The sequence below is a fragment of the Isoptericola sp. NPDC019482 genome (assembly GCF_040632295.1).
GTDB lineage: Bacteria > Actinomycetota > Actinomycetes > Actinomycetales > Cellulomonadaceae > Isoptericola.
Window position 1 is genome coordinate 1 of record NZ_JBEYBQ010000012.1, and the last position, 56,552, is coordinate 56,552.

Genomic DNA, 56,552 nt, shown 5'->3' on the forward strand with positions numbered 1-56,552 from the left:
GCCCCCCGGTGTTGTTTCTTACCACTCTCTGCCAATTCGGCCCCGGCGGGGGGGGGGGGGGGGGGGGGGGGGGGGGTGGGGGGGGGGGGGGGGGGCCCCCCCCCGGCGGGGGGGCGCCCCACGGCTCCGGGTCCTACTCGACGTCGAAGGGGAACTCGTCGGTGACGCCGATCTGGTCGTACTGCATCTGGGAGGCGTCGAAGCCGTCCTCCCAGTTGCCGTTGGTGACCTCGTTGCACTGGTAGGACTGGTAGGACTGGTCGGTGGTCTTGCCGACCTCGATGTTGGAGAAGGCGAAGCCGCAGCCCCCGGCGTCCATGTGGATGCCGCGGGTGCCGGAGTCCGGCATCGCGCCGGCCGGGTCGGGGATGACGTCGCCGATGACCATCTGGTCGACGGTGTTCTGGATCGGGTGCGGCTCCTGGTTCGCGACGCCGTAGGTGTAGAAGGCGCCCATGTCGCCGGAGTCGAGGCCGACCTCGTCGATGCGGATGTACTTGAAGGTGTTGTTGTCGGTGTACTGGTCGCCGTCGACCACCTCGGGACGCGACTCGAGGCTGATGCCGTAGCGCGCCGAGTGCTTGACGTTGATGTGCTCGACGGTGTTGTCGCCGGTGTCCATCAGCTCGATGCCGGCGGCGTCGCCGGGCACGAGCTCGCCCACGTGGTCGATGTACAGGTTGCGGAAGGTGTGGCCGTGGGAGAGGTCGCCCTCGCCGGGCCAGCCGCCCTCGATCTTGACGCCGTCGGCGCCCAGGTTCTCCAGGAGCGAGTCCTGGACGGTGAGGCCGTCGTTGGCGAACAGGGCGTAGACGCCGGTGAAGCCCGTGTCCTGGACGTGCATGCCCGTGAGGGTGATGTCGCTCGTGTTCTCCAGGGTGATCGCGCCGAAGCGGTTGCGGGGCATCTCGATCTGCCGGTCGTACTGGGGGTACTTGTGGGGTTCGCCGGAGTCGCCCGCGCTGACCCAGCCGGCGCGGTACCACTCGACGAAGTCGGAGTACTGCACGCCGATGCCGTCGAAGGTGATGTCGTGCGCCCGTGTCTCGGCGTCGGCCCCCTTGACGTCGATGACCCGGTCCACGGTGGGCTTCATGATCGTGACGTCGGCGATGTCGCCGCGCGGCTTGTAGTAGAGGTCGCCGGAGTCGCGGTCGATGTAGTACTCGCCGGCCTTGTCGAGCAGCGGCAGCGCGTTCTGGAGGAAGTACCGCGAGCCGCTGCGCGAGTTCATGAGCGCGTACCGCGGCCAGTACTTGAACGTCGTGAAGTTCTTGCGGTAGTCGGCGCCGCCGATCGGGATGGTGTCCGTGAACCAGCTCCAGGAGCCGCCCGACCACACGGTGAGCTGGGCGTCCTTGAGCGGGTTGCTCTCGGGGGTGTCGTCCCAGGCGGGGTCCCAGTCGCCGTCCTTCCAGTACAGCCACTCACGGACGCCCTCCTTCTCCGGCTCGCCCAGCACGGAGAAGAGGTACGGCGCCTGGGTGTCCTCCGACGTCCGGTTGGGGTGCCGGGCGAGCTCGGAGCGCTCGCCGTCCTCGAACAGCGTGTAGAACTGGTCGTCCGGGTCCACCTGGGTCTTGTAGATGCCGTCCTGGTAGAGCTCCCAGCCGGTGACGGGCTCGGCACCGACGAGGTTGGCCTTGCCGGGGCCGTCGGCGGACCGGTAGATCACCTGGTGGCCGTTGTTGCCCGAGTCCTTGTCGGTGAACTCGATGGTCTCGTCGACGGGGTAGTCGCCCTCGGCCAGGTTCACGGTGATGTCGCACCGCATCTTGCGCTCGTGGTTGAGCCCGAGGTCCTGGATGTGCTCGCGGGCCTTGTCGAGGGTGGCCCACGGCCTGCGCTCGGTGCCGTTGCCGCGGTCGTCGTCCCCGTCGGGGGAGACGTAGAGCTGCGGGCACCTGCCGCCGCTCTGGGAGCTTGCGGCGTACGGGTCGAAGGCCGTGGCCCCGACCCCGACGGCCGCGACCGCGCTGACCGCGACGACCGCCGCCGTGCCGGTCCTGATCCATCGTCTGGACATCGGTGTCCTCTTCTCGTGAGTGGTGCGGGTGGGTGGCTGGTGGATGGCTGCCGGGTGGTTCAGGCCGCCGGCTGGACGACGTAGGTGGCTCCGCGCCGCGTCTCGAACACGGCGAGCCCGTCCTGGGGTCGTTCGACGGCGACCGGGCCGCCCGGCCCGACGACGCGCACGGGCGCGTCGGTGCGCAGGCGGACCGTGCGGCCGAGCAGCGAGCGCACACGCGCGTGCTGCAGCCGGTGGGCGCACCACGTCATCGTGATCTCGAAGCCCCCGCGGGTGCGCAGGCCGCGCACGCGCCCCTCGGGCCACGCCTCGGGGAGGCACGGCAACAGCCAGACCTCGCCGGAGTGGGACTGCAGGAGCATCTCGTTGATCGCCGACGTGCCGCCGAAGTTCCCGTCGATCTGGAACGGCGGGTGCAGGTCGAACAGGTTGGGCGCCGTCCGGCCGGGGGAGAGCAGCTGCGTGAGGTGCGTGTACGCGCCGTCGCGCTGGAGGAGCCGGGCGCGGATGTTCATCTTCCAGGCCAGGGACCAGCCGGCGGTCACGGCCGGGCCGCGCAGCTCGAGCGACCGGTCGGCCGCGGCGGCGAGCTCCGGCGTCCGGCGCGGCGTGATCTGGTCGCTCGGGAACACGCCCCACAGGTGCGAGACGTGGCGGCTGGTCTCGGTGGCCGCGTCCTCCCAGTCGATCAGCCATTCCTGGAGCTGGCCGAGGTAGCCGACCTGGTTCGGCGGCAGCTTGTCGCGCGCGGCGAGGGCCGCCACGGCGGTCTCGCGGTCGAGGCCGAGCTCCCGCGACGCGTTGTCGAACGCGGTGAACAGGTCGCGCAGGATCTGGCAGTCCATCGTGGGCCCGGCGCAGAGGCTCACGCCCTCGTCGTCGTCCTCGTGGTGCTTGAGCTCGGGGGAGTGCGACGGGCTCGTGACCAGGTAGCCGGTCGCGTCGTCGACGACGAGCGTGTCGAGGAAGAACTCCACGGCGCCGCGCAGCACGGGGAAGTACTCGCGCAGGGTGTCGAGGTCGCCGGTGTACTCGTAGTGCTCCCAGAAGAGCAGCGAGAGCCACGCGCCGCCGGTGGGCCACACCCCGTAGAAGGCGTGGTCGACAGGGGCGGTCCCGCGCCACAGGTCGGTGTTGTGGTGCGCCACCCAGCCCCGGGCGCCCCACATCGTCCGCGCCGTCCGCGCCCCCGACTCCGCGAGCTCCTCGATCATCGCGAACAGGGGCCGCCAGCACTCCGCGAGGTTCGACGGGCCCGCGGGCCAGTAGTTCATCTCGCAGTTGATGTTGAGCGTGTACTTCGACTGCCAGGCGGGCAGCATCTCCGCGTTCCAGAGTCCCTGCAGGTTGGCCGGCTGGCCCGGCGTGCGCGAGCTCGAGATCAGGAGGTACCGGCCGAACTGGTAGTACAGGGCGGCCAGCTGCGGGTCGCCGCCCGCGCGGAACGCCGCCACCCGTTCGTCGGTCGGCAGGTCGACGGACGACGACGTGCCGAGGTCGAGGTCCACGCGCCCGAACAGCTCCTGGTGGTCGCGCACGTGCGAGCGGCGCAGGACGCCGAAGCCGCTGACGCTCGCCCGCTCGAGGGGCGGTGCCGCCTGCTGGAGCGGGTCGCCCCCGACGTCGAGGTAGCTGCGGTGGCTGGTGCCGATCGTGACGAGCAGCGTGACCGCGTCGGCGCCCCGCACCCGCAGCGACGTCTCGTCGCACACCACCGAGCCGCCCTCGGTGACGGCCCGCGCCAGGGCGACGAAGCGCACCTCGCCCTCGAGGCCCTCGGCCTCGCCGGAGCGCCCCTCGAGGGCGAGGGTCCGGCCGTCGTGCGCCAGGGTGGTCGTCTCCTGGAGCGAGGTGAACGAGGCGTCGACCGAGACCGCGCCCGGCACGTCCGTGCGCAGCCGCACGACGATCGCCTGGTCGGCGTGGCTGACGAACACCTCGCGGGTGTGCCGCACGCCGTCGGCGACGAACGTCGTGGTGGTCACCGCCGTGGTGAGGTCGAGCGAGCGGCGGTACTCCGCGACGTCGTCGGTCAGCCCGGGGAAGGCGAGGTGCAGGTCGCCGACGGGCTGGTACTGCATCTGCTCCGTCGGCCGGCCCATGAAGCGCGCGTCGGCGAGCCGCTGGGCGTCCGCCCAGCGCTCCTCGGTGAGCAGCCGCCGGATCTCCGGCAGGGCCTCGGCGCCAGCGGGGTCGGCATAGTCGTGCGGGCCGCCCGCCCAGACCGTGTCCTCGTTGAGCATGAGCGTCTCGGCCGCGACGCCGCCGAAGACCATGGCGCCGAGCCGGCCGTTCCCGACCGCGAGGGCCTCCAGCCACGCCGCCGCGGGCCGGGCGTACCAGAGCTCCAGCGGGCGGGTCGCGGCATCCTCCGGCGCCGCGTCGCCGGCGGCCACGGCCGTGCCGGCGCGCGCGCCGCCCGCCAGCACGACCGCTCCGGCCGCCGCGGCGCCGGACGATCTCAGCAGGTCTCGTCGGGTGAACGAGGTCATCGCATCCACATCCCTCTCGTCGTCCGTCTCGTCGTCCGTCTCGTCGTCGAGGCCACGAAAGGTCGAACGGCCGCCCGCGCTGTCGGGCGTCGTCGCCTCCGGAACCGGAACTGCAGGTTGTCGCTGGGGTGCTGCCGCGGCCGGTGGAGGCCGGGCAGCTCTGCCCCGCCGTCCGCGCGTCCCGAGGCGCTCAGGGATGCGGTGCCGCGATGGATCGAATGTAGTACATCACATGTAGTACAAGTCAACAGGTCGAGAAGAGACCCGGCGCCCCGGACGGCGGTGACGCCGCCGGGAGGGCCGGGCCCCGGGTCGGCTATTCCTGGGGGCGGCGGCGAGCCCAGGACGACGTGATGTGGTCGCGCATCGCGGCGTCGGCGGCGTCGGCGTCGCCGGCGGCGAGCGCCTCCAGAATCCGGGTGTGCCCCTCGTGCGTGGAACGGACGTCGTCGACGCTCGGGGTGCCGCTGTACTGCGGCGAGTGCAGCGCCTTGCCCTGGACGCTGGAGACGATCGCGCGGCCGAACGCGTCGCGGGAGGCGCGGTGGATCAGCTCGTGGAACTCGAGGTCGACACGCGCGTACGCGGTCGGGTCGTCGACGAGGTCCGCGAGCTCGTCGAGCTTGGCGGCGAGCGTGGCCCGCTGCTCGGCGTCGAGCAGGCCGGCCGCGCGCCGGGCCATCGCGCACTCCAGGGTGGTGCGGATCTCGATGAGGTTGTCGAGGTAGACGAGGCGGTCCTCGCGCTGGAAGAGCGCGTCGAGGACGAGCGGGTCGAGCAGGCTCCACTGGTCCTGGTCGAGCACGATCGTGCCCCAGCCCTGGCGGGACGCGACGAGGCCCTTCTCCACCAGGGCGGTGGTGGCCTCGCGGATCACCGTGCGGCTGACCTCGTACTGTTCGCAGAGGGCGCCCGCCGGGGGGAGGGCGCTGCCCGGGGGGTGCTCGCCGACGACGATCGCCGTGACCAGGCTCTTCACCACGGCGGCGGCGAGCGGCGGGCGGTGTCGTTGGGGGCGGGGCACCGCTCCGGCGGTCGAGGGCGTCGTTGTCATGTCGTCCGGGCTCCGTTCTGCGTCGCGGCCTGCGCTGACGGCCACCCCGAGCGTAGCGGGTGCTTGCATACTCATCACTCGTATCATAAGTTATGACTCAGCCGACAGGCTCGACGAGGCGCTGGCACCCAGCCGCTGCACCTCCCACGACCCGGCCTCGAGACGCGCGCCGACGGCGGCGCGCGCGGATCAGGAGCAGCGGATGCGCATCACGGGATACCGGACCCTCACCACCGTCCACCGATGGGGGCGTCCGGTGGGCGACGTCAACGGCGTCGTCGCGGACGGGGTGACCGAGGTGCCGGTCGTGCTCCTCGAGACGGACGCCGGCGTCACCGGCGTCGGTCTCGGGGCGAGCGGCAACCTGGACCTGGTCTTCGGCGCCCTGGAGGGGCAGGACCCGCGGGCGGTGACCGCGCTCTACGACCGGATGCTCGCGTTCGTCTTCAAGTCCGGGCACGCGGGCAGCACGTTCGGCACGATCGGCGCGTTCGACATGGCGCTGTGGGACCTCAAGGCGAAGCTCGCCGACGAGCCCCTGTGGCGCACCCTCGGGGCGGCCGACCGGTTCGTGCCCGGCTACGCGTCCGGGCTGGAGTACGCGCTGCCGGACGACGCGCTCGTCGAGCTCTACGAGCCGTGGGCCGAGCGCGGCTTCACCGGCGCCAAGGTCAAGGGCGGCCTCGACGTCGATCGCGACGTCAAGCGGCTCGCCATCGTCCGCGACGTCCTGCGCGAGAACACCGATCACCCCGACCTCATGTACGACGTCAACGAGGCGTGGGGGCGCCACCAGGCGGTCCGGTTCGCCCGCCGTGTCGAGGACCAGGTCGACATCATGTGGATCGAGGAGCCCGTGCGCCGGTGGGACGTCGCCGGGCACCGGGCCGTCGCCTCCGAGCTGCGCGCGGCGGTCGCCACGGGGGAGAACCTCACGGGCCTGGAGCAGTACGGACCGCTGCTCGACCGCGACGCCGTGGGCGTCGTGCAGGCGGGCAGCGTCTGGGGCGTCACCCACTTCCTGCGGGTCTCCGTGCTGGCACTCGGGCGGGACCTGCCGGTCAGCCCCGTCGGCTACAACGCCAACCCCGTCGCCCACGCGTCCGCCGCGGTGCCCAACCACCTGGTCACCGAGGTGCAGGACCTGTCGTGGCCCGTGGGGCTGCGCGTGGACCAGGAGATCCAGGACGGCGGGATCGTGCTGGGCGACGCGCCCGGCCTCGGCATCGAGGTCGACGAGGAACTCATCGCCACCAACCGCGAGTCCGGCACCTGGGCGGTGCCGTCGGGTCCGCACGTGCGGCCTGCCGACGCCGGCCTGCGCCTCGCGCGCCGCCGTGCGGGCGAGCAGCCGTGAGCGCGACCTCCGGGCGCGCCGCGGACCGGCCGCGCGCCGTGCTGGCGTTCGACCCGCCCGCGCTCGTCGAGCGGATCTTCGGGGCGGACGGCCTCGAGCGCCTGCGCGCGGTCGTCGACCTCGACCCGGAGGTCGTCGTCGAGCACGGGTCGGGGGCCGCGCGCCGCCGGCTCGCCGACGCCGAGCTGCTGGTCGCCGGCTGGGGCGCCCCGGCCCTGCCGACCGAGCTCCTGCCGCGGCTGCGGGCCGTCGCCTACGCGGGCGGCGTCGCGCGCACGTGCCTCGCCGACCCGGCGATGCTCGCGGCGCGCGGCGTGACGGCGTCGAACGCCCGGGCCGCCAACGCCGTGCCGGTCGCCGAGTACGCGCTGGCGATGATCCTGCTCGCGAACAAGAAGGTGCACGCGGCCGAGCGGGCCTACCGCGAGCGCCGGGCGGCCCCGGGCGCCGACCGCCTCCTGGCCGGTGCGGGCAACTACCGCCGGACCGTGGGGGTCGTCGGGGCGTCGCTGGTCGGGCGCCGTGTCGTCGAGCTGCTGCGGCCCTTCGACCTCGACGTGCTGCTGTACTCCCCGGAGCTGGCGCCCGGCCCGGTGCCCGGCCTGCCCGGCGCGCTGGCGGCGGGCCTCGACGAGGTCGCTGCGCGCAGCGACGTCCTGTCCCTGCACCAGCCGCTCACCCCCGAGACCGCGGGGCAGATCGACGCGCGGGTCCTCGCCCTGATGCCCGACGGCGCCACCCTCGTCAACACCGCCCGCGGCGGCGTCGTCGACGGCGAGGCGCTGCTCGCCGAGCTGCGCACGGGGCGGATCGACGCCGTGCTCGACGTCACCGACCCCGAGCCGCCCCCGCCGGACAGCGAGCTGTGGAGCCTGCCGAACGTGGTGCTCACCCCGCACCTCGCGGGCTCCACGGGCACGGAGCTGCGCCGGATCGGCGACTCCGTCGTGGCGGAGGTCGAGCGGTTCGCCCACGGCCTGCCGTTCGCGCACCCGGAGGAGCTGGTGGCGTCGTGACGGCCGACGTGCGCGAGGATGCCACCCGCAAGGACGCCATCCGCAGCAACGAGGCAGGAGGACGCATGGCCGCAGGACAGGCAGGACCCGACGTCGCGGCGCTCGCGCGCTGGATGCGCACGTGGGTGGGCGACGAGGGGCAGATCCGGGGCTTCCACAACCACAGCGTGTGGGGCACGAACCCGGCGACGTTCGTCGACTTCACCAGCGGCCACCAGGCGTTCTCCGCCCCGGCGACCGCGGCGTTCGGCGAGGTGCTCGCGCGGTACCCCGACGACCGCGGGCTCGACCTGTGGCGCCGGATGATGCTCTTCCAGGCGCGGACCGTGCAGGACGACGGGCAGTTCCGCCACATCGGGTTCCAGGTGGGGGAGTCGGCCACCGCGGGCCTGATCCACAACATGGTGGGCTGCCTCGGGCTGCTGGAGGGCCTGCGGCACGCGGGCCACCTGCTGCCCGACGACGAGTGCGTGGAGGTCCTGGCGGCCGTGCGGCGCGACCTCGACGCGTGCCGCGTCTACGGCGGCGGGCGGCCCACCCCCGACGGCACGGTGAACCAGGAGTACGCGCGGGTCTGGGCCAAGCTGCGGTACGAGGAGCTGAGCGGCGACGACGTCTACGCCGCCGAGCTCGAGGACGACCTCGACGCCCTGGTGCGCCTCAGCCACGTGCGCGGGGTGCCCGACGGCGAGTCCGTGGGCGTCTTCCGCCAGCCGACCGACCGCGAGGGCGGCGGCATCCTCGAGCCCGCCGAGTACTACGGGCTCATGGTGGTGCCGCTCGTCCTGGGCGCGCGCCGGTTCGGCCGGCCCGACCTCCTCGAGGAGGCGGTGGCGATCTGCCGGCACGTCGCGCGCTCCGCCTGGGTGGACGACGCGGGCTGCACGCGGTTCCACCGCTACTGGTACGTGCGGGGCGACACGCACCTGCTCTCGACCACGCCGATGCTGGTCGCGGGGATGGGGCTGAGCCTGTACGGCATCGAGGAGGTGCTCGCCGGCGTCGACGTGCCCGAGCTGGGCGAGTTCCGCGACGCGTGCCTGCGGACCTACGCGCACTACCAGTCGCCCGCCGGCCCGTTCGTCTCGGCCACGGGCTGGCACCACGAGGCCGACGTCGCGCCGAGCACCGCCTGGCACGCGCACGACCTGCTCTTCCTCGCCCGCCACGCGCTGGCCCGGGGCGACGTCGACGCGACGTTCTGGGACGCCGTGCTCGCGGACCCCGACCGGCAGGCGGTGATCCTGTCGGACCGGGCGTTCTGGGCCGAGGACGGCGTGCACTGGTGCATCCTCAGCCCGTACACGGCCGGGGACCTCAGCATCTTCGGCCGCAAGGACCGGGACACGTTCGCGCGGTCGTTCTTCGCCTGGACGGACAAGGAGCCGCTGCCGGCGGAGCTCGAGTACCCCGGGGCGCCGGCGTTCTTCGTCGCGGACGAGGGCATCTTCCGGGTCGACGACTCGGACCGGCCCACGGACGTGACCGTGGTCGGCCCCGTCCCGTTCCGAGGTCGCCTCGACTAGGGACTGGTGGCGCGCCACCTCTCACATGTAGCATGTATGACAAGTGGTCCTCGTCTTCGAGGACGACGCACCCACCCAGGGAGACAACGATGTCAGCAAGGTTTCGGCGCGGGGCGATCGGCGCCTCCGCGCTCGGGCTCGTACCCGTCCTCGCCCTCACGGCCTGCAGCTCCGGCGACGGCGGCGGCAGTTCGGGCGGCGGCGACCAGGTGCGGATGCTCGTGAACATCACCGACAACCTCACGCAGGCGAAGTGGGACGAGCTCGTCGCCCCCTTCGAGGAGGAGACGGGGATCGACGTCAAGATCGAGGGGCCCAGCGGCCAGTCGGTCGCCGAGACGTTCCCGACGCAGCTCGCGGCCGGCACGGCGCCCGACGTCATCCAGTCGATCTTCCCGACCGAGGACACGGCGCCCGAGATCCTCGACCTGTCGGACCACGACTGGGCGCAGGACACCCCGATGGCCGACCTGTACGCCACGGACGGCGCCATCAACGTGGTGGGCGTGGGCATGCAGGCCCAGTCGCTCCTGTACTACAACAAGGACCTCTTCGAGAAGGCCGGCATCACGGAGCCCCCTGCCACCTGGGAGGACATGGACGCCGCCCTGAAGGCCCTGCAGGACGAGGGCGTGAAGAAGCCGGTCGGGTTCGCCTCCGAGTGGGCCACCGGCGTCCAGGTGCAGGAGATCTGGCACCCGCAGCAGAACCTCACCACCCCCGGGTGGCAGCAGGCCGTGGCCGGCGGGTCCTCGACCCTCGGCGACCAGTTCCAGCCGATGTTCGAGCACGTGGCCGACTGGATCGACGCCGGCTACACGACCGCCGACGACGTGGCCACGGACAGCGGCACGCAGGAGGCGAACTTCATCGCCGGCGACGTCGGGATCTACCCGATGGGCTCGTGGTTCACCACGACGCTCGCGGCATCACCGCCCGAGTTCGAGGTCGGGATCTTCGCACCGCCCGTCGACGACGCCGCCGACCTGCCCGCGCCGATGGGCGCCACGATGGCGTTCCCGTACATGGTGTGGAACGGGACGCAGGCCAAGGACGCCGCCACGCAGCTGGTGGAATACCTCGTGACGGACGAGGACGCCATCGCCGCCCAGGCGGAGATGGACAACTTCAACCGCGAGGGCCTGGACACGAGCGCGAACGAGTACGCGGGGCAGGTCCAGGAGCTGCTCGACGCCGCGCCCTCGTTCGTGGTGCCCGGCAACCAGACGGTGGGCGACTTCGCGCTGCCGGTCGCCGGGTTCAACGAGAAGTTCACCGAGGTCGCGCAGGGGCTGTGGCAGGGCACGTCGCCCGCGGACGCCGCCGGCCAGCTCACGGCCTGGTACGACGCGGAGGCAGCGGGCTGACATGGCTCGAGCGAGGACGGCACGCGTGCTGGGGAGAAGGAGCGCGCTGGGCCGGGGCCTGATGACGGTCCCGGCGGCGCTGGTCTACATCGGTCTCATGGTGGTGCCGGTCGGGTACGCCGTCTACTACTCGTTCACCGAGTACAACGGCATCCCGAGCCAGGCGCCGGAGTGGGTCGGGCTGGAGAACTACACGCGGATCTTCACCGACCCGACGGGCGACATGCACTCGTCGCTGTGGGTCACCGGGATCATCGCGGTGGTGGGGGCGTTCGGCGTCAACGCGATCGCGCTGGGCCTGGCGCTCATGCTGCGGCGGACCACGCCGTTCACCGCGTTCGCGCGGGCCGTGATGTTCTACCCGCACGTGCTGTCGGCCCTCATCGTGGGCTTCCTGTGGCAGGCGATCCTCGGTCCGCAGGGCGCGGTGAACAACCTGCTCACCGGGTCGGGCCGGTCGGCCCTGCCGTTCCTGTCCGACCCGGACTGGGCGCTCGCGACGATGATCGCCGTGATCGTGTGGGCCCAGCTCGGCGTCCAGCTCGTGCTGTACCTGGCCGGCCTGCAGGCCGTGCCGGCGGACCTCCAGGAGGCGGCGACGCTCGACGGCGCCGGCCGCGTCCAGGTGTTCCAGCACGTCACGTGGCCGGCGCTCGCGCCCACCGTGACGGTGACGATCGTGACGTCGGTGCTGTCGCTGCTCAAGGTCTACGAGGTCGTCCTCGGCCTGACCAACGGCGGCCCGGGCGACGCGACGCAGACCTGGGCCTACGAGATCCTCGCCGTGTCCTTCGCCAACAACAAGGTGGGGCTGGCGTGCGCGCAGGCCATGCTGCTCATCGTCGTCGCCGGGATCCTGTCGTTCACGATCATCGCGCTGCGCAGGCGCGCCGAAGAAGGAGCGGAGGCGCTGTCATGAGCCTGTCCGGGAGCCGTTCGGCGCGCACGCGCACGACCCTGCGGAACGGGGCGATCGCCCTCCTGTCGGTCGCGATGCTCGTCCCGCTGTACATCGTCGTCGTCAACGCGTTCAAGCCGCAGCAGGAGATCCTGCTGTCGCCGCTCGGGTTCGACCCGGCCACGGCCACGACCCAGTTCCTGCAGGACGCGTGGACCAACCCCAACTTCCCGGTGGTCTCCGGCTACGCGGTGACGCTGTTCCTCGTCGTCGCGTGCAACGTCGTCGCGATCGGGGTCTCCGTCCCCACGGCGTACGTCATCGCCCGGACCCCGACGGTCCTGTTCCGGGTGCTGCTGATGTTCTTCGTCGCCGGCATGTTCATCCCGGCGCAGATCATCCTGGTGCCCGCGATCTTCGTCCTGAAGGCGCTGCACCTCATGGGGACCCTGCCGGGGCTGGTGCTCTTCATGTCGTCGACGATGATCCCGTTCACCCTGTTCATCTTCACCGGGTACATCCGCATGCTGCCGCGCTCGCTCGACGAGGCGGCGGCGATCGACGGCGCGAGCCAGCAGCGCGTGGTGTGGCGGATCGTGTTCCCGCTCATGAAGCCGATCGTCGCGACGGCGTTCATCCTCAACGCGCTCAGCGCGTGGAACGACTTCGTCAGCCCCCAGCTCATCCTCGGGCCCGGGTCGTCGTTCCGGACCATCACCACCGGCGTGTACGCGGCCGTGTCCTCGTACACCACCAACTACGAGATCGTCTTCCCCACCCTGCTGCTGGCGGTGGTGCCGATCCTGCTCATCTTCGTCCTCATGCAGCGGCACGTCATGAGCGGCCTGTCCGCCGGCGCGGTCAAGGGCTGACCCGCGCACCCCACCTGGCTAGGAGAACCGCATGACCCTCGACTTCACCGACCCGACGCAGGTCGCCCGCGCGATCCAGTACACCAACGTCAACCCCGACCTCACGCGGGACGGCGTGACGAAGCACCTCGAGACGTGCGCCGCCTACGGCTTCGACGCGGCGATGATCGCCCCGTACTGGGTGCCGCTGGCGAAGGACGTGCTCGCGGGCACCGGCGTCAAGGTCGCCTCGACGCTCAACTTCCCCATGGCGAACGACACCCCCGAGATGCGCCTCGCCGCGCTGCGCGCCCTCGTCGCGACGGGGGTGGACGAGTTCGACTTCCCGCCGCACCCGGGCCTGCTGCTCGGCGGCGACGAGGACCTGTACGCCCGCGACATCGAGGACGTCGTGCGGCTCGCGCACGCCGAGGGTGTGGCCGTGAAGGTGATGCTCGAGTTCGGCTTCCTACCCACCGACGACCTCAAGGTCCGCGCGACGCGGATCGCGTACGAGGCCGGCGTCGACTGGGTGAAGCAGTCCTCCGGCTGGGGCAAGGGCGGCCTGGAGGCCACCGAGCACGACGTCCGCCTGCTCGCCGAGAACGTCGAGCCGCCCTGCCGGGTCAAGGTGTCCGGCAAGGTCAACTCGCTGGAGAAGATGCAGCGCCTGTTCGAGGCGGGCGCCGAGCTGGTCGGCACCAGCTCCGGGCCGGCCATCGTCGACGGGCTCGTCGGCGACCCGGACGCCTACTGACCGGACGCCTACTGACCGGACGCCTGCTGACCGGACCGGACGTGCGGCAGGCCGCACGACGCGCGACACGAAGGGGAGCGATGAGGCTCACGGTGGTGGGGAGCTATGCCAAGGCTCTCGTGATGACGGTCGACCGGCTGCCCGAGGCGGGGGAGACCCTGCTCGGGCGCGAGTACCGCGAGACGTACGGGGGCAAGGGCTCCGACATGGCCGTCCAGGCGGCCCGGCTCGGCGCCGACGTCGCCTACGTCGGGGCCGTGGGCGACGACGCGCACGGCGCGGAGTTCCGCGCCCTCATGGCGGCCGAGGGGGTCGACGACACCCGGGTGACCGTCGACCCGACGGCGCCGACGGGGGTCGGGTTCATCGTCAAGGACACCGCGGGGCGCAACCTCATCGTCGTCGACAAGGGCGCCAACGACCAGCTGCTGCCCGACGTGCTGGACGCGTCGGCCGACGCGCTGCGCGGAGCCGACGTCGTCCTGACCCAGCTCGAGATCCCGCTCGGCTCGGCGCTGCACGCGCTGGGCGTCGCGCGGCATGCCGGCGTCACGACGATGCTCAACCCGGCACCGGCCGTGGACCTGCGCGGGGCGGACCTCTCAGCCGTGGACGTGCTCACGCCGAACGAGCACGAGGCCCGGGTCGCGCTCGGCCTGCCGCCCGGCGACCCGACCGCGGTCGAGGAGCTCGCCCGGCGGCTGCTCGCGCTCGGGCCGCGCGCCGTCGTCGTCACGCGCGGGGAGGACGGGGCGCTCGTGGCGGACGCCACGGGCACGACGGCCGTGCCGACCGCCGCGGTCGACGTCGTCGACTCCAACGGCGCGGGCGACAGCTTCAACGCGGCGCTCGCCGTCGCGCTCGGGGAGGGGCGCGACCTACGGTGCGCCGCCGCCTTCGCCGGCGTCGTGGCGGCGCTGTGCTGCGAGCACTGGGAGACGGTGCCGTCCTACCGGACGCGCGCCGAGGTCGAGGAGTTCCTCGCCACCACGAAGGCCACCACGAAGGCCACCACGAAGGCCACGATGAAGGAGAGGGCATGAGAAGCGGACGGATCCTGCACCCCGGGCTGGCCGGGGCGCTCGCCACGCTGGGGCACACCGACGTCGTGCTGGTGACCGACGCCGGGTTCCCGATCCCGCAGGACGCGCACCGGGTCGACCTCGCGCTGACGCGCGGGCACCTCGACGTGCGGACGATCCTGCGGGTTCTGCTGGAGGAGGTCTTCGTCGAGGAGGTGCACATGGCCGGCGAGGTGCGGACGCACCACCCCCGCCTCTACGGCGACGTGCAGGACCTCTTCACCGGCTCGGGCGCCACGTTCCGTGGCACGACCCACGAGCACCTCATCGAGCACTGGGCGCCCCGCGCCAAGGTCGTGGTGCGCTCCGGCTCGTTCGAGCCCTGGGCGAACTTCGCGCTCGTGGCGTCGACCGCGCCGTTCGAGTGGTTCGCCGACGACGACGTGACGATCCTGCCGGAGTACGTCGAGCGGCGGCGGCTGATCACCGAGGGCGTGCGACCCGAGCTCGGGTAGCACGCCCCCGGGCTCCGGCGTGGCACGGAGCAAGGCCGGTCCGAGACCGGCCGGGGCGATCGTCAGGCGTCCTCGAGGGCCGTCAGCCAGTCGGCCCAGAACGCTTTCCACAGCTCGGCCTCGGCCGCGGAGCCCAGCCGCTCGTGGGTCACGGTGAGCCGCAGCCGGGAGCCGGCCGGGTCCAGCGAGAACATCGCGACGCCGTGCGCGCCGTCGTCGTCGGACACGCCGAACCGCGGGCTCCTCACGCCCGGCCGGGAGCGGGGCGTGAGCGTCAGACCGGGCACCAGGTCGGCGCGGCCCGCGTCGTCGTCGAGGAGGGCGCGCAGCTCGCCCGGGTCGAGGTCGAGCAGCCGCGACCGGCTGACGGAGAACGTGCCGTCCGGGCGCTGGCCCGGCACGCGCAGGCCGGTGATGCGCTCGTAGCCGACGGTGACGGACTGCGCCCACCAGCCGGAGACGCCGTGCTCGCCCGCGACCCAGGCGGCGATGGCCGTGTGCCCGGCGTCGCGGCCCGGCCCGGCGTCGACGAGCGCGACCCACTCGTCCCAGCCGCGGCCGGTGCTCTCGCGGATCGCCTCCTCGGAGACGTCGGGCTCCGACACCCAGGCGCGCGCGCCGGTCGGAGGTGGCGCGGCCTGGGCGAGGAGGGTGCGGCGCGCGGCGCCGTACTTCTCGCCGGTGGTGGCCATGCGCGCGCGGACGCGCTTCTTGAACGACTCCTGCGTGGTCATGAGGACTCCAGCGTGCTCGCTCGGTGCGCCACCCGCGGCTCGCGCCCGCCGGCAGGCACCGGTGAACACGGTGTCCTGACCGCGTCGAGCACGCGAGGTCCCCTCTGCCCCCACCGCTCGCGCGGTCCCGGCGGCGCGAGCGCCGGTCCGGGGGTCGGGCGGGACGCGCCGCCCTGCGGACCAGCGTAGAGGCCCGCCCCGGCCGCCGCACGATGCCGCGCGCGCGTCGGTGGCGCGTGCCACGCTCGTCGCATGTCCACCTCTCCCGGGCGCGCCCCGGTGACCCCGCTCGTCGACCTGCACGGCAGGTCCGCGTGGAGCGTGCTGCCGCCGCTCATCCTCGGCTTCTTCATGATCATGGTCGACACGACCATCGTGAACATCGCCATCCCCACCCTGACCGAGCAGTTCTCCGCGTCCCTCATCGAGGTCGGCTGGGTCAACAGCGCGTACCTGCTGTCGTACGCGGTGCTCATGCTCCTCGCCGGTCGGCTCGGCGACCGGTACGGGCAGAAGGCGGTCTTCATCGCCGGCCTGATCGTGTTCACGACGTTCTCGTTCCTGTGCGGCTTCTCCGGCAACATCGGCTCGGAGCCCGAGATCGGCTGGCTCATCGGTTTCCGCGTCGTGCAGGGCGTGGGCGCGGCGATGATGACGCCGCAGACGATGTCGATGATCACGCGCGTCTTCCCTCCCACGCAGCGCGGCGCGGCGATGGGGCTGTGGGGCGCGACGGCGGGCGTCGCGACGCTCGTCGGCCCGCTGCTCGGCGGCATCTTCGTCGAGACGATCGGCTGGGAGTGGATCTTCTACGTCAACATCCCGGTGGGCGTGGCGGCGCTGTGGTTCTCGGTCGCGCGGCTGCCGCACCTGCCGTCGCACGGCACCACGATGGACCCGCTCGGCGTGGTGCTGTCCGTGCTGGGCGTCGGGGCCGTCGTCTTCGGCCTCCAGGAGGGCGAGAACTTCGACTGGGGCCACATCTGGGGGCCGTTCTCCGTGTGGTCCGTGGTCGGCGTCGGCGTGCTCGTCCTCGCGGTCTTCGTGTGGTGGCAGCACCGGCAGGGCCCGCGCGCGCTGCTGCCGCTGCGACTGTTCCGCTCGCGCAACTTCTCGCTCGCGAACGTGGACGGCATGGTCGTCACGTTCGCGATGATCGGGATCTTCTTCCCGCTGACGATCTTCCTGCAGTCGATCCTCGGCCTGACGCCCATCAACGCCGCGCTCGTGATGATGCCGGGCTCGCTGGTGTCCGGCGTCGTCGCGCCGTTCGCGGGCCGGCTGTCCGACCGGGTGCCGGCCAAGTGGGTGGTCGCGGCCGGGTTCACGGCCATCGCGGGGGCGGTGCTGTGGCTCGCCGCGGTGCTCGACCCCGACCTGTCCCCGTTCGCGCTGCTGTGGCCCATGGCGCTGTTCGGCGTCGGCACCGGCCTCACGTTCTCGCCGCTCTCGAACCTGGCGACGTCGGGGCTCGACGCGCGCACGGCCGGCGCGGGCGCGGGCGCGTTCAACACCACCCGCCAGGTGGGCGGCGTCATCGGGTCCGCGGTCGTGGTCGCGACCCTCTCGGCGCGCCTCGGCGTCACCGTCCCCGCGGCCGCGCAGGACGCCGCCGCGCAGCTGCCCGAGCAGTACCGCCAGGCGTTCGTCGACGGCATCTCGCAGGCGAGCGGCAGCCTCGGCACGACGGCGGTGGGGTCGGTGCAGCTGCCCGACTCGGTGCCCGCCTCGGTCGCCGAGCAGGTGGGGGCGGCGGCCCAGCAGGCGTTCTTCGCGGGCTTCGCCGACGCCGCGGCACAGACGCTGCTGCTGGTGGGCGTGGTGCTCGTCGTCGGCGTGCTCTGCGCGGCAGCCATGTCGCCCGTGCAGCACCGCGAGCACGAGGCGGTTCCCGCAGCGGACTGAGCGCACACGGGTCAGACACGACGGCGCCGCTCCTCCGGGTGGGGGAGCGGCGCCGTCGTTCGTGCGGGTGGTGGTCGCCGTCAGGCGCGGATGTCCCCGCTGAAGTCGACGTCCCGGGTCTCCTTCTGCAGCCAGAGCGCGACGAACGTGATCGCGGCCATCACCGTGAGGTAGACGCCCACCAGCACGGGGGACTCTGCGGCCTCCCACAGCCACACCGCGACGAACGGCGCGACGGCGGCGCCGAGGATCGACGCGAGGTTGTACGCGACCGAGGCGCCCGTGTAGCGCACGTTCGCGGGGAACAGCTCGGGCAGCAGCGCCGCCATCGGGCCGAAGGTCAGGCCCATGAGGGTGAAGCCGAGGATGAGCAGCGACTGCACGCCGATGGTGCCCCCGGCGAAGAGGGGCACGAACAGCAGCCCGAAGACGGCGATGCCCCCGGTCACGACGAGCAGCATCGACCGCCGGCCGTACTTCTCGGCCAGGGGCCCGGACGCCAGTGTGAAGAGGCCGAAGAAGATGCAGCCCACGATGAGCATCCAGAGGAAGTCGATCTTCTCGTAGCCCAGGCCGGCGGGGGAGCCGTCGGTAGGGGAGGTGGCCGCGACGCCGTAGTTCAGCGTGAACGTCGTCATCAGGTAGAACAGCCCGTACGTGGCGAGCATGATGAACGTGCCCGAGACGATCTTGCGCCACGAGGTGCGGAAGACCTCGGCCACCGGCACCTTCGCCACGGCCTCGGCCTCGACGACCTTGGTGAACGCGGGCGTCTCGATCAGCTTGAGGCGCACCCACAGGCCGACGATGACGAGCACCGAGCTGGCGAGGAAGGGCACGCGCCAGCCCCACGAGGTGAACTGCGCGTCGGTCAGGGTCTGCGACAGCCCGATGAAGACGAGGTTGGCCAGGATGAAGCCGATCGGCGCGCCGAGCTGCGGGAACGTGCCCCAGATCGCGCGCTTGCCGGCCGGGGCGTTCTCGGTGGCCAGCAGGGCTGCGCCGCCCCACTCGCCGCCGAGGCCGAGGCCCTGGCAGAACCGGCACAGCACCAGGACGAGCGGCGCGAGCACGGCCCAGCCCGGGGTCGTGGCGGCGGGGATGACGCCGATGACCACGGTGGCGATGCCCATCGTGAGGAGCGACGCGACGAGCGTCGTCTTGCGGCCGACCCGGTCGCCGAAGTGCCCGAAGAGCACGGACCCGAGGGGGCGGGCGACGAACGCGACGCCGAACGCGGCGAACGACGCGAGGAGCGCCGTCGTGCCGTCCTGGTTCGGGAAGAACAGCGCGGGGAACACGAGGGACGCCGCGGTCGCGTATGCGTAGAAGTCGTAGAACTCGATGGAGGTGCCGATGAGCGACGCGACGATGACGCGGCCGCGCGAGTTGACGGCCGGCGTCGGCGTGCTGGGGGCGCCCGACGTGACGGAGGTGGTCATGGTCGACGACGGTACGACCGGTGTCCCGCATCATGAACAGTTGTCTCAAGATATGAATTGTGCCGCGCTGCGTGCCGGTGCCCGCGGCGTGAAGGTGTGGTGAACGTGAATAAGGCCGCCGCGGCGTGTGTTGGCACCACCGGGCCGGGCGAGGCAGGATCGACGGCGCCGCTGGGACGACACGATCGAGCCATCCCGGCATCACTGCATCCGTAACGACGGGACGAACACGACGACATGAACGATCTGCTGCATGTGAACGGCGGGACACCTCTCGAGGGCACGATCACGGTGCGTGGGGCGAAGAACTTCGTCTCCAAGGCGATGGTGGCGTCGCTGCTGGGTGAGTCGGCGAGCGTCCTGCGGAATGTGCCGCAGATCCGTGACGTGGGCGTGGTCACGGGGTTGCTGGAGCTGCACGGGGTGACGGTGAAGTCGGACCCGGACGCCGGGATCCTGGACCTGGACCCGTCGAACGTGGAGTCGGCGCACGTGGCGGACATCGACGCGCACGCGGGCTCGAGCCGGATCCCGATCCTGTTCTGCGGGCCGTTGCTGCACCGGTTGGGTGAGGCGTTCATCCCTGACCTGGGCGGCTGCCGGATCGGGGACCGGCCGATCAACTACCACCTGGACATCCTGCGCCAGTTCGGTGCTGTGGTGGACAAGATGCCCAACGGCATCCAGCTGCGCGCGCCGCGCCGGTTGCAGGGCACGAAGATCTCGCTGCCGTACCCGTCGGTGGGTGCCACCGAGCAGACGCTGCTGACGGCGGTGCGCGCGGAGGGCATCACCGAGCTCTCGGGTGCGGCGATCGAGCCGGAGATCATGGACCTCATCGCGGTGCTGCAGAAGATGGGCGCGATCATCTCGGTGGACACCGATCGCGTGATCCGCATCGAGGGCGTCGACCGCCTCGAGGGCTACACGCACACGGCGCTGGGCGACCGGATCGAGACGGCGTCGTGGGCGTCTGCGGCGTTGGCCACGGGCGGTGACGTGACGATCAAGGGTGCGACGCAGCCGGAGATGATGACGTTCCTGAACACCTTCCGGAAGGTGGGCGGCCGGTTCGACGTGCAGGAGGACGGGATCCGGTTCTGGCACCCGGGCGGGGACCTGGACCCGATCGTGCTGGAGACGGACGTGCACCCGGGCTTCATGACGGACTGGCAGCAGCCGCTGGTGGTGGCGCTCACCCAGGCCAAGGGGCTGTCGATCGTGCACGAGACGGTGTACGAGAACCGGTTCGGGTTCACGGACGCGCTGCGCAAGATGGGCGCGACGATCCAGGTGTACAAGGAGTGCCTGGGTGGTCGTGACTGCCGGTTCGGGCAGCGCAACTTCCACCACTCGGCCGTGATCTCGGGCCCGACGCCGCTGTCCGCGGCGGACATCGTGGTGCCGGACCTGCGGGGCGGGTTCTCCCACCTCATCGCGGCGCTGGCGGCGAAGGGGACGTCCACGGTCCGCGGGATCAGCCTGATCGACCGCGGGTACGAGTCGTTCCAGGACAAGCTCGTCGCGCTCGGCGCCGACGTCTCCCGCGGCTGAAACGCCTCCGACCGCGGGGGTCGGGAGGTAGGCTCTGGCCCCGTGCCGATCGCCCGACCTGACTCCCGTGGTTACCGCCTCGTCGCGCGCATCGTGCGGCCTCTGCTGTTCTCGATGGTCCGTTACGACTGGGACGGCGGCGCGGAGAACCTGCCCCGCGAGGGCGGGTTCATCGCCGCCGCCAACCACGTCACCGAGTACGACGCCCTGACCCTGGCGCACTACCTCTTCGACAAGGGGTTCGAGCCGCGGATCCTGGCGAAGCGCGGCCTGTTCACCGCGCCGGTGGTCGGGTCGGTGCTGCGTGCGACGCGGATGATCCCGGTGGACCGTGGCACGTCCGCGGCCGCCCGGTCGCTCGAGGACGCGGGCAACCAGCTGGGCAGCGGCGCCTGCGTGGCGATCTTGCCCGAGGGCACGCTCACGCGGGACCCGGACCTGTGGCCGATGGAGGGCAAGACCGGCCTGGCACGGTTGGCCCTCGTCAGCCGACTGCCGGTCGTGCCCGTCGCCCAGTGGGGCGCCCACAAGATCCTGCCGCGGTACGGACGCCTCCCACGCCCGTTCCCGCGCAAGCCCGTGACGATCGTCGCCGGCCCGCCGGTGGACCTCTCCGACCTGTACGACCGGCCGATCGACACGCAGACCCTGCGTGAGGCCACCAACCGCGTCATGGACGCCATCACCGTGCACCTTGCCGAGATCCGCGGCGAGGCGGCCCCGGCCGCCCGCTTCGACCTTCGCAAGCACCCCGAGTACGAACGCAAGCAGACCGTCTACCCGCCCGTGGAGCGCCCATGACGAACCCGACCGCCGTACCGTCGTCCGCCAGGCCGGGCGCGCCGACGCGCGTCGCCGTGCTGGGCTCCGGCTCCTGGGGGACGACGTTCGCGATGGTCCTCGCCGACGCGGGCTGCGACGTCCGGCTGTGGGGCCGGGACGCTGCCGTCGCCGAGGAGGTGACGTCCCGGCACACCAACAGCAAGTACCTGCCCGGCGTCGAGCTGCCCGCGATGGCGGGCACCACCGACGCCGCCGCCGCGCTGGCCGGCGCGGAGATCGTCGTCGTCGCCGTGCCGTCGCAGGTGTCGCGCGCCACGCTCACCGCCCTGCGCGACCTCGTCGAGCCCGACGCCGTGATCGTCTCCCTGATGAAGGGGGTGGAGCTCGGCACCGACGAGCGCATGAGCCAGGTCATCGTCGAGGCGCTCGACGTGCCGCTGTCGCGCGTGGCCGTCGTCTCCGGCCCGAACCTCGCGGCCGAGATCGCCCGCCGCCAGCCCGCGGCGAGCGTGGTGGCGTGCACCGACGAGTCGGTGGCGCGGTTCGTCGCCGACGCCTGCTCGAGCTCCTACTTCCGCCCGTATACCAACGACGACGTGATCGGCGTCGAGCTGTGCGGCGCCGTGAAGAACGTCATCGCGCTGGCCGTCGGCATGGCCCAGGGCCGGGGCTTCGGGTCCAACACGGTCGCGACCGTCATCACCCGCGGGCTGGTCGAGATCACCCGCCTCGGCCTCGAGCTCGGCGCGGACGCCGCGACCTTCGCCGGCCTCGCGGGCATGGGCGACCTGGTGGCGACGTGCACCTCCCCGCTGTCGCGCAACAACACCCTCGGCCACCACATCGGGGAGGGGATGTCGCTGGAGGAGGCCGTCGCGGCCACCGGCACGACGGCGGAGGGCGCCAAGTCCTGCCGCTCCGTGCTCGACCTCGCCGCCAAGCACGGCGTCGACATGCCGATCACGGCCGGGGTCGTGGCGGTGCTCTACGAAGGCCTCCCGGTGGAGGAGATGGCGCGCGGCCTGCTCTCCCGACCGCAGAAGGCCGAGGGCATCGGGGGCTGACAGGCCGGGCGGCGGTCAGCCGTCCGCCGGGTCCTGCACGTCCACGACGACGCGCGCCGGGTCCTCCAGCGCGAACACGCGGAACGGCAGGCCGGGCTCGTCCACGCCGACGAACGCCGTCGTGTACCCCTCGAACCAGAACCGGTAGACGACCTCCTCGACGGCCTCCGTGCCCTCGGGGTCGATCGTGGCGCCGTCGTACTCGGTGATGTCCGGGTCCTCGCCGGGCATCGCCATGCCCGACAGGCGCACCTGCAGCACGCCGTCGCCGTCGACCGCCACCGGGTCCCCGCTGCCGTCGTCGGCCGCCGCGTCCACGTACTCCACGCTCCAGCCGGCAGCGCCCGTGCCCTCCATGTCGAGGACGACGCGGTCGAAGCCGTCGTGCCGCCCGACCCGGACGTCGGTGACCACGAGCGCGGCGTCGGCGCTCGGGTCCGCGGTGTCGGGCGACGCGTCGGCGGCGAACGGGACGTCCGAGGTCGGGTCGTCGCCGGTCGTGCTGTCGCCGGTCGGGTCGTCGCCGGCGGTGCTCTCCGCCGGCGGCGACGCGGGCTCCGGAGACGCCGTCGAGCCCGGACCGTCGGGGCCGGTGCCGGCGCACGCGGCGAGGGTCAGGGCGAGGAACGCCGTTGCGGCGCGGCCCACGGGGCGGCGAGCCCCGGGACGGGTCCTGGTGCTGGTCATGGCGCCTCCCGTGGTCGGCCGCCGCACGGCGGTGGCACGACCGTACGCAGCCGCGGACGTTCCTGCACCGGGGCGCCGCGCCCCCGACGGCGCCTGGTGTGGCACGAGCGGCGTTGGACGTCGGCACGCACGAGCCCGCGCGACACGCCGCCGACCTGGCGGGCCCGCGCGATCGCCTGCTCGCCGGGAGCTGCGGGCGGTGGGCCGACGCGCGTCAGGCGGCGGGGCCCGCCCCCGTGCGCAGCGCCTGGTCCAGGTCCGCCCAGAGGTCCTCGACGTCCTCGACGCCCACGGACAGGCGCAGGAGGTCCTCGGGCACGGTGGGGGACTCGGTCGCGAACCGCCGGCGGCGCTCCAGCGTGGACTCGACGCCGCCGAGCGACGTCGCGGGCACCCACAGGCGAACAGCGGCGACGACGGCGTCCGCGGCGGCGGGGCCGCCGTGCGGCCGGAGGCCGAGGATCGCGCCGAAGCCGTTCATGAGGCCGGCGGCGCGCTCGTGCCCGGGGTCGCCGGGCAGCGACGGGTGCCGCACCTCGGCGACGCCCGGGTGCTCCGCGAGGCGGCGGGCGAGCTCCGCCGCCGAGGCGCCCGCTCGCTCCACCCGCAGGTGCAGCGTGCGCAGGCCGCGCAGGGCGAGCCACACCTCCATCGGGCCGGGGATGGCGCCGTGCAGGGTGCGGTACGCCCGCAGCCCGGCGGCGAGCTCGTCGTCGCGGGTCACGGCGGCGCCGAGCACGACGTCGGAGTGGCCCGCCAGGTACTTGGTCACGGAGTGCACGACGACGTCCGCGCCGAGGTCGAGGGGGCGCTGGCCGAGCGGCGTCGCGAACGTGTTGTCGACGACGGTGCGCACGCCGCGCTCGCGCGCGGCCGTGAGGATCGCGGGCAGGTCCGCGACCTCGAGCATCGGGTTGGTCGGCGACTCGGCGAGCAGCACGTCCGCGCCGTCGAGCGCGGCCACGACCTGGTCGGTGTCGGCGATGTCGACCCGACGTACGTCGACCCCGTGCCGGGCGGCGAGGTCGTCGAGGTAGCCCAGCGACACCTGGTACGCGTGCCGCGGCACGACGACCGCGCCGCCGTCGGGCACGTCGCCGACGGCCGCGATCACGGCCGCCATGCCCGAGCCGAAGACGACGCCGTGAGTGGCGCCCTCGAGCGCGGCGAGCGCCTCCTCGAACGGGTGCCACGTCTCGGTGTCCATCCGCGTGTACAGCAGCTCCCCGGGCCCCGTCACGCCCTGGTTCACGTACGTGGAGCTGAGCACGACCGGCGGGTTCACCGGCCCGCCCTGGACGCGAGGCGGGCGGCCCGCCGTGACGGCGAGGGTGGCGGGGGAGAGGGGTCCGTGCGGGTCGTGCGTCATGGCCGCAGGGTACGACGGCGCCCGGGGCCGGCGACGCCCCGTCCCACCGACCTGTCAGAGCCAGGACCGGGTATACACCGACCTGGCTCTGACAAGTCCCCGGCCGCGCCAGTTGTCAGAGCCACGGCGTGCTATATGCCGACGTGGCTCTGACAACTCGGGTCAGACGGCGGGGCGCGGCTCGACCAGGCGGGCAAGCAGCTCGACCAGCAGGCGCTCGACGAGCGGCGCGGGCAGAGCCTCGACGAGCGCCAGCAGCGGCGCCATGGGCCCGACGCCGGGCGCGGCGTCCGGGTCGCCGCCGACCCCTCCCAGGCCGACCGCGTCCAGCAGGGCCGCCGCCGTCGCGGAGTCGAGGGGCGTGGCGGGGTCGAGGGGCGGGAGGGCGCTGAGCAGCGTGCCGGCGTCGGGCCTGGGCAGGCCGCGGACGTCGTCGGCCGCCGCGCGCAGCACGGGCACGAGCTCGCCGAGCACCCCCTCGGTCACCGGGGTGACGGTGAGGTGCGTGGTGTGCGGCAGGCGGGTGCCGTCGGACTGCTCCAGGCCGGGCTGGGCCTGGAGCGTCCAGCCGCGTGCGGCGACGGCGTCCGCCCACAGGTGCGGGTCGACGCGCCGGTCCGCGGGCACGGCGTCGTCGGCGGCGACGGCGAGGAGCGGCCCGACGGGGGAGCCGATGACGCGCAGCCCGTCGATCCCGGCAGGTCCGTCCACCGCGTCGCGCAGCGCGAGGGTGGCACGCCGGGCGCGGCCGGCGAGCGTCGCGAGCCCGTCCGTGCCGAGGGCCTGCAGGATCGCCCACGCGGCGGCCAGCGGTCCGCCCGAGCGTGAGCCGAGCAGCGTCGGGTTCACCACGGGGTAGCCCGGCCACCGGGTGGTGGCGAAGTACTGCGCCCGCTGGCGGTCGCGGTCGCGGTGCAGCAGCACCGACGCGCCCTTGGGGGCGAAGGCGTACTTGTGCAGGTCGGCGCTCACGCTGGTGACGCCGGTCACGCGCAGGTCCCAGGCGGGCAGGCCGGGCCAGAACGGCAGGGCGAAGCCGCCGATGCACGCGTCCACGTGCACGGGCACCCCCTCCGAGGAGGCGAGGGCCGCGACGTCGGCCACCGGGTCGGCCGCGGCGTGCGGGTACGACGGCGCGGAGACGACGACGAGCGCGACGTCGGAGGCCCCCTGCGGGCCGGCGGCCAGGCGCGCGCCGAGCGCCGCGGCGTCCACGGCGCCCGCCGTCGGGCCGTCGACGGCGACGGGCACGAGGTCGAGCTCCAGCCCGTACAGGTGCGCGGCCTTCTGGAACGCGGCGTGGACCGTGATCGGCGCGACCAGCCGGGGGCGAGCCTCACCCGGCCGCAACCCGCGGGCGGCGAGCCACGTGTCGCGCGCGGACTGCACCGCGAGCAGGCAGCTCTCCGTGCCGCCGCTGGTCACGGTGCCGACGGTGTCGGCGTCGCCGCCGAGCAGGTCGCGCGCGAAGGCCACGACGTCGCGCTCCAGGGCGGCCACCGAGCCGAACGTCGTCGGGTCGAGCCCGTTGACGGGCTGCATGGCGCGGGCCGCGTCGCCCGCGAGCGCGTCCAGCTCGGGCACGCCCGGGTCGTAGACGTAGCTGAGCACGCGGCCGCCGTGGGTGGGGGCGTCGTGCCGACGCAGGGCAGCCAGCGTGGCGAGCACGGCGGCGGGTTCCTGAGCCAGGTCGAAGCGATCGTCGAGAGCGTCGGCGGGCAGGGCGGGGCGGTTCACGGGGTCTCCTGGTGGTCGGGCGTGCCGAGGGTGGGGGCGGGGCGGGCGGAGTCCACGTCGCGCCGGCGCAGCGGGTAGCGACCGAGCGGCAGCAGGCTCGCGGCCACGAGCAGCGCGGGCAGGAGGCTGAACGACGCGACGATGCCGAGCACGGCGGCGTCGGGCTGGGCGACGGCCTGCCCGCCGGTGGACTCGACGTAGCCGGTGACGGCCAGGACCACGGTCAGCAGCGTGGTGCCGAGCGCCATGCCGGTGGTCTCGCCCGCGGTCCAGACGCCGCCGAACGCGCCGGCCCGGTCCGTGCGCGTCACGTGGGCGTCGTGCGCGATGACGTCGGGCAGCATCGCCATCGGCAGCGACTGCATCCCGGCGTACGCCGCGCCCGCCAGGGCGACGGGCCCGTACACCCAGGCGCCGGGAGCCCAGGCGAGGGGGAGCAGCGCGAGCGCCGCCACGGCGAACAGCACGGACGCCATCCGGAACGCCCGCTCCTTGCCGACGCGGCGCGCGAGGACGCCCCAGCCCGGCGTCACGACGAGCGCCGGCCCCACCAGGGCGACGAACAGGAACGTCACCGCTGCGGTGTCGCGCAGCACCCACGTCGCGACGTACTGGGCGCCCGCGAGCATGGCGCCGGTGGCCAGGGCCTGCAGCACGAAGGTGCCGAGCAGCGTGCGGAACGGTCGGCTCGAGCGCAGCAGCCCGACGCCCTCGCGGTAGTGCGCGGCCAGGCGGGCGCGTGCCGGGACCGGCCGGGGCGGGGCGGGCGGCCCCGCGGAGGCCTCGACCGTCGACGCGACGAGCAGCGCCGCCCCCAGCACGAGGGCCGCCGCCACGGCCATCAGCAGGTAGCCGAGCCGCTCGTCGTCGCCCCCGAGGCCGCGCAGCGCGGGCCCGCCGCCGCCGAACAGCAGGATCGCGGCGGTGAGCACCACCACCCGCGCGGTCAGGAGGCGGGTGCGGGCGTCGTAGGTGTCGGCGAGCTCGGCGGGCAGGGCGATGTACGGCACCTGGAAGAGGCTGAACGCCGTCGCTGCCGCGAGGAACGCGAGGAGCACCCAGGTCGCGGCGGCCGCGGGGGCGAGGGAGGCGGGGACGGCGAACGTCAGGGTGAAGAACACCGGCAGGGCGAGGCCGCCCACCACCATGAGGCGCCGACGACGGCCGGTGCGGGCGCGCTCGCGGTCGCTGGCGGCGCCGATCAGCGGGTCGATGACGACGTCCCACACCTTCGCCGCGGTGACCAGGAGGCCCGCGAGCCCGGCCGCGACGCCGAGCGTGTCGGTGAGGTAGAAGACCAGCACCAGCCCGGGGAGCGTCGCGAACCCGCCGGTACCGACGGACCCGACGGCGTACCGGGCGACCGTGCCCCTGCGCAGCGTCATGAGGCGGGATCGTAGCGGCCCGGGAATGCCGCGGGCGCCGCCGTGCTTGTGCGTGCTGTGACCCAGGCGACGAACTCTGCCCCGGCCGGCCCCGCGCTCGGCTCCCTCGACCTCGACGCGGCGCCCCTGGTGCTGGGCGGCAACGTGTTCGGCTGGACGGCCGACGACGCGGCGTCCTTCGCCGTCCTCGACGCGTTCGTCGACGCCGGCGGCCGGATGCTCGACACGGCCGACGGCTACTCCGCCTGGGTGCCCGGCAACTCCGGGGGAGAGAGCGAGGCGACGATCGGACGCTGGCTGGCCCACACCGGGCGCCGCGACGACGTGCTGGTCGCGACCAAGGTCTCCACGCACCCGGAGTTCCGCGGGCTGGCGGCGCCGACCGTGCGCGCGGCGGCGGAGGCGTCCCTGAAGCGGCTGGGCACCGACCGCATCGACCTGTACTACGCGCACTTCGACGACGCCGACACCCCGCTTTCGGAGACTGCCGCGGCGTTCTCGGCACTCGTCGACGACGGCCTCGTGCGCGAGATCGGCGTCTCGAACTACACGCCGGAGCGGATCGACGAGTGGTTCGCCGCCGTCGACGCCGCCGGGCTGCACCGCCCCGTGGCCCTGCAGCCGCACTACAACCTCGTGGAGCGCGGCTTCGAGGACGGGCTGCGGCGGGCCGCCGAGCGGCACGGGCTCGGGGTGCTGCCGTACTACGCGCTCGCCTCCGGCTTCCTCGCCGGGACCTACCGCGACGGCGAGGCGCCCGACAGCCCGCGTGCCCAGGGCGCGGCGCGCTACCTCGACGACCGCGGGCGGCGCGTGCTGGCCGCTCTCGACGACGTCGCCGCCGCCCACGACGTGCCCGTCGCGTCCGTCGCGCTGGCCTGGCTGCGCGCGCAGCCGACCGTCGTCGCGCCCATCGCCAGCGCCCGGCACACGGGTCAGCTCGGGGCGCTGCTGCGCTCCATGACGCTGGAGCTCACCCCCGACGAGCTCGCCCGGCTGGACGGCGCCTCCGCCTGACCCCGGACCTGTCAGAGCCACGCCGGGCTATATCCCTCCGTGGCTCTGACAGGTCGCGAGCTCGGGGAGTTGTCAGAGCCAGGTGGTGCCATACCCCCACGTGGCTCTGACAACTCGGCAGAAGGTCAGACCTCGAGCGGGCCGAGCACCGCCTGCGCGACGGTGGAGTGCGCGGACTCGTCGTCGCTGGGGTGGAAGATGCCGGCCAGGACGTCGCGGTAGAGCCGCCCCAGCTCGGAGCGGTTGAAGTACGTGGAGCCGCCGGAGCAGCGGATCGCCTCGTCCACGACCTGCCGCGCCGTCTCCGTCACGCGGACCTTGAGCCCCGCCGTCGAGCGGAAGAACCCCGCACCCTTGTCGACCTGGGCGTCGACCTCGCCGGCCACCAGGTCGAGCTGCGGCCACAGGCCGTCGAGCGCGAGGGCGGCCGTGCCGATGCGCCAGCGGATGTCCGGGTCCTGCGAGTACGCCTTGCCGGTCTTCATCGAGCGGCGCTTGCCCACCGTCTCGACGGCGAGGGCCAGCGCGCGGTCGGCGACGCCCAGGTACACGCTCGCGAGCAGGATCTCGAAGCTGGTGAAGATGCCCAGCACGTACGGGTCGAGGCTGGGGCCGGGCGCGATACGGCGCAGCACGCGGTCGGCGGGGGCGTGCGCGCCGTCGAGCACGGTGGTGCAGGACTGCGACGCCCGCATGCCGAGCGTGTCCCAGTCGTCCTTGATCTCGAAGCCGCCGCCGTCGCGCGTGACGAAGGCGTGCACGATGCGCGGGTCGTCGGGGTCGGTCGCGTCGTCCAGGCCCATGACGCCCAGGCGGGTCCAGCCGGGGGAGTTGGACGTGAAGATCTTCGTGCCGTGGAAGGAGTACCCGCCCTCACCGTCGGGGCGGGCCTCGGTGCGCGAGCCGAGCAGCACCAGGTCGTTGCCCGCCTCGGAGTAGCCGAAGCCGAAGACCTCGCCGTGCGCGGTCTCCTCGAGCAGCCAGTCGAGGGAGTGGTCGCCGCGTCGCGTGAGGAACCGGGCCACGCCCACCCACACGTGGTGCATGTTCACCGCGAGCGCCGTCGCGGGAGCGGCGCCGGCGAGCCGAGCCTGCTCGCGGGCGGCTTCGCGCAGGGTCAGCCCGGCGCCGCCCAGGTGCTGCGGCACCATGGCCTGGAGGTACCCGGCCGCCTTGAGGTCGGCGAGGTCGTCGGCGAAGTACGCGTTCTCGCGGTCGTACGCCGCCGCGCGGCCGCGGATGGTCTCGAGGAGCTCGTCGGTGAGGATCTGCCGGGGGGTCGAGAGCGGTGACGGCGCGTCGTACGGTGAGGGCGGCATGCCCTCACCGTACGACGACGGTCAGTCGGCCGCGGCGACGGGCTCGGGGAGCAGACGGTGCAGCACGTCGGCCAGCGTGACGACACCCACCGTGCGCCCGTCACGACGCACCAGCGCGAGCTGCTCGCCCGCCTCCCGCAGCAACGAGATCGCCGCGTGCACGGTGGTCGACGCGTCGAGCACGAACGGTGCGCGCGCCACGGGCGCCACGGGGGCGTCGTCGGCGAGCAGCAGGGTGTCGCGCACGTGCACGACGCCGGTCACCTCGCCGTCACCACCGCCGGCGACACTGCCGTCACCACCGCCGTCGACACCGCCGTCGACACCGCCGTCGCGCACCAGGATGCGCAGGTGGCCGGACGCGACGGACGCGGCCCGCACGTCCGCGGCCGTGGCGTCCGTGGTGACGGCGGTGGGGCGTGCGCCCGCCGGCACCAGGGAGTCGACGGTGAGCGTCTCGAGCTCGAGCGCCCCGGCGATCTGCGTGGAGTACGTGGCGTCGAGCGCGCCGACGTTCACGGAGTGCTCCACGAGGTGCCGCAACGTGGCCGGGTCGTGACCCGCCTCGATGTGGTCCACCGGCTCCACGCCGACGGCCCGCAGGCACCGGTTGGCCAGCGCGTTGAGCCAGCGCAGCACGGGCCGGGTGACCCACATGAACGCCCGCATCGGCAGCGCGAGGAGCGTGGCGGACGCCTCGGGGTGCGCGATGGCCCACGACTTGGGGGCCATCTCGCCCACCACGAGGTGCAGGAAGGTGACGATGATCAGCGCGAGCACGAAGCCCGCGACGTCGGCCACCCAGTACGGGGCGCCCCACGCCGCGAACAGCGGCGTGAGCCAGTGGTGCACGGCCGGCTTGGTCACGGCGCCGAGCGCCAGGGTGCAGGCCGTGATGCCGAGCTGCGACCCGGCGAGCAGCAGCGTGAGCTCGGACGAGCTGCGCAGCGCCGCCCGGGCGGAGCGGCTGCGCGGGGCGGCGTCCTCCAGCCGGTGACGGCGCGCCCCGAGCAGGGCGAACTCCACGGCCACGAAGAACGCGCTGAGCGCGATGATGACGACGGTCGCCGCGACGACGACCCACGGGTTGCTCATCGGTCGTCCTCCTTCGCGGGGGCCGGCGTGACGTCCGGGGCGGGCTCGACCGCGCCCTCCCTGCTGTCCTGCGGGGCGTCCTGCGTGGCGTCCTCGAAGAGCCGTACGCGCACCAGGTGGGGCACGTGCCGCTCGACCGAGATCACCTCGACCTCCAGCCGCCGGTGACGGGGTTCGTCGTGCACCAGGTCCGCAGGGTCGGGCGGCAGGTCCACCGTCACCGTGTCGCCGGCGCGGGGGAGCGCGCCGGTCTGCGCGATGAGCAGCCCGGCGACGGTCTCGTGGTCGCCGCGCGGCAGGTCGTGCCCGATGGCGCGCTCCGCCTCGTCGAGGTGGACGTCGCCGCCCATCACCCACGCGCCGTCGTCCTCGGACGACACGGTGACCGGCAGGGCCGGGTCGTGCTCGTCCGTGATCTCGCCGACGAGCTCCTCCGCGAGGTCCTCGAGGGTGAGGACGCCCGCGAAGCCGCCGTACTCGTCGACGACGACGGCGAGCTGGTTGCGGGTGCGCGTCAGCTCGGCGAGGGCGTCGGGCAGCGCCATGAGGGTGGGCAGGACGGTCACCGGCCGCATGAGCTCGGTGACGGGCGCGGCGTCGTCGAGGCCGGTCCGCAGCAGGTCGGTGAGCTGGACGACGCCGAGCGCGCGGTCCTCGTCGTCCACCACCGGGTAGCGGGAGTGGCCGCCCGCCATGAGCGTGCGCAGCTCGCCCACCGTGAGGGCGGGGTCGACGGTGCCGACGCGCGAGCGCGGGATCATGGCGTGCTCGACGTCGTGCTGCGGGAAGTCGAGGATGCGGTCGAGCAGCACCGACAGGTCGTCGGGCAGGTCGCCGCTCTCGCGGGAGTCCGCGACGATGTGCTCCAGGTCGCGGGCGGTGGCGGAGTGCTCGACGTCGTGCACGGGCTCGATGCGCAGCAGCCGCAGCAGCGCGTTCGACGCCTTGTCGAAGACGGCGATGAGCCAGCCGAGCACGGTGAGGTACGCCGTCGTCGAGCCGGCCAGGCGCAGGGCCGTGGGCTCGGGGCGGGCGATGGCGAGGTTCTTCGGGAACAGCTCACCGAAGAGCATCTGCACCAGCGTCGAGACGACGAGGGCCGCGACGGTGCCGACGGCCACGCCCACGCCGGTCGGGACGCCGACGCCGCCGAGCAGGGTGCCCAGCGCGTCGCCCACCAGGGGCTCGGCCACGTAGCCGACCAGCAGGCCGGTCACGGTGATGCCGAGCTGGGCGCCCGAGAGCACGAAGGACGTGCGGCGCGTGACGGCGAGGGCCCGCTTCGCGGTCGCGTCACCGGCTTCCGCGCGGGCGGCGAGCCGGGAGCGGTCCACGGTCATGTAGGCGAACTCCTGGGCGACGAAGTACGCCGTCGCCGCGGTGATCACGAGGATCACCAGGATGCCGAGGAGGAGGGAGAGGACGGCGGTCACCGGTGGCGCACCGCCTCAGGGTCGAGCGGGGTCGGGGGCTGCGTCGAGCCCGGACTATGACTGGGATCGTCGGCGGGCGCGGCCTGGTCCTCGGCCGCGGGCGCCGCGAGGGCGGTCGTGTCGTTCGTGATGTCCACGATCGCCCCAACGTCGCTCCCGCGCCATCGGTTCCCGGCGCTACGCTCCCGTGCACACGGTCGACGAGGACCGTGCCGCACGAAGGGGACCGCCATGTCCGACCTGTTGCCCGAGACCAGCGCCGACACGGGCGTCGACACCGCCGCCGACCGTTCCGTGATCCGCAGCCCGCACCCCGACGTCGAGATCCCCGACGTCACCCTCTACGAGTTCCTCTTCGCGTCGCTCGACGGCGCCGACGCCGACCGGGTCGCGCTGGTCGACGGCCCGAGCGGCGCCACGACGACGTACGGGGAGCTGCGCGACCGCGTGGACGCGATCGCCGGGGCGTTCGCCGCCCGCGGCCTGGCCGTCGGGGACGTCGTGGCCCTGCACAGCCCCAACGTGCCCGCGTTCGTCGCCGTCTTCCACGGCCTGCTGCGGGCCGGCATCACGGTGACCACGATCAACGCGCTCGCCTCCGGCCGCGAGGTGGCCAAGCAGCTCGAGTCGTCGGGGGCGAAGTCGCTCGTGACGGTGTCGGCGCTGCTGCCGGCCGCCGAGGCCGGCGCCGACGCCGCGGGGCTCGCGCCCGCCGACGTCGTCGTGCTCGACGGCGCGGACGGGCACCCGTCGCTCGGCGAGCTCCTCGCGGGCGGCCACGCCGCGCCCGACGTCGCGTTCGACCCGCGCACCCACCTCGCCGTGCTGCCGTACTCGTCCGGCACGACCGGGCTGCCGAAGGGCGTGATGCTCACCCACCGCAACCTCGTGGCGAACGTCGTGCAGACGGAGGCGTACCTGCCCCTCACGCGCGACGACGTCATCCCCGCGGTGCTCCCGTTCTTCCACATCTACGGCATGACGGTGCTGATGAACGGCGCGATCTACCAGCGCTCCACGCTCGTCACGCTGCCGCGGTTCGACCTCGCGGAGTACCTGCGCGTCGTCGAGCAGCACCGGTCCACCGTGCTGTTCGTGGCGCCGCCGATCGCGCTGGCGCTCGCCAAGCACCCCGCGGCCGCCGACCGGGACCTGTCCAGCGTGCGGATCCTCATGTCGGGGGCGGCGCCGTTCGACGAGCACCTGGCCGAGGCCGTGGGCCGCCGGCTGCCCGGTGCCCGGGTGCTGCAGGGCTACGGGATGTCGGAGATGTCGCCGGTGTCGCACGTCGTGCCGGTCGACCGGACCGACATCTCGCCCGGCACGGTCGGCCTGCTGGTGCCGAACATGCTCGCCCGGGTCGTCGACCCGGCGACGGGGGAGGCGATCGCGCCGCCGGCCGAGGGCGTGAGCGCGCCCGGCGAGCTGCTGTGCGCCGGGCCCAACGTCATGGTCGGCTACCTCGCCGACGAGCAGGCCACCCGCGACACCCTCGAGCCGGACGGCTTCCTGCACACCGGCGACATCGTGACGGTCGACGCCGACGGCGCGTTCACCGTCGTCGACCGCCTCAAGGAGCTCATCAAGCACAAGGGCTACCAGGTGGCGCCGGCGGAGCTGGAGGCGCTGCTGCTCACCCACCCCGAGATCGCGGACGCCGCCGTGATCGGCGTCCCCGACCCGGAGTCGGGGGAGGTGCCGAAGGCGTTCGTCGTGCGGGCCGGGGGCAGCACACTCGACGCCGACGACGTGCAGACCTTCGTCGCCGAGCAGGTCGCCCCGTACAAGAAGGTGCGGGTCGTGGAGTTCGTCGACGCGGTCCCGAAGTCCGCCGCGGGCAAGATCCTGCGCAAGGAGCTCCGCGCCCGCTGAGGAGGTCGGGACGGCGGGCCGGGTCCGGTAGGTTGGGCGGCGATGTCCGACGCCACCGCTCCCACGACGAGCCCCGTTCCCGCCGTCCCGACCGCGGGCGACGGCACCCCGCGCAAGACCCGCGTCGCCGTGCTGTTCGGCGGCCGCTCGGGCGAGCACGCCATCTCCGCGTCCACCGCCGCGGGCGTGCTGCGCGCGATCGACCGCGACCGCTACGACGTCGTGCCCGTGGGCATCACGCGTGAGGGCCGCTGGGTGATCGCGGCCGACGACCCGGAGCGCTGGCAGATCACCGACGGCCGCCTGCCGGAGGTGACCGCCGACTCGGGCGCCGAGGTGGTGCTGTCGCTGACGCAGGGCGAGCGCACCCTGCGCGTGCTGGAGCCGGGCCAGGTGCCCGCGCTGCTCGGCGAGGTCGACGTCGTCTTCCCGCTGCTGCACGGCCCGTTCGGCGAGGACGGCACGGTGCAGGGCCTGCTGGAGCTGTCGGACGTGCACTACGTCGGCGCGGGGGTGCTCGCGTCGGCCGTCGGCATGGACAAGCACTTCATGAAGCTCGTCCTCGCGGGCCAGGGCCTCGCCGTCGGCCCGTACGTCGTGATCCGGCCCCGGGACTGGGAGCGGGACCGCGCGGCGTGCGTCGCCGCCGTCGAGCCGCTGGGCCTGCCGCTGTTCGTCAAGCCCGCGCGCGCGGGGTCGTCGCTCGGCATCACGCGCGTCGACGACCTGGCCGACCTGCCCGCCGCCGTCGACGCCGCGCGCGAGCACGACCCCAAGGTCGTCGTGGAGGCCGGGATCGAGGGCCGCGAGATCGAGTGCGCCGTGCTCGGCGGGCACGACGGCGCCCGGGCGCGTGCGTCGCTGCCGGGCGAGATCATCGTCGACCACGACAGCCACGCGTTCTACGACTTCGAGGCGAAGTACCTCGACGAGGCGCACGTCGACCTGCGCTGCCCGGCCGAGCTGCCGCAGCCCGTCATCGACGAGATCCGCGAGGTCGCGGTGCGCACCTTCGAGGCCGTGGAGGCCGAGGGGCTGTCCCGGGTCGACGTCTTCGTCACCCCCGACCAGCGCGTGATCGTCAACGAGATCAACACCATGCCGGGGTTCACGCCGTTCTCGATGTACCCGCGCATGTGGGAGGCCTCGGGCGTGAGCTACCCCGAGCTCGTCGACGAGCTCATCCAGCTCGCCCTCGAGCGGCCGACCGGGCTCCGCTGACCGCCCTGGGCTGACCACGGCCTGCCCGGCGGGTCAGGGCACCACCAGCTCGCCGAGCGGCCCCGGCGCGTGCGCGACCTCCCACAGGAACCCGTCGGGGTCGGTGAAGTAGCCGGAGTAGCCGCCCCACTCGCGCCGGACGCCGTCGCGGACGGTCGCCGCGCCGGCGCGGCGCGCGTGCTCGAGGACGGCGTCCACCTCGGCGGGGCTCGCGACGTTGTGCGCGAGCGTCAGCGGCGCCGTGCCGCCCCGCACCACCGGACCGATCTCCTCGGTGGCGTGCGCCTCGTCCCACATCGACAGCACCACGTGTGGGCCGACCTGGACCATCAGCACCTCGCCGGGCGCCTCGAGGAGCGGTTCCCAGCCCAGGCCCTCCACGTAGAAGCGGCGGGTGGCGGCGAGGTCGGCGACGACGAGGGTGACGAGGCTCAGGCGCTGGTCCATCCCGCCACCGTGCCACGGGCGGCCGACACGCGCGCGGGTGCGCCCGTCAGGCTCCCGTCAGCTGCACTGCGCCGTCGGCGCCACGTTGCTCACGGCCTGGGCGAGGTCGCCGACGAACGACGTCGAGTGGTCCTCGGTGACCGACGGCGGCACCACGACCTCGACGGCGGGCTCGCGGCCGTAGGTGGTGAACCGCCAGGTGCCGTCCTCGCCGGCCTCGACGATCCAGTCGACGGCGCCGCCCGGGGACTCGACCCGCTGGCAGTCGGGGGACGGCCCGGGCGGGGTGACGCCGCAGCGCAGGGTCACGGCGGCCCCGGGCTCGCCCCAGGCGGCGGTGGCCTGCGCGTTGGTCTTCGCCTTCTCGAGGTCGCCCGCGAGCACGTCGGGCAGCGCGAGCATGACGGGCGCGCAGTCCGGGTTCGCGGCGTCGTCGGCGGGCGTGGCGCCGATCGTGGTGGCGCAGGCCGCCAGCGGGAGGACGAGGACGCCCAGCGCGGCGGCGCGGGCGGCACGGGACGACATCAGGACACGGCGGGGCACGGCGACCACGCTACCGGGCGGGACGCGCCCGCCGACCGCCTACAGTCGTCCCGTGACCGACGCCACCCGCACCCTCGTGCGCGACCTGTCCGAGGAGGAGCTGCTCGCCCGGATCTTCCCGCTCCTGCCCGCCGGGTCCGCTACCGTCCTCGGCCCGGGGGACGACGCGGCGGTGGTCGCGGCGCCGGACGCACGGTTCGTCGTCACGACGGACGTGCTCGTCGAGGACCGGCACTTCCGCCGCCGCTGGTCGGGCGGGGAGGACGTCGGCGCGCGGGCGGCGACGGCGAACCTCGCGGACGTCGCGGCGATGGGCGCGCGCCCCACGTCGCTGGTCGTGTCGCTCGTGGTCCCGGGGGACCTGCCGGTCGACTGGGTGACCGGCCTCGCCCGCGGGCTGGCGGACGTGTCCGCGCCGGTCGGGGCGGGCGTCGTGGGCGGGGACCTGTCGGGCGGGGAGGCCGTGGTCGTGGCCGTGACCGCGCACGGCGACCTCGAGGGCCGCGCGCCCGTGACGCGGGCGGGCGCACGGCCCGGCGACGTGCTCGCCTACGCCGGGCACCGCGGGCTGTCGGCGGCGGGCCTCGCGCTGCTCGACGCCGGAGCGGCGGGCCCCGCCGACGCGACGACCGTCGACGACGCGGCAGGTGTCGGCGCCTGCGTCGCCGGCTACCTGCGCCCGGCGGCGCCGCTCGCCGCGGGCCCGACGGCGGCGCGCTGCGGGGCGACCGCGATGCTCGACGTCTCGGACGGGCTGCTGCGCGACGCCGGACGGCTCGCCCGCGCGAGCGGCGTGCGCATCGACGTGGAGACGTCCGCGCTCGCGGCCGACGTCGAGCGGCTGCTGCCCGCCGCCGAGGCGCTGGGCCTGGGCGGCGACGACGCGGCCGGCGCCGCGCTGGGCTGGGCGCTCACCGGGGGAGAGGACCACGGCCTGCTGGCGGCGTTCCCGCCCGACGTCGCGCTCCCGGAGTCGTTCCGGCGGGTAGGGAGCGTGCGGCCCGGGCCGGCCACCGTCACCGTCGACGGCGCGGAGCCCGCCGCGCGCGGCGGGTGGGACCACTTCGGCGGCTGAGGCGCGGGGCGGGTCAGCCGCGGCGGTAGCGGACCTCGGTGACCGGGGTGTCGCCGATGTCGTCCATGCGCTCGACGCCGTCGGCCTGGAAACCGTGGCGGCGGTAGAAGTGCTGCGCCCGCTCGTTCTGCGCGAGCACCCACAGCGACATCGGCACGCCGTCGGGGACGTCGGACAGGACCGTGCGCATGAGGTCGCGGGCCACGCCGCGTCCCCAGGACTCGGGGTCGAGGTAGATCGCGTACAGCTCGAGGTCGCCGTCCTCGGCGTCCTCGTCGCGCGACGGGCCGTAGCTCGCGAAGCCCAGGAGGCGGCCGTCGCCCTCGGCGACGAGCGTGGTGCGGGTGCCCTCGTCGAGGATCTGCTGCCACTGGGCGGCGCGCTCGGTCGCGTCGAGGGAGTCGAGGTACTCGGCCGGCAGCACGCTGGCGTAGGCGCCCTTCCACGAGATGAGGTGCACCTGGGCGATCCGCCCTGCGTCGGTCACCGCGGCGGGCCGGATCTCCACGTCGCTGTCGGTCTGCACGATCATCTGCTCAGGGTGCCACGTCGGCGCCGCGCCGGCCAAGGCCGTTTGGTGAATCCTTCACGAATTCTTTGCCGGTGAGCGCGTGGTGGTGCGGCCCTGTGAGGGGACGCCGAGACGCCCGCCGGGAAGATCCCGACGGGCGTCTCGTGAAGCGTCATGCACCGGGCGCGCCCGGTGCCGCAGGCTCAGGCCTGGCGCGTGACCTTGCCCGCCTTGAGGCAGGACGTGCAGACGTTCACACGCTTGGGGGTGCCCGCGACCACGGCACGGACGCGCTGGATGTTCGGGTTCCAGCGGCGCTTCGTGCGGATGTGGGAGTGCGAGATGCTGTGCCCGAAGCCCGGGCCCTTGCCGCAGACGTCGCAGTTGGCAGCCACGGTCTCTCCTGAATCGTCGTGACACGACCCGCGCCAGGGCAGCAGGGCGTGAAGCTTGGTGGTTGGGGGAGCCCGGAACTGGCCGGGCAACCACACGAGGATAGCCGATCACGGGAGTGCCCCTCAACGTGGGGTGTCTCACCGCTACGGTGGGGGCGTGCACCAGCCCGAGCTCCTCGACGCCATCGTCGTCCGTGCCTGGCTGAGCACCGCCGCCCGCGCGCTGGCCGAGGCCCGCGCCGAGATCGACCGCGTGAACGTCTTCCCGGTGGCCGACGGCGACACCGGCACCAACATGTATCTCACCGTCCGCGACGCCGCGGCAGCCGTCCGCACCGCGCCGTCCGAGGCCGGCGGAGGGCGCCTGCTGCGGCTCGCCGCGCGGGCCGCGCTGCTCGGCGCCCGGGGGAACTCGGGGGTGATCCTCAGCGAGTGGCTGCGCGGTCTCACGCTCGCGGCCACGCGCGGCGACAGCCTCGCCATCGCGCTCGACGTCGCCGCCCGCACTGCGCGCCACGCGGTCGCGCACCCCGCGCCCGGCACGATCCTCACGGCCGCGGAGTCGGCCGCGGCGGCCGCCCGGCACGCCGAGGCCGGCGGGATGGTCGGCCCGGCCGGCGCCCCGGCACGGCTGTCCACGACCGACGCCGCGTGCCGCGGCGCGCGGGAGGCGGCCCTGCGCAGCGTGGGGGCGCTGGAGCCGTTGCGCGCCGCGGGCGTGCTCGACGCCGGCGCCTGCGGGCTCGTCCTGGTGCTGCGGTCCCTGGCGGCGGCGCAGCGGGCGGTCTCCGCCGGGGAGCTGGAGGGCGTGTCGGAGGCGGACGGCAGCATCGGCCCCGTGCTGCTGGATCTCGACCTGCGCGGCCACGCCGCCCCCGCCGCCCGTGCCGCGGGCCACGCCGCGCCGGGGGGCGCCCCGGGAACGGACTTCGGCGCGCCGGTGGCGGACCGGCAGCGCCACGCGCAGGAGCACGACCACGAGCACGACCACGCGCACGGCGGCGACCCGACCGACGACGTCGAGCTCATGTTCGTGCTGGAGCGCTCCGCCTCCGCGGCGAGCTTCAGCCCCGGCGCGGTGGCGGACGCGCTGCGGGCGGACCTGGACGACGTGGGGAGCTCGGTCGTCGTGGTGGGCGGAGCGGCCGACGGCTCGGGTGGCACCGACGACACCGACAGGTCGCTCTGGCAGGCTCACGTCCACACCGCCGACCTCGACGCGGCGCTGGGCGTGGCACGGCGCTGGGCCTCGCGTGGCGCGGTGTCGCGGGTGTCCGTGCGCCACCTCGCCGTGCCGCCCGACCGGTGGGCGGTGGTCGTCACCACGGCGGCGCCGGCACTGGCCGCCGAGCTCGCGCGCGGCGGCGCCGTGGTGGTGCTGGACCTGGACGTGCCGCCCACGGCCGACGACCTCGCCGCCGCGGCCCGCGGGGCGGGCGCCCCGCGGGTGCTCGTCCTGGCGCCCGAGCCGCTGCAGGTGGCCTCCGACGGCGCGGACGACGGCGCCGCACCCGCGGACGGCCCGGACGAGGTGCCCGAGATCGTGCGGGTCGTCGCGCCGGGGGACGTCCACCTCGTGGCGGGGATGTCGGCGCTGGCCGCTGTGCTCGACGACCCGCGAGAGCTGGACGCGGGTGTCCCGGCCGCCGTCGGCGCCGTGGTCGCCGGGCTGCGCGTCGGTGGCGGGCCGGCCGTCACGGTGGGCGCGATCGTCAAGCGGCTCGTGGCGGGCGCCCCCACCGCGATCGTCACGCTGCTGCCCGACGACGACGTGCCCGACTCCACGGTCGAGGTGCTCGCGGCGCGGGCGGCCGCCGTCTCCGACGGCGCGGACGTCGTGGTGATGCGCACCGGCCGCCCCGGGGACCACGTGGCGATCGGCGTCGAGCCGCTCGTGGACGACGCCGAGGGGTCCGCATGACCGGGCGCGAGGGCGAGACGCTGGCCAAGGTGCTGGGGGCGCGCAGCGCGGGCCCGCTGGACAAGCTGGGGCTGACCACGGTCGGGGACCTGCTGCGGCACTACCCGCGCCGGTACGGCGACCCCGGCACGCTCACGGACATGGACCGGCTGGCGCTCGGCGAGCACGTCACGGTGATGGCGCGGGTGGCGCGCGCGACGGTCCGGACGATGCGCTCGCGCGCGGGTGCCATGCTCCAGGCGACCGTGACGGACGGCCGGCACGAGCTGGCGCTGACGTTCTTCGCCAAGCGTGCCGGCGCGCTGCGGCCGCACGAGGACAAGCTGCGGCCGGGGCGCGTGGGGCTGTTCACGGGGGTGGTGAGCGAGTACCGCGGCACCCGCCAGCTCACCCACCCGGACTACGTCCTCGTGGGCGTCGACGCGGACGACGCCGAGGAGGCGATGTTCGAGGCGAGCCGCCCCATCCCCATCTACCCCGCGTCGTCGTCGGTGCCCTCCTGGCGCATCCAGCGGGCCGTGCGCACGGTCCTCGACCCGCTGACCGAGGCGGACGTCGAGGACCCGGTGCCCGACGAGGTCCGGGCGCGGCACGGGCTGCCGAGCCGGCTCGACGCCCTGCGCGCGATCCACCATCCCGTGGACCAGCGGGCGTGGCAGCAGGCACGGCACCGGTTCCGCTTCGAGGAGGCGTTCGTGCTGCAGGCCGCGCTCGCGCAGCGCCGGGCGCACGCCGCCGAGCAGGAGGCGACGGCGCGCCCGCTGCGGGCGGAGGGGGAGGCGAGCCTGCTCGCCGACTTCGACGCGGGCCTGCCGTTCACGCTGACGGACGGGCAGCGATCGGTCGGCGAGGACCTGGCGCACGAGCTCGCGCAGGCGCGCCCCATGCAGCGCCTGCTGCAGGGCGAGGTGGGCTCCGGCAAGACGGTCGTGGCGCTGCGGGCGATGCTGCAGGTGGTCGACGCCGGCGGCCAGGCCGCGCTGCTCGCGCCCACCGAGGTGCTCGCGGCGCAGCACGCCCGCACGCTGCGACAGCTCCTGGGGTCGCTCGCCGAGGGCGGGCTGCTGGGGGGCGCGGCCCACGGCACCCGGGTGGCGCTGCTCACCGGCTCGCTCGGTGCGGCCGCCCGCAAGGAGGCGCTGCTGCAGGCGGCGAGCGGCGAGGCGGGGATCGTCGTGGGCACGCACGCCCTGCTGGGCGACCAGGTGCAGTTCGCCGACCTGGGCCTCGTCGTCGTCGACGAGCAGCACCGGTTCGGCGTCGAGCAGCGCGACGCGCTGCGCGCCAAGGGGCGCGTCGCTCCGCACGTCCTGGTGATGACGGCCACGCCCATCCCGCGCACGGTCGCGATGACGGTGTTCGGCGACCTGGAGACGTCGTCGCTCACGCAGGTGCCCGCCGGGCGGGCCGGCATCACGTCGCACGTCGTGCCCGCCGGCAACCCGCGGTGGATGGAGCGCACCTGGTCGCGCGTGCGCGAGGAGGTCGACAAGGGGCACCGCGCGTACGTCGTGTGCCCACGGATCGACCCCGACGAGGACCTCCCCGCGGGCGGCGGCGCCGCGGCCAAGGACTTCGACGACGTCCCCGACCTGCTCGAGCTCATGGACGGCGACGCCGCCGGGGCGAGCGACCGCCCGCCGCTGCGCGCGGTGCTCGAGGTGGCGGACATGCTGCGCGAGACGCCCGCGCTCGCGGGCCTCGACGTCGGCGTGCTGCACGGTCAGATGGCGCCCGCGGACAAGGAGTCCGCGATGGCGCGCTTCGCGGCCGGCGAGCTGCAGGTGCTCGTCTCCACCACGGTGATCGAGGTGGGCGTGGACGTGCCCGACGCCACGGTGATGGTCGTCTTCGACGCCGACCGGTTCGGCCTGTCCCAGCTCCACCAGCTGCGCGGCCGCGTCGGGCGCGGCTCCGCGCCGGGGCTGTGCCTCCTGGTCTCCACGGCGCAGCCCGGCACGCCCGCCGCGACCCGGGTCGAGGCGCTCGCGGAGACCACCGACGGCTTCCGGCTCGCCACCCTGGACCTCGAGCTGCGCTCCGAGGGCGACGTGCTCGGGGCCGCCCAGTCCGGGCGCTCCAGCTCGCTGCGGCTGCTGCGGGTCGTCCAGGACGCCGACCTCATCGCGGACGCGCGGCGCGAGGCCACCGCCGTCGTCGACGCCGACCTCGAGCTGGGCTCCCACCCGGAGCTGCGCGCGGCGATCGAGGCACAGCTCGACGACGAGCAGGAAGAGTTCCTCGAGCGGGCCTGAGCAGCCTCCCGCCCCGCTAGCATCCGGCTCGTGCGCGATCACGTGAGGCACGCGGTGCCCTCGGACCGACGGCCTGGCACCGTGTGGCGGCGGGGGCGGGTCCTCGCCGCGCTCGCGGCGGCGGTGACGCTCCTCCTGGCCGGGCACCGATGGTTGCCCGACGTCGGGGGCCTGGGCAGCCTGGTCGCGACGTTCCTGCCCTGGCTGGGGCTGGCCGTGCCGGTGGTGCTCGTCGGCGCGGTGGTGCGCCGTTCGGCGACGGCCGCGACTGCGGCGGCCGTCCTCGCCGCGACCTGGGTGGCGGTGTGCGTCCCGCCGCCCGGCGGCGCCCCGGGCCCGGACGGTGGTGCGGACGAGGCGTCCCGCGGTGGCGGGAGGCTCGTCGTCGTGCAGCACAACGTCGGCGACACCAACGCGGACCCCGCGGCCACGGCCGCCGTCCTGCTCGCGGCGGCGCCCGACGTCGTCACGCTCGTCGAGGTGACCCCGCCGCTCGCCGCCGCCTTCACCGAGGCCTTCGGGGACGAGCTGCCGCACCGGGCGCTGCAGGGGACGGTCGGGGTGTGGTCGCGACACCCGCTGGACGCGGCGGAACCGGTCGACCTGCGACCCGTGGGGGTCGACCCGTCCTGGGACCGGGGCCTTCGTGTCACGGTGGACGGCCCGGCCCCCGGGGGCGTGCGGCTGTACGCGGTGCACCTGCCGTCCGTGCGACTGGGCGTCACAGGGCTGGGCACCGCGGCGCGCGACGAGAGCATCGCCCGGCTGGGGGCCGAGCTGGCCGCCGACGAGACCCCGGTCGTGCTGGTGGCGGGCGACCTGAACACGGCCCTCGACGACCGGGCGCTCTCCCCGGTCACGGCCGAGGTGACCGGCCTGCGGCAGGTCTTCGGGTTCACGTTCCCCGCGGCCGCTCCGGTCGTCCGGATCGATCACGTCCTCGCCCGCGGGGCGAGCGTCGAGCGGGTGGCGCCCCTCGGGCGGACGGCGAGCGACCACCTGCCCGTCGTGGCCGAGGTCGCGCTGCCGGGGTGAGCGGGGCGGATACGCTCGGCGCCATGACGAGGATCGTGGCCGGCCGGTTCGGCGGGCGCTCGCTGCAGGTGCCGCCGAAGGGCACACGCCCCACCAGCGACCGGGTCCGCGAGGCGATCTTCTCCCGGCTGGACCACCTCGACGTGCTGGACGGCGCGCGGGTGCTCGACCTGTACGCGGGCTCCGGCGCGCTCGGGCTCGAGGCCGCGAGCCGCGGCGCCGCCGACGTCGTCCTGGTCGACGCGAACCGGCGCGCGGCGGACGTCGCCCGCCGCAACGTGGCGGCGCTGGGGCTGTCGCGGGAGGTGCGCGTCGTCGCCGACTCCGCGGAGCGGTTCGCGGCGGGCGTCGTCCCGGCGTCCGGCGGTGGGTCCGGCGGTGCGCACGGGTACGACGTCGTCTTCCTCGACCCGCCCTACGACCTCGCCGAGGACGGCCTCGCGACCGTCCTCGCCCACCTCGCCGCGCCCGGGGTGCTGGCCGCGGGCGCCGTCGTCGTGGTGGAGCGGTCCACCCGCAGCCCCGAGCCGACCTGGCCCGCGGGCCTGGAGGCGTTCGCCCGCAAGGACTACGGGGAGACGGCGGTGCACTACGCGGAGCCGGTCGGGCCCGACGGCCCGGACGGGGCGTAGCGCTCCGCGCCCTCCAGGACCGCGACGGGCACGGCCGCCAGCGCCACGGCGTCGGCGGGGTCGACCGTCGGGACCCGGTCAGACGCCGCCGCGTCGAGAAGGCGGCGCGTCGCCGCGTCGCCCACCATCGTGCCCTCGCACTCGAGGAGGTGCTCCGCGAGGAAGCGGCGCACCGGGTCCGCGGGCACGGACGTCGGGGACCGCCCGGCCGGCGCGCCGTCGGCGTCGAGCGCGACGAGCAGCATGGCCGGGACCCGCGGCGAGCCCGGCCCGCGCATGCCGGGCTGGAAGTAGGGCAGCGCGAGCACGCGCGCGCCGTGGCGGGCGTAGAAGCGCAGCCGGGCGGCGGGGTCGCCGTGCCGGGCGTGGGCGGCATGATGGGCCGGGTGCTCGACCTCGGCCAGCACGACCGCCGGACCCAGGGCCGCGCGCCAGGCCGCGAGCGACCGGTCCAGGAGCAGGCCGCCCAGGCCGCCGCCGCGCCCGCCCGGCGCGATCGCGAGGTAGTCGACCAGCAGCACGCGGGTGCCCGGCGACCACGAGGCGACGATCCCCGCCGTGACCCGACCGCCCCGCTCGACGCCGTGCGCCGTCTGCGCACCGGAGCGGCAGCCTTCGCGCAGGTCCTCGAACGTCGTCAGCTCCTCGGGCGGGAACGACGGCGCCAGGACGTCGTGCCACAGCGACGCGAGCTGCGCCCCCGACCTCAGGGGCACCACGTCGGGCGCGGGGCTCAGGGGCTCCGGGCTCATGCCTCATGGTGTCCCGACGGGCCCGGCCGCGCTCCCCGGGATCGGCACCCCGCTGTACTAGCGTGACGGCGTGAGCATCGCCGTCTGCCCCGGGTCGTTCGACCCGATCACGCTCGGCCACCTCGACATCGTGCGGCGCGCGCGCCGGATGTTCGACGTCGTGGTGGTCGGGGTGGCCCGGAACGCCGCCAAGAACGCGCTGCTCGGCCCCGAGGAGCGGGTGGGGCTGGCCCGGGCGGCGCTCGCGGCCGACCCCGAGACCGCGGACGTGCGGGTCGAGGTGGTGCCGGGGCTGCTCGTCGACTTCTGTCGCGAGCTCGGGGCGGTCGCGGTGGTCAAGGGCCTGCGCGGCGGGGCGGACTTCGACGCCGAGCTGCCGATGGCCCTCATGAACCGGCACCTGACCGGGGTCGAGACGGTCTTCGTGCCGGGGGAGCAGCGGTACGCGCACGTGGCGTCGTCGCTGGTCAAGGACGTGGCCCGGTATGGCGGGCCGTTCGACGACCTGGTGCCGGACGGCGTCGCGGACGCCGTGCGCGCGGCCCTGGGCCGATGAGCCGGACGACGGAGCAGCACAGCAGCAGGGCGAGCAGCACGGCACGCAGCACGGCAAGGAGCAGGGGATGAGCGAGACGACCGAGACCACGACCGGGAGCGGCCAGGGGGACAACCCCGCCGGCGGGCTGCTGGACATCCTGGAGGACCTGGCGGCGCTGGTCGAGAACGCGCGCTCCGTGCCGCTGTCGACCAACGTGAAGCTGGACCGCGACCAGGCGCTCGCGCTGGTCGACGAGCTGCGCGACGCGTTGCCCACCCAGGTGGCCCGCGCCGACGAGGTGCTCGCCTCCGCCCGCGACACCCTGGACGACGCGCACCGCCAGGCGGAGGAGATCGTGGCGGCCGCCCGCGCCCGCGCGATCGAGCTGGTGCAGTCCGAGCAGGTCGTGGTGCAGGCGCAGTCGCGCGCGGCGGAAGTCGTCGCGGAGGCGGAGGCCCGGGCGGCGGCGCTGCGGGCGGACGCGGACGCGTACTGCGACGGGCGCCTGGCCGACTTCCAGCAGGACCTCGACGCCCTGTCGAACCAGGTGCGCGCCGGGCGGGAGAAGCTGGCCGAGCGCCTCGAGCAGGGGTCGCCGCGGGTGCGGTGGGACGCCGTCGCCGACCCGCGCTGGCCGCAGGAGCGGCGCTCCTGACCTGCGCGGTCGGTCGTCGCACAGCGTGAGAGGCGCGTCACTCCCGGGCGTGCTGCACGGCGGCGCCAGGATGGCCTAGACTAGGTCGCTGGCCCGAGTCCGGGCCGAACTCCCTTCCCGCCCGTCGGGTCCACCCCTGTTCATCGGAGCCTGCCATCGCCACCGCGAAGCCCTCGCCGCTCGTGCTCGACACGCACGAGCTGTCTCGGCGACCCGGTTCGATGGAGGAGGTCGCGCGCGTCGTGCCCGCTCCTGCGGACATGGGGACCGCCGTCATCGGCGTGCCCGAGGGCGACGACCTCACCCTGGGCCTCCGCCTGGAGTCGGTCATGGAGGGGGTGCTGGTGTCCGGCGTCGTGCGCGGCACGGCGGTGGGGGAGTGCGTGCGCTGCCTCGACCCGGTCTCCCAGCAGGTGACGGTGCGCGTGCAGGAGCTCTTCGCCTACCCCGAGAGGGCGCAGGCGGCGGAGGAGTCCGGCGACGAGGACGCCGAGGACGAGCCGGTCCTGGTCGACGACCAGGCCGACATCGAGCCGGCGGTTCGGGATTCCCTCGTGACTGCACTACCATTTCAACCGCTGTGCCGTCCGGACTGCCCCGGCCTGTGCTCCGTCTGCGGAGCGCGGCTGGCGGACGACCCGGACCACCATCACGACGTTGTCGACCCCCGGTGGTCGGCGCTGCAGACCATGCTCGAGGATTCGAGCGTGTCCGACGAGACGAAAGAGAGCTAGCCGTGGCTGTTCCGAAGCGCAAGATGTCGCGCAGCAACACCCGTGCGCGCCGTTCGCAGTGGAAGACCACCGCGGCGGTTCTCACGACGTGCCCGAGCTGCAAGGGGCAGAAGCTGTCCCACGCCGCGTGCCCCACCTGCGGTGCCTACAAGGGCCGCCAGTACGCCGAGGCGCTGCGCACCGAGCACGCGGGCTGACATGCCTGCATCCGGCAACCGGCCCCGGCCGGAGCCGACCGCTCTTCTCGAGAAGCTCGGGGTCCACCTGGACCCCGAGCTTCTCGTGCTTGCACTGACGCACCGGTCGTTCGCGCACGAGGCCGGGGGCATCCCGACCAACGAGCGGCTCGAGTTCCTGGGCGACACCGTGCTGGGGCTGGTCGTGACGGAGGCGCTGTACCGGCGCCACCCCGACCAGTCCGAGGGCGAGCTGGCGAAGATGCGCGCGGCGACGGTGTCGCAGCGCGCCCTGGCCGCGATCGCGCGCCGCCTCGACCTGGGTGGCTACGTGCTGCTCGGCAAGGGTGAGCTCCGCACCCGCGGCTTCGACAAGGACTCGATCCTGTCCGACACGGTGGAGGCGCTGATCGGCGCCACCTACCTGTCCCACGGCCTGGAGCCGGCGCGCGAGCTGGTGCACCGCCTCGTGGACACGACGCTCGACGCCGCCGCGGGCCTGGGCGCCGGGCTCGACTGGAAGACGTCGCTGCAGGAGGCCGCCGCGGTCCGCGGCTTCGGCGCCCCGGTGTACGAGGTCACGGGCGAGGGCCCCGAGCACGCACGCGTCTTCCACGCGCAGGTGACCGCCGGCCCGGTGCTGGGCCTTGGCACCGGCTCCGCGAAGAAGCACGCCGAGCAGGCCGCCGCCGAGGAGGCGTACCGCGCCCTGCAGCAGCTCCCGGTGCCCGGCGCCGTCCCGAGCAGCACCGCCGACGCGACGGGCGACGCCGCCGGTGCCTGAGCTCCCCGAGGTCGAGACCGTCCGCGACGGTCTCGACCGACTGGTGGTGGGCGCCGTCGTGCGCGACGTCGAGTTGTTCCGCGACTACTCCGTGCGGCGGCACGACGGCGGCCCCGCGGGGTTCGCCGACCAGCTGCGCGGCCGGCGCCTGGCCGCCGCGGTGCGCCGCGGCAAGTTCCTCTGGCTGCCGCTCGAGGACGAAGGGCCCGGCGCGTCAGGCCCGGACGGCGCGGCCCCCGCGGCCGCGCTGCTCGCGCACCTCGGCATGTCCGGCCAGCTCCTGGTGCGCGACCCCGCCGTCGCGGGCGACTGGGCGCACCCGCACCTGCGCGCCCGCCTGCATCTCGCCGGGGCCCCGAGCGGCGCCGAGTACCTCGACTTCGTCGACCAGCGCACGTTCGGCCACCTGTCCGTCGTGGACCTGGAGCCGACGTCCGACGGCGCACCCGGAGGCCTGGGCAGCGACCTGCCCGCGGTCCCGGAGCCGGTGGCGCACATCGGGCGCGACCCGCTGGACCCGGCGTTCGACGCCGACGCGGTAGTCGCCGCGGTCCGGCGGCGGCGCACCGGGATCAAGCGGGCGCTGCTCGACCAGACGCTGCTGTCCGGCGTCGGCAACATCTACGCGGACGAGGCGCTGTGGCGCGCCCGCCTGCACTTCGCCCGCGCGACCGACCGGCTGCGGCCGGTGGAGGTGCGCCGCGCCCTCGACGCCGCCGCCGAGGTGATGGCCGAGTCGCTGGAGCAGGGCGGCACGAGCTTCGACGCGCTGTACGTCAACGTCAACGGCGAGTCCGGGTACTTCGCGCGCGGCCTCGCCGCCTACGGTCGCGCGGGCGAGCCGTGCCCCCGCTGCGGCGCCCCGATCCGCCGCGACGCGTTCATGAACCGCTCGTCGTACACCTGCCCGGTCTGCCAGCCGCGGCCGCGGAACGGCCGCTGGTAGACGGCCGCTCCGACCGAGGGCTCAGCGCGCGACGACGTTCCGTAGGCCTGTCGCGCCGTCGGACAGCCAGGCCCGCACCTGCTCGGTGACGAAACCGGCCGCGCCCTGCGGCCTCCCGCCCGCGACGTGCGGCGTCAGGACGAGGTGCGGGGCGTCCCACAGCGGCGAGTCCTCGGGCAGGGGCTCGGTCTCGGTGACGTCCAGCGCGGCGCCGGCGATCGTGCCGTCGCGGAGGGCGGCGACCAGCGCCTCCTCGTCGACGGTGGCCCCGCGGCCGGCGTTGACGAACCGGGCGTGCGCGGGCAGCAGGCCGAGCACCCGGGCGTCGAGCGCGTGGTGCGTCGCCTCCGTCGCGGGCAGCAGGGAGATGAGCACGTCGGTCGTGGGCGCGACCTCGTCGATCGACGCCACCACCGGGAAGCCGTACCGCTCGCCCGCCGACGACGCGACACCGGTCACGCGCGCCCCGAGCGCCGCCAGCAGCGGGGCGAGGACGGCGGCGATGGAGCCGAAGCCCCAGATCGTGACCCGGGCGCCGTGCAGCGTGAACTGCGACTCGTGGTTCGCCTGCTCCTTGCCGAGCTCGCGGTCCCAGCGGCGCTCGTGCTGGGCCTCGAGCGTGCGGTCGAGGCGCCGCACGGAGGCGAGGACGAGCGCGAGCGTGTGCTCGGCGACGGTCGCGTCGTGCAGGGAACGCCCCGAGGAGATGACGACGTCGGGCGCGAACCCGGCGGCGATCGCCTGGTCGGGGCCGGCGTTGAGGGTCTGCACCCAGCGCAGGTTCGGCATCCGGCGCGCGGCGTCCTCCAGGACCCGCTGCGGGCTGGACCAGGTGACCAGGGCGTCGGCGTCCGCGTGCTCCTGCGGCACCGGGTCGCGCATCACGTAGTGCGCCACCTCCACCCCCGGGACGTCGATCGTCAGGTCGAAGGGCACGTTGCCGGGCACGAGGAGCTTCACGCCTCGCGACGCTATCAGCCTGCCGGCGGGTGGTGCCGGGGTGGTTCAGTGCCGTTCGCCGTGCGGCCCGTGACCTGCCCTCTTATCGTGCGAGAGGCCGGCGTCCGCCGGATGGGCAGAGTGTCGAGGAGGTCGGCATGACGACGTCGGGGACGGGGACGGCGCCGCCGACCCGCGAGCACGTGCGGCAGGCCATGACGGCACGCACGCCGCGCAACTACGTCACCTGGATCACGCTCGCGTTCATGATCACCTCGTCCGTGGCGAGCCTGCGCGCCGCGCCGACGATGGCGGTCTACGGGCTCGCGGCGGTCTTCCTGTACGTGGTGCCGGCGCTGGTCTTCCTGCTGCCGACGTCGCTGGTCTCGGCGGAGCTGGCGTCCGGCTGGTCGGGCGGCGTGTACCGGTGGGTGGCGGAGGGGCTGTCCAAGCCGCTCGGCTTCCTGGCCGTGTGGTGCCAGTTCGCGATGACGATCTTCTACTACCCGAGCCTGCTCGGGTACGTGGCCAGCACGTTCGCGTACGTCATCAACCCGGCCCTGGCGTCCAACGGCGTGTACGTGGCGATCGTCATCGTCGTCATCTACTGGGCCGGCGTGTGGGTGTCGTCGCAGGGCACCAAGACGGTGGCGGGGCTGTCCAGCGCGGGGCTGATCATCGGCACGCTCATCCCGGCGGCCATCCTCGTCGTCCTGGGCATCGTGTTCCTCGGGCAGGGCAACCAGTCGGCCGCGCCGATGGATTCGAGCCACCTTCTGCCGCAGTGGACCGGCATCGCGTCCCTCGTGCTCATCGTCAACAACTTCCTGTCGTACGCGGGCATGGAGATGAACTCGGTGCACGTGAACACGCTGCGCAACCCGGGCAAGGAGTTCCCGCGCGCGATGTTCCTGGCGATCGGGCTGGTGCTGGTGATCTTCATCCTCCCGGCGGTCGCGATCAGCTGGGTGATCCCGGCCGACCAGCTCTCCCTGACCGCGGGCGTCATGCAGGCGTTCGACGCGTTCTTCGCCAACTTCGGGGTCTCGTGGCTGACGCCGATCCTCGGCCTCATGCTCATCGCGGCCTCGATCGGCGGCATGCTCACCTGGCTCGCCGGGCCGTCGAAGGGGCTGCTGACGGTGGCCCGCGAGGAGGGCTACATGCCGCCCTTCCTGCAGCGGCTGAACAAGAACGGCGTGCAGCAGAACATCCTCGTGGCGCAGGGCGTGTTCACCACGGTCATCGCGCTGCTGTACGCGTTCATCCCCGACGTCTCCAGCGCGTACTGGATCCTGTCGGTGATCACCACGCAGGTGTACCTGATCATGTACCTCCTGCTGTTCGTGGCGGCGATGCGGCTGCGGCGCACCGCGCCCGACCACCCCCGCGGCTACCGCGCCCCGGCCCTCGGCGTGCTGTGCGTGGTCGGCTTCCTCGCCTCGGTGGCCGCGCTGATCATCGGCTTCGTGCCGCCGGCGCAGTTCTCCAGCGGCTCGGTGGGGACGTACATCCTCATCGTCGGTGGCGGGCTCGGCATCATCGGCCTGCTGATCCCGTGGCTGTTCCTGAGACTGCGCAAGCCGTCGTGGCGGCAGCCGGAGGACCCCGCGGACGCCGCGACGGGCGCCCCGACGGACGAGGGGGAGTGACATGACCACCACGACGTCGTCACCGGGGACGGAGCCGGGCGCGCCGGTACGGCGCCGCTGGATCACGTACACGGCCGCCGCCGTCCTGATCCTGGTGCTCGGCGCGATCATGATGATCCAGTTCGCGGGCTACCAGGACCGGCAGGACGAGCGCGAGGCGGAGGAGAAGGCCGCGACGCTGCACGCCGCGTTCGCGGACATCGGCATCACCGCCTTCTCCGAGGAGACCATCGCCCGCGTGCTCGGGTCCGACGGCGGCGGCTTCTGCACCGACCCGGCCGCGCTCGTGGACGCCACCGCGAACCTCGGGTCCGCCAACGGCGCCGCCGGGCCGGGCCTGCGGCCCTCCGTGCTCGACGAGCGTCGCCTCGAGGGCGACCGGCTCGTGATCGAGACCTACTGCCCCGACCAGCTCGACGAGTTCGACGCCTATGTCGACTCGTTGAACCTGGACGACACCACCACCCAGCCCGGCTCGGGATCGACGGGCGCCGACGACCAGGAGGACTCATGACCACCGCCCCCGACGTCGCGGCCGTGCGCGCCGCCGTCGCGCCGCTGCTGCCGCGCGCGCTCGACGACCTGCGCACCCTGGTCGCCATCCCGTCCGTCGCGGACGAGCGGCTCTTCCCGCGCGAGGAGTGCGAGCGCGCGGCGCAGTGGGTGGTCGACGCGTTCCGCGCCGAGGGCATCGACGACGCCCGCCGCGAGCGCACCCCGGACGGCTCGGACGTCGTCGTCGGGTACCGGCCGGGCCCGCCCGGCGCCCCGACCGTGCTCCTGTACGCCCACTACGACGTGCAGCCGCCGCTCGACGACGCCGCCTGGACCACGCCCCCGTTCGAGCTCACGGAGCGCGACGGGCGGCTCTACGGCCGCGGCGCGGCGGACTGCAAGGGCAACGTCGTCACCCACCTCACGGCGCTGCGAGCGCTGCGATCGCTCGTGGGCGACGACCTGCCGGTGGGCGTGCGCATCGTGATCGAGGGCTCGGAGGAGCAGGGCACCGGCGGCCTCGACGGATGGGTGGAGGCGAACCCGGGCGCCCTCGCCGCGGACGCGATGCTCATCCAGGACACCGGCAACGCGACGCTCGGCCTGCCCACGCTCACCGTGTCGCTGCGCGGCGCGACGAACCTCGTGGTCCGGGTCGAGGCCCTGGAGGGGGAGATCCACTCCGGCATGTTCGGCGGCGCCGCGCCCGACGCCCTCGCGGCGCTGGTCGCGCTCCTGGCCTCGCTGCGCGACGCCGAGGGGAACACGACGATCGACGGCGTGGACTCCCACGGCACCTGGCCGGGCGTCGGGTACGACACCGACCAGTTCCGCGCCGACGCGGGCGCGCTACCGGGCACGCGGCTGCTCGGCGACGGCACCGTGGCCGACATGCTCTGGGCCCGCCCCGTCGTGACGATCCTCGGCATCGACGCGCCGTCCGTGGTCGGGTCGGCCGTCGCGATCCAGCCGCGCGCCGCGGCCCGCCTCAACCTGCGCGTGCCGCCCGGCGCGGACTCGCGCGACCTGCAGGACAAGCTGGCGGCGCACCTCGAGGCGCACGCGCCGTGGGGCGTGCGCGTCACCGTCGAGCGCGGCACCCCCGGGCAACCGTTCGCCGCCCGCACCGACGGGCACGTCTTCGAGACGCTGTCCACGGCGCTCGCGGACGCCTACGGCCGGGCCACCGTGACCGCCGGGCAGGGCGGGTCCATCCCGCTGTGCAACATCCTCGCGAGCCAGTACCCCGACGCCGCGATCGTGCTGCTCGGCGTCGAGGAGCCGGCCTGCCTCATCCACGCGCCGAACGAGAGCGTCCACCCGAGCGAGATCGAGAACCTCGCGGTCGGCGAGGCGCTGTTCCTGGCCCGCCTCGGCGCATGACGACCCGCCCGGCCGCCACCCGCTACGACGCCGTCGTGGTGGGCGGCGGGCACAACGGGCTGACGGCAGCCGCGTACCTGGGGCGGGCGGGGCGCAGCGTGCTGGTGCTCGAACGCCTCGACCACGTCGGCGGGGCGGCGGTGTCGGCGCGGGTGTTCCCGGGCGTCGACGCGCGGCTGTCGCGTTACTCCTACCTGGTCTCGCTCCTGCCGCGCCGGATCGTCGAGGAGCTGGGTCTGCCCGTGATCCTGCGCCGCCGCCGGTACTCCTCGTACACGCCGGTGGGGGACGCCGGCCTGCTCGTCGACACCGGGGACGACGCGGCGACCCGCGCGTCGTTCGCGGCGATCGGCGCGGAGCGCGACCATGCCGCATGGCAGCGCTGGTACGCGGCCACCGGCCGCCTGGCGCGCCGGCTCTTCCCGACGCTCACCGAGCCGCTGCCGTCGCGGGCCGAGGCCCGCACCCTCGTGGACGACGCCGCCACCTGGCGCGACCTCGTCGAGCGGCCGCTGGGGGAGGCGCTGCGCGAGCGCTTCGCCTCCGACGTCGTGCGGGGCGTCGTCGCCACCGACGGGCTGATCGGCACGTTCGCCGACCTCGACGAGGGCTCGCTGGCGCAGAACCGCTGCTACCTCTACCACGTGATCGGCGGCGGCACCGGCGACTGGGACGTGCCGGTGGGTGGCATGGGCGCCGTGTCCGGCGCGCTGCGGGCCGCGGCCCTCGCCGCCGGCGCCACGGTCGTGACGCGGGCGGAGGTGTCCGCCATCGCCCCCGGGACGCCCGGCGACGCCCGGGTCGCCTGGACCGACGACGACGGCCGGGACCACGACGTCGCGGCGGGCGTGGTGCTGTGCTGCGCGGCTCCCGACACGCTCGACCGCTTGCTGGCGGCGACCGGGGCTGCGCCGTCGGGCCGCGCCCCGGCGCACCCGCCCGAGGGGGCGCAGCTCAAGGTGAACCTGCTGCTGCGTCGGCTGCCGCGGCTGCGGGACGGCGTCGACCCGGCCGCAGCGTTCGGCGGCACGTTCCACGTCAACGAGTCGGCCGCGCAGCTCGGGGCCGCGTACGCGCAGGCCGCGTCGGGGCAGGTCCCCGACGTGCCGCCGTGCGAGATCTACTGCCACTCGCTCACCGACCCGAGCATCCTCGGGCCGGAGCTGCGCGCGTCGGGTGCCCAGACCCTCACGCTGTTCGGCCTGCACATGCCGGCACGGCTGTTCCGCGGTGACGCCGCCACCCAGGACGCCGGTCATGACGCCGCACGGCAGCGGGCGCTGGCGGCCACGCTCGCGTCTCTGGACTCCGTCCTCGCCGAGCCGCTCGAGGACCTCCTGCTGCGCGACGCCGACGGGCGGCCGTGCGTCGAGGCTCGCACGCCCGTGGACCTGGAGGGTGACGTCGGACTGCCGGGCGGGCACATCTTCCACCGCGACCTGTCGTGGCCGTGGGCACCGGACGGCGACGAGGCCGGCCTCGACCGCCCGGGCTCCTGGGGCGTGGAGACCGCGCACCCGTGCGTGCTGCTGGCCGGCGCGGGTGCGCGGCGCGGCGGGGGAGTGAGCGGCGTCCCCGGCCGCGCCGCGGCGATGTCCGTCCTGGGGACCGGCGGCTAACGGATCTCCGTCCGCAGCAGCCCGCGGAGGCCGAACGCCAGCGGGACGCCGACCCACAGCAGCGTCGACGTGCCCAGCTGCGCCCAGGCCTCGCCCGTCACCTGCGGGGCGGCGAAGGCCTGCAGCGTCGTGGCGAGGTCGAGCCAGAGCCCGTGCGCGGCCCACCAGGCCACGTACGACCCGGCGATCGCGGACAGCATCGGCACGATGAGCACGAAGCCGAGGTACGCGACCAGCGCGGGCGCCGACGAGCGGATCAGGACGCCGAGCGCGAAGCCCACCGCCGCGGACAGCACGGTGATCAGCAGGAACCGCCCCGCCTGCTCGGCGGTGAGGTCCCACGCCGCGGGCACGTCGTGCAGCGCGCTCCCGACGACGATCCCGGCGGCGGCCACGGCGACCCCCACGGCGGCGACCGCGAGCGTGACGAGCAGCACCGCCAGAGCCTTCGCGGCGACCACGCGCCCACGCCGCGGCACCAGCGCGAACGTGGTCAGCGCGCCCCGCTGGCTCCACTCGCCGGTGACCGCGAGCACGGCGACCATCGGCACCAGCAGCTGCAGGGGCATCACCTGGACGGAGACGAAGGACCCGAACGACGCCGTGGCATTGACCCCCCACAGCGTGCCCAACCCGATGATGCCGAGCACCACGAGCGCGATCGTGACGAGCAGCCAGGCGCCGGCGCGCGTGTCCCGGAGCTTGCGGAGCTCGACCCCGACCAGCCGGCCCAGCGGCGGCGCCGTCGTGCCGCGGAGTGTCGGGAGGCCGGCGGCCCCGGCGGGACGGGCGGGGGTGTCGACGGCGGTCATGCGGCGGCTCCGGTGCTCGCGCGCGGGGTGTCGCGCTGGGTGTCGGTGGTGAGGGCCAGGAAGGTCTCCTCGAGGCTGGCGCCGTCGCCGGCGCGGAGCTCGGTGACGGCGATCCCGGCGGCGAAGGCCGCGGCGCCCGCGGCGTCGAGGCCGGCGTCGGTGGTCACCGCGCCGTCGGCGGTGGGCGCGGCGGTGAACCCGGCGCCGGTCAGCGCGGCGGCGAGCGCGGCGGGGTCGGCGGCACGCACGAGCGTGCCGTGCCCGGCGAGCAGCTCGTCCTTGGTGCCCTGCGCCACCACGCGGCCGTCGCCGATGACGACGATGTCGTCCGCGATCATCTGGATCTCCGCGAGCAGGTGCGACGACAGCAGCACCGTGCCGCCGTCGTCGGCGAACCCGCGCAGCAGGTCGCGCATCCAGCGGATGCCGGCGGGGTCGAGGCCGTTGGCCGGCTCGTCGAGCACGAGCACCTGGGGCTCGCCGAGGAGGGCGGTCGCGACGCCGAGGCGCTGGCGCATCCCGAGGGAGTAGTCGCGCACGCGCCGGTGTGCCTCCGCCTCGGTGAGCGAGACGAGGTCGAGAGCCGCGTCCACGCGCGTCGCGGGCAGGCCGAGGGTGCGTTGCGCGAGCGTCAGCGTCTCGAGCCCGGTGCGGCCGCCGTGCTGGGCCGACGCGTCGAGCAGCACGCCGACGTCGAGCCCCGGGTTCGGCAGGTCGCCGTACCGGCGGCCGAGCACCCGCGCGCTGCCCGA

51 protein-coding genes (1 of these 51 running past the window's edge) are annotated in these 56,552 nt (G+C 74.3%); 31 read left to right on the plus strand and 20 right to left on the minus strand.

All coding sequences use genetic code 11. The features are described from left to right. Window positions 1-133: 133 nt before the first annotated feature. The 3 genes from ABZ493_RS10210 to ABZ493_RS10220 all read right to left on the minus strand — a co-directional run bounded on the left by ABZ493_RS10210 (window position 134) and on the right by ABZ493_RS10220 (window position 5,575). Entirely contained in the window at window positions 134-2,026 is a 1,893-nt protein-coding gene (locus ABZ493_RS10210) for a right-handed parallel beta-helix repeat-containing protein (protein WP_430582057.1), read from the minus strand. Window positions 2,027-2,085: 59 nt separating this feature from the next. Continuing rightward, a complete protein-coding gene (locus ABZ493_RS10215) occupies window positions 2,086-4,521 on the minus strand; it encodes a glycoside hydrolase family 95 protein (RefSeq protein ID WP_430582058.1) in 2,436 nt (811 codons plus the stop codon). Window positions 4,522-4,837: 316 nt separating this feature from the next. After that, complete coding sequence (locus ABZ493_RS10220; protein ID WP_430582059.1) at window positions 4,838-5,575, minus strand: FCD domain-containing protein; 738 nt, start codon at window positions 5,573-5,575, stop codon at window positions 4,838-4,840. Between the two features lie 202 nt (window positions 5,576-5,777). On the opposite strand from ABZ493_RS10220, the gene ABZ493_RS10225 reads away from it, so the two are divergent. The 9 genes from ABZ493_RS10225 to rbsD all read left to right on the plus strand — a co-directional run bounded on the left by ABZ493_RS10225 (window position 5,778) and on the right by rbsD (window position 14,884). Beyond that, a complete protein-coding gene (locus ABZ493_RS10225; protein ID WP_430582060.1) occupies window positions 5,778-6,932 on the plus strand; it encodes a mandelate racemase/muconate lactonizing enzyme family protein in 1,155 nt (384 codons plus the stop codon). Further along, window positions 6,929-7,948 carry a hydroxyacid dehydrogenase gene (locus ABZ493_RS10230; RefSeq protein WP_430582061.1) on the plus strand — a complete coding sequence of 340 codons (1,020 nt, stop codon included), beginning with the start codon at window positions 6,929-6,931 and terminating at the stop codon, window positions 7,946-7,948. Before ABZ493_RS10225 ends, ABZ493_RS10230 begins: the two co-directional genes overlap by 4 nt. Beyond that, window positions 7,945-9,474 carry a hypothetical protein gene (locus ABZ493_RS10235; protein ID WP_430582062.1) on the plus strand — a complete coding sequence of 510 codons (1,530 nt, stop codon included), beginning with the start codon at window positions 7,945-7,947 and terminating at the stop codon, window positions 9,472-9,474. The genes ABZ493_RS10230 and ABZ493_RS10235 overlap by 4 nt, the downstream gene beginning before the upstream one ends. An 89-nt stretch (window positions 9,475-9,563) precedes the next feature. Further along, window positions 9,564-10,841: an extracellular solute-binding protein gene (locus ABZ493_RS10240; protein WP_430582063.1), complete on the plus strand. Its 1,278-nt coding sequence runs from the start codon at window positions 9,564-9,566 to the stop codon at window positions 10,839-10,841. A 25-nt stretch (window positions 10,842-10,866) separates the two neighbouring features. Then, window positions 10,867-11,760 (plus strand): sugar ABC transporter permease, encoded by an 894-nt coding sequence (locus tag ABZ493_RS10245; RefSeq protein ID WP_430582064.1) that lies wholly within the window; start codon window positions 10,867-10,869, stop codon window positions 11,758-11,760. Further along, complete coding sequence (locus tag ABZ493_RS10250) at window positions 11,757-12,611, plus strand: carbohydrate ABC transporter permease (RefSeq protein ID WP_430582065.1); 855 nt, start codon at window positions 11,757-11,759, stop codon at window positions 12,609-12,611. The genes ABZ493_RS10245 and ABZ493_RS10250 overlap by 4 nt, the downstream gene beginning before the upstream one ends. Window positions 12,612-12,642: 31 nt before the next feature. Next, on the plus strand, window positions 12,643-13,347 hold the full coding sequence (deoC, locus tag ABZ493_RS10255) for a deoxyribose-phosphate aldolase (RefSeq protein ID WP_430582066.1): 705 nt from the start codon (window positions 12,643-12,645) through the stop codon (window positions 13,345-13,347). 80 nt (window positions 13,348-13,427) lie between these two features. After that, window positions 13,428-14,390: a ribokinase gene (locus ABZ493_RS10260; protein ID WP_430582067.1), complete on the plus strand. Its 963-nt coding sequence runs from the start codon at window positions 13,428-13,430 to the stop codon at window positions 14,388-14,390. After that, window positions 14,387-14,884, plus strand: a complete 498-nt coding sequence (gene rbsD, locus ABZ493_RS10265; RefSeq protein ID WP_430582068.1) for a D-ribose pyranase — start codon at window positions 14,387-14,389, stop codon at window positions 14,882-14,884. Before ABZ493_RS10260 ends, rbsD begins: the two co-directional genes overlap by 4 nt. A 62-nt stretch (window positions 14,885-14,946) precedes the next feature. On the opposite strand, the gene ABZ493_RS10270 is transcribed toward rbsD, so the two are convergent. Beyond that, the gene (locus tag ABZ493_RS10270) at window positions 14,947-15,618 is read right to left on the minus strand and encodes a DUF4287 domain-containing protein (protein WP_430582069.1); all 672 of its coding nucleotides are present in this window, start codon (window positions 15,616-15,618) and stop codon (window positions 14,947-14,949) included. A 252-nt stretch (window positions 15,619-15,870) separates the two neighbouring features. Between ABZ493_RS10270 and ABZ493_RS10275 the strand changes: the two genes are divergently transcribed. Further along, a complete protein-coding gene (locus ABZ493_RS10275; protein WP_430582070.1) occupies window positions 15,871-17,523 on the plus strand; it encodes a DHA2 family efflux MFS transporter permease subunit in 1,653 nt (550 codons plus the stop codon). Window positions 17,524-17,603: 80 nt separating this feature from the next. On the opposite strand, the gene ABZ493_RS10280 is transcribed toward ABZ493_RS10275, so the two are convergent. After that, on the minus strand, window positions 17,604-18,965 hold the full coding sequence (locus ABZ493_RS10280; RefSeq protein WP_430582071.1) for an MFS transporter: 1,362 nt from the start codon (window positions 18,963-18,965) through the stop codon (window positions 17,604-17,606). A gap of 237 nt (window positions 18,966-19,202) precedes the next feature. On the opposite strand from ABZ493_RS10280, the gene murA reads away from it, so the two are divergent. Genes murA through ABZ493_RS10295 form a run of 3 tightly spaced genes read left to right on the plus strand, consistent with a single transcriptional unit; the run spans window position 19,203 to window position 22,366 of the window. Beyond that, window positions 19,203-20,519, plus strand: coding sequence for a UDP-N-acetylglucosamine 1-carboxyvinyltransferase (gene murA, locus ABZ493_RS10285; protein WP_430582072.1), 1,317 nt, complete (start codon window positions 19,203-19,205; stop codon window positions 20,517-20,519). Window positions 20,520-20,561: 42 nt separating this feature from the next. Then, the gene (locus ABZ493_RS10290) at window positions 20,562-21,320 is read left to right on the plus strand and encodes a lysophospholipid acyltransferase family protein (protein WP_430582073.1); all 759 of its coding nucleotides are present in this window, start codon (window positions 20,562-20,564) and stop codon (window positions 21,318-21,320) included. Further along, on the plus strand, window positions 21,317-22,366 hold the full coding sequence (locus ABZ493_RS10295) for an NAD(P)H-dependent glycerol-3-phosphate dehydrogenase (RefSeq protein ID WP_430582074.1): 1,050 nt from the start codon (window positions 21,317-21,319) through the stop codon (window positions 22,364-22,366). Before ABZ493_RS10290 ends, ABZ493_RS10295 begins: the two co-directional genes overlap by 4 nt. 15 nt (window positions 22,367-22,381) lie before the next feature. On the opposite strand, the gene ABZ493_RS10300 is transcribed toward ABZ493_RS10295, so the two are convergent. The 4 genes from ABZ493_RS10300 to ABZ493_RS10315 form a co-directional block, all read right to left on the minus strand. Further along, window positions 22,382-23,053: a hypothetical protein gene (locus ABZ493_RS10300; protein ID WP_430582075.1), complete on the minus strand. Its 672-nt coding sequence runs from the start codon at window positions 23,051-23,053 to the stop codon at window positions 22,382-22,384. A 214-nt stretch (window positions 23,054-23,267) separates the two neighbouring features. Continuing rightward, a complete protein-coding gene (locus ABZ493_RS10305; protein ID WP_430582076.1) occupies window positions 23,268-24,422 on the minus strand; it encodes an aminotransferase class I/II-fold pyridoxal phosphate-dependent enzyme in 1,155 nt (384 codons plus the stop codon). Window positions 24,423-24,584: 162 nt separating this feature from the next. Further along, complete coding sequence (locus ABZ493_RS10310; protein WP_430582077.1) at window positions 24,585-26,159, minus strand: pyridoxal-dependent decarboxylase; 1,575 nt, start codon at window positions 26,157-26,159, stop codon at window positions 24,585-24,587. Next, a complete protein-coding gene (locus ABZ493_RS10315; protein WP_430582078.1) occupies window positions 26,156-27,544 on the minus strand; it encodes an MFS transporter in 1,389 nt (462 codons plus the stop codon). Before ABZ493_RS10315 ends, ABZ493_RS10310 begins: the two co-directional genes overlap by 4 nt. Window positions 27,545-27,601: 57 nt before the next feature. On the opposite strand from ABZ493_RS10315, the gene ABZ493_RS10320 reads away from it, so the two are divergent. Then, entirely contained in the window at window positions 27,602-28,561 is a 960-nt protein-coding gene (locus ABZ493_RS10320) for an aldo/keto reductase (protein ID WP_430582079.1), read from the plus strand. A 125-nt stretch (window positions 28,562-28,686) separates the two neighbouring features. Here ABZ493_RS10320 and ABZ493_RS10325 read toward each other — a convergent pair whose 3' ends face one another. Genes ABZ493_RS10325 through ABZ493_RS10335 form a run of 3 tightly spaced genes read right to left on the minus strand, consistent with a single transcriptional unit; the run spans window position 28,687 to window position 32,408 of the window. Continuing rightward, window positions 28,687-29,880, minus strand: a complete 1,194-nt coding sequence (locus ABZ493_RS10325) for an acyl-CoA dehydrogenase family protein (protein ID WP_430582080.1) — start codon at window positions 29,878-29,880, stop codon at window positions 28,687-28,689. Window positions 29,881-29,901: 21 nt separating this feature from the next. Then, complete coding sequence (locus tag ABZ493_RS10330; protein WP_430582081.1) at window positions 29,902-30,975, minus strand: CNNM domain-containing protein; 1,074 nt, start codon at window positions 30,973-30,975, stop codon at window positions 29,902-29,904. Further along, window positions 30,972-32,408, minus strand: coding sequence for a hemolysin family protein (locus ABZ493_RS10335; RefSeq protein WP_430582082.1), 1,437 nt, complete (start codon window positions 32,406-32,408; stop codon window positions 30,972-30,974). The genes ABZ493_RS10330 and ABZ493_RS10335 overlap by 4 nt, the downstream gene beginning before the upstream one ends. A 294-nt stretch (window positions 32,409-32,702) precedes the next feature. Here ABZ493_RS10335 and ABZ493_RS10340 point away from each other — a divergent pair, with 294 nt between their 5' ends. Continuing rightward, window positions 32,703-34,280, plus strand: a complete 1,578-nt coding sequence (locus ABZ493_RS10340; protein WP_430582153.1) for an AMP-binding protein — start codon at window positions 32,703-32,705, stop codon at window positions 34,278-34,280. 42 nt (window positions 34,281-34,322) lie between these two features. Further along, complete coding sequence (locus ABZ493_RS10345) at window positions 34,323-35,501, plus strand: D-alanine--D-alanine ligase family protein (protein ID WP_430582083.1); 1,179 nt, start codon at window positions 34,323-34,325, stop codon at window positions 35,499-35,501. A 33-nt stretch (window positions 35,502-35,534) separates the two neighbouring features. Here ABZ493_RS10345 and ABZ493_RS10350 read toward each other — a convergent pair whose 3' ends face one another. Next, a complete protein-coding gene (locus tag ABZ493_RS10350) occupies window positions 35,535-35,948 on the minus strand; it encodes a VOC family protein (RefSeq protein ID WP_430582084.1) in 414 nt (137 codons plus the stop codon). A gap of 57 nt (window positions 35,949-36,005) precedes the next feature. Next, window positions 36,006-36,491, minus strand: coding sequence for a DUF3515 family protein (locus ABZ493_RS10355; protein WP_430582085.1), 486 nt, complete (start codon window positions 36,489-36,491; stop codon window positions 36,006-36,008). Between the two features lie 52 nt (window positions 36,492-36,543). Here ABZ493_RS10355 and ABZ493_RS10360 point away from each other — a divergent pair, with 52 nt between their 5' ends. Continuing rightward, window positions 36,544-37,566, plus strand: coding sequence for a thiamine-phosphate kinase (locus ABZ493_RS10360; RefSeq protein ID WP_430582086.1), 1,023 nt, complete (start codon window positions 36,544-36,546; stop codon window positions 37,564-37,566). 13 nt (window positions 37,567-37,579) lie between these two features. On the opposite strand, the gene ABZ493_RS10365 is transcribed toward ABZ493_RS10360, so the two are convergent. Together ABZ493_RS10365 and rpmB are read right to left on the minus strand one after the other, a co-directional pair. Continuing rightward, a complete protein-coding gene (locus ABZ493_RS10365) occupies window positions 37,580-38,098 on the minus strand; it encodes a GNAT family N-acetyltransferase (protein ID WP_430582087.1) in 519 nt (172 codons plus the stop codon). Between the two features lie 182 nt (window positions 38,099-38,280). Next, the gene (gene rpmB / locus ABZ493_RS10370) at window positions 38,281-38,472 is read right to left on the minus strand and encodes a 50S ribosomal protein L28 (protein ID WP_069984843.1); all 192 of its coding nucleotides are present in this window, start codon (window positions 38,470-38,472) and stop codon (window positions 38,281-38,283) included. A 157-nt stretch (window positions 38,473-38,629) separates the two neighbouring features. Here rpmB and ABZ493_RS10375 point away from each other — a divergent pair, with 157 nt between their 5' ends. From ABZ493_RS10375 to rsmD, 4 genes are read left to right on the plus strand one after another with little or no spacing between them, the layout of a single operon-like run. Then, window positions 38,630-40,393 (plus strand): DAK2 domain-containing protein, encoded by a 1,764-nt coding sequence (locus tag ABZ493_RS10375; RefSeq protein WP_430582088.1) that lies wholly within the window; start codon window positions 38,630-38,632, stop codon window positions 40,391-40,393. After that, a complete protein-coding gene (locus ABZ493_RS10380) occupies window positions 40,390-42,648 on the plus strand; it encodes an ATP-dependent DNA helicase RecG (RefSeq protein WP_430582089.1) in 2,259 nt (752 codons plus the stop codon). The genes ABZ493_RS10375 and ABZ493_RS10380 overlap by 4 nt, the downstream gene beginning before the upstream one ends. A 30-nt stretch (window positions 42,649-42,678) precedes the next feature. Next, window positions 42,679-43,683: an endonuclease/exonuclease/phosphatase family protein gene (locus tag ABZ493_RS10385; protein ID WP_430582090.1), complete on the plus strand. Its 1,005-nt coding sequence runs from the start codon at window positions 42,679-42,681 to the stop codon at window positions 43,681-43,683. A gap of 23 nt (window positions 43,684-43,706) precedes the next feature. Next, complete coding sequence (gene rsmD, locus ABZ493_RS10390; protein WP_430582091.1) at window positions 43,707-44,315, plus strand: 16S rRNA (guanine(966)-N(2))-methyltransferase RsmD; 609 nt, start codon at window positions 43,707-43,709, stop codon at window positions 44,313-44,315. Here rsmD and ABZ493_RS10395 read toward each other — a convergent pair. Then, window positions 44,273-45,067, minus strand: coding sequence for a GNAT family N-acetyltransferase (locus ABZ493_RS10395; protein ID WP_430582092.1), 795 nt, complete (start codon window positions 45,065-45,067; stop codon window positions 44,273-44,275). The genes rsmD and ABZ493_RS10395 overlap by 43 nt on opposite strands. Window positions 45,068-45,137: 70 nt before the next feature. On the opposite strand from ABZ493_RS10395, the gene coaD reads away from it, so the two are divergent. From coaD to mutM, 6 genes are all read left to right on the plus strand, one after another. Further along, window positions 45,138-45,623, plus strand: a complete 486-nt coding sequence (gene coaD, locus ABZ493_RS10400) for a pantetheine-phosphate adenylyltransferase (protein ID WP_430582093.1) — start codon at window positions 45,138-45,140, stop codon at window positions 45,621-45,623. 67 nt (window positions 45,624-45,690) lie between these two features. Next, window positions 45,691-46,260, plus strand: a complete 570-nt coding sequence (locus tag ABZ493_RS10405) for a hypothetical protein (RefSeq protein ID WP_430582094.1) — start codon at window positions 45,691-45,693, stop codon at window positions 46,258-46,260. 182 nt (window positions 46,261-46,442) lie between these two features. Then, on the plus strand, window positions 46,443-46,994 hold the full coding sequence (locus ABZ493_RS10410) for a DUF177 domain-containing protein (RefSeq protein WP_430582095.1): 552 nt from the start codon (window positions 46,443-46,445) through the stop codon (window positions 46,992-46,994). Window positions 46,995-46,996: 2 nt separating this feature from the next. Next, window positions 46,997-47,191 (plus strand): 50S ribosomal protein L32, encoded by a 195-nt coding sequence (rpmF, locus tag ABZ493_RS10415; protein ID WP_079574722.1) that lies wholly within the window; start codon window positions 46,997-46,999, stop codon window positions 47,189-47,191. Window position 47,192: 1 nt separating this feature from the next. Then, window positions 47,193-47,954: a ribonuclease III gene (rnc, locus tag ABZ493_RS10420; RefSeq protein ID WP_430582096.1), complete on the plus strand. Its 762-nt coding sequence runs from the start codon at window positions 47,193-47,195 to the stop codon at window positions 47,952-47,954. Next, window positions 47,947-48,900, plus strand: a complete 954-nt coding sequence (gene mutM, locus ABZ493_RS10425; protein WP_430582097.1) for a bifunctional DNA-formamidopyrimidine glycosylase/DNA-(apurinic or apyrimidinic site) lyase — start codon at window positions 47,947-47,949, stop codon at window positions 48,898-48,900. Before rnc ends, mutM begins: the two co-directional genes overlap by 8 nt. Before the next feature lie 21 nt (window positions 48,901-48,921). Here the strand turns inward: mutM and ABZ493_RS10430 are convergent, their stop codons facing one another. Further along, window positions 48,922-49,860, minus strand: a complete 939-nt coding sequence (locus ABZ493_RS10430) for an NAD(P)-dependent oxidoreductase (RefSeq protein WP_430582098.1) — start codon at window positions 49,858-49,860, stop codon at window positions 48,922-48,924. 137 nt (window positions 49,861-49,997) lie between these two features. Between ABZ493_RS10430 and ABZ493_RS10435 the strand changes: the two genes are divergently transcribed. The 4 genes from ABZ493_RS10435 to ABZ493_RS10450 are packed head-to-tail and all read left to right on the plus strand — an operon-like array spanning window position 49,998 to window position 54,988. Beyond that, window positions 49,998-51,491 carry an APC family permease gene (locus ABZ493_RS10435; protein ID WP_430582099.1) on the plus strand — a complete coding sequence of 498 codons (1,494 nt, stop codon included), beginning with the start codon at window positions 49,998-50,000 and terminating at the stop codon, window positions 51,489-51,491. 1 nt (window position 51,492) lies between these two features. Further along, window positions 51,493-52,005, plus strand: a complete 513-nt coding sequence (locus ABZ493_RS10440; RefSeq protein WP_430582100.1) for a hypothetical protein — start codon at window positions 51,493-51,495, stop codon at window positions 52,003-52,005. After that, window positions 52,002-53,369 (plus strand): dipeptidase, encoded by a 1,368-nt coding sequence (locus tag ABZ493_RS10445; protein ID WP_430582101.1) that lies wholly within the window; start codon window positions 52,002-52,004, stop codon window positions 53,367-53,369. The genes ABZ493_RS10440 and ABZ493_RS10445 overlap by 4 nt, the downstream gene beginning before the upstream one ends. After that, window positions 53,366-54,988, plus strand: a complete 1,623-nt coding sequence (locus ABZ493_RS10450) for an NAD(P)/FAD-dependent oxidoreductase (RefSeq protein ID WP_430582102.1) — start codon at window positions 53,366-53,368, stop codon at window positions 54,986-54,988. The genes ABZ493_RS10445 and ABZ493_RS10450 overlap by 4 nt, the downstream gene beginning before the upstream one ends. Here ABZ493_RS10450 and ABZ493_RS10455 read toward each other — a convergent pair. Continuing rightward, window positions 54,985-55,800: an ABC transporter permease gene (locus tag ABZ493_RS10455; protein ID WP_430582103.1), complete on the minus strand. Its 816-nt coding sequence runs from the start codon at window positions 55,798-55,800 to the stop codon at window positions 54,985-54,987. The two genes, ABZ493_RS10450 and ABZ493_RS10455, sit on opposite strands and share 4 nt — an antisense overlap. Then, a protein-coding gene (locus tag ABZ493_RS10460; protein WP_430582104.1) for an ATP-binding cassette domain-containing protein crosses the window boundary here: on the minus strand, window positions 55,797-56,552 show its 3' portion. The gene runs 162 nt beyond the window's last position; 756 of the gene's 918 nt are visible here — the last part of the coding sequence; its start codon lies beyond the right edge, outside the window; its stop codon occupies window positions 55,797-55,799. The genes ABZ493_RS10455 and ABZ493_RS10460 overlap by 4 nt, the downstream gene beginning before the upstream one ends.

What these genes read in the sequence shown, in the direction of transcription:
- ABZ493_RS10210 (WP_430582057.1), bottom strand. Translation starts at nt 2,026, where the DNA reads ATGTCCAGACGATGGATCAGGACCGGCACGGCGGCGGTCGTCGCGGTC.
- ABZ493_RS10215 (WP_430582058.1), bottom strand. Translation starts at nt 4,521, where the DNA reads ATGACCTCGTTCACCCGACGAGACCTGCTGAGATCGTCCGGCGCCGCG.
- ABZ493_RS10220 (WP_430582059.1), bottom strand. Translation starts at nt 5,575, where the DNA reads ATGACAACGACGCCCTCGACCGCCGGAGCGGTGCCCCGCCCCCAACGA.
- ABZ493_RS10225 (WP_430582060.1), top strand. Translation starts at nt 5,778, where the DNA reads ATGCGCATCACGGGATACCGGACCCTCACCACCGTCCACCGATGGGGG.
- ABZ493_RS10240 (WP_430582063.1), top strand. Translation starts at nt 9,564, where the DNA reads ATGTCAGCAAGGTTTCGGCGCGGGGCGATCGGCGCCTCCGCGCTCGGG.
- ABZ493_RS10250 (WP_430582065.1), top strand. Translation starts at nt 11,757, where the DNA reads ATGAGCCTGTCCGGGAGCCGTTCGGCGCGCACGCGCACGACCCTGCGG.
- deoC (WP_430582066.1), top strand. Translation starts at nt 12,643, where the DNA reads ATGACCCTCGACTTCACCGACCCGACGCAGGTCGCCCGCGCGATCCAG.
- ABZ493_RS10260 (WP_430582067.1), top strand. Translation starts at nt 13,428, where the DNA reads ATGAGGCTCACGGTGGTGGGGAGCTATGCCAAGGCTCTCGTGATGACG.
- rbsD (WP_430582068.1), top strand. Translation starts at nt 14,387, where the DNA reads ATGAGAAGCGGACGGATCCTGCACCCCGGGCTGGCCGGGGCGCTCGCC.
- ABZ493_RS10270 (WP_430582069.1), bottom strand. Translation starts at nt 15,618, where the DNA reads ATGACCACGCAGGAGTCGTTCAAGAAGCGCGTCCGCGCGCGCATGGCC.
- ABZ493_RS10275 (WP_430582070.1), top strand. Translation starts at nt 15,871, where the DNA reads ATGTCCACCTCTCCCGGGCGCGCCCCGGTGACCCCGCTCGTCGACCTG.
- ABZ493_RS10280 (WP_430582071.1), bottom strand. Translation starts at nt 18,965, where the DNA reads ATGACCACCTCCGTCACGTCGGGCGCCCCCAGCACGCCGACGCCGGCC.
- murA (WP_430582072.1), top strand. Translation starts at nt 19,203, where the DNA reads ATGAACGATCTGCTGCATGTGAACGGCGGGACACCTCTCGAGGGCACG.
- ABZ493_RS10295 (WP_430582074.1), top strand. Translation starts at nt 21,317, where the DNA reads ATGACGAACCCGACCGCCGTACCGTCGTCCGCCAGGCCGGGCGCGCCG.
- ABZ493_RS10300 (WP_430582075.1), bottom strand. Translation starts at nt 23,053, where the DNA reads ATGACCAGCACCAGGACCCGTCCCGGGGCTCGCCGCCCCGTGGGCCGC.
- ABZ493_RS10305 (WP_430582076.1), bottom strand. Translation starts at nt 24,422, where the DNA reads ATGACGCACGACCCGCACGGACCCCTCTCCCCCGCCACCCTCGCCGTC.
- ABZ493_RS10315 (WP_430582078.1), bottom strand. Translation starts at nt 27,544, where the DNA reads ATGACGCTGCGCAGGGGCACGGTCGCCCGGTACGCCGTCGGGTCCGTC.
- ABZ493_RS10325 (WP_430582080.1), bottom strand. Translation starts at nt 29,880, where the DNA reads ATGCCGCCCTCACCGTACGACGCGCCGTCACCGCTCTCGACCCCCCGG.
- ABZ493_RS10330 (WP_430582081.1), bottom strand. Translation starts at nt 30,975, where the DNA reads ATGAGCAACCCGTGGGTCGTCGTCGCGGCGACCGTCGTCATCATCGCG.
- ABZ493_RS10345 (WP_430582083.1), top strand. Translation starts at nt 34,323, where the DNA reads ATGTCCGACGCCACCGCTCCCACGACGAGCCCCGTTCCCGCCGTCCCG.
- ABZ493_RS10350 (WP_430582084.1), bottom strand. Translation starts at nt 35,948, where the DNA reads ATGGACCAGCGCCTGAGCCTCGTCACCCTCGTCGTCGCCGACCTCGCC.
- ABZ493_RS10365 (WP_430582087.1), bottom strand. Translation starts at nt 38,098, where the DNA reads ATGATCGTGCAGACCGACAGCGACGTGGAGATCCGGCCCGCCGCGGTG.
- ABZ493_RS10380 (WP_430582089.1), top strand. Translation starts at nt 40,390, where the DNA reads ATGACCGGGCGCGAGGGCGAGACGCTGGCCAAGGTGCTGGGGGCGCGC.
- rsmD (WP_430582091.1), top strand. Translation starts at nt 43,707, where the DNA reads ATGACGAGGATCGTGGCCGGCCGGTTCGGCGGGCGCTCGCTGCAGGTG.
- ABZ493_RS10395 (WP_430582092.1), bottom strand. Translation starts at nt 45,067, where the DNA reads ATGAGCCCGGAGCCCCTGAGCCCCGCGCCCGACGTGGTGCCCCTGAGG.
- ABZ493_RS10405 (WP_430582094.1), top strand. Translation starts at nt 45,691, where the DNA reads ATGAGCGAGACGACCGAGACCACGACCGGGAGCGGCCAGGGGGACAAC.
- rnc (WP_430582096.1), top strand. Translation starts at nt 47,193, where the DNA reads ATGCCTGCATCCGGCAACCGGCCCCGGCCGGAGCCGACCGCTCTTCTC.
- ABZ493_RS10435 (WP_430582099.1), top strand. Translation starts at nt 49,998, where the DNA reads ATGACGACGTCGGGGACGGGGACGGCGCCGCCGACCCGCGAGCACGTG.
- ABZ493_RS10440 (WP_430582100.1), top strand. Translation starts at nt 51,493, where the DNA reads ATGACCACCACGACGTCGTCACCGGGGACGGAGCCGGGCGCGCCGGTA.
- ABZ493_RS10445 (WP_430582101.1), top strand. Translation starts at nt 52,002, where the DNA reads ATGACCACCGCCCCCGACGTCGCGGCCGTGCGCGCCGCCGTCGCGCCG.
- ABZ493_RS10450 (WP_430582102.1), top strand. Translation starts at nt 53,366, where the DNA reads ATGACGACCCGCCCGGCCGCCACCCGCTACGACGCCGTCGTGGTGGGC.
- ABZ493_RS10455 (WP_430582103.1), bottom strand. Translation starts at nt 55,800, where the DNA reads ATGACCGCCGTCGACACCCCCGCCCGTCCCGCCGGGGCCGCCGGCCTC.